This is a genomic window from Pedobacter sp. UBA5917 (genome assembly GCF_002432345.1).
Classification (GTDB): Bacteria; Bacteroidota; Bacteroidia; order Sphingobacteriales; family Sphingobacteriaceae; genus Pedobacter.
On the sequence record NZ_DJDT01000377.1, the window covers coordinates 1 to 44578 of the forward strand.

General features: G+C 38.6%; 39 protein-coding genes. 28 read left to right on the forward strand and 11 right to left on the reverse strand.

The features are described 5' to 3' along the window. Nucleotides 1-275 precede the first annotated feature (275 nt). The 7 genes from B2V92_RS26300 (at nucleotide 276) to B2V92_RS26330 (ending at nucleotide 8366) form a co-directional block, all read left to right on the forward strand. Nucleotides 276-1571: a TolC family protein gene (locus B2V92_RS26300; protein WP_293313856.1), complete on the forward strand. Its 1296-nt coding sequence runs from the start codon at nucleotides 276-278 to the stop codon at nucleotides 1569-1571. Between the two features lie 45 nt (nucleotides 1572-1616). Next, nucleotides 1617-2810, forward strand: coding sequence for an efflux RND transporter periplasmic adaptor subunit (locus B2V92_RS26305; RefSeq protein WP_293313858.1), 1194 nt, complete (start codon nucleotides 1617-1619; stop codon nucleotides 2808-2810). Further along, nucleotides 2810-3556, forward strand: coding sequence for an ABC transporter ATP-binding protein (locus B2V92_RS26310; RefSeq protein WP_293313861.1), 747 nt, complete (start codon nucleotides 2810-2812; stop codon nucleotides 3554-3556). The genes B2V92_RS26305 and B2V92_RS26310 overlap by 1 nt, the downstream gene beginning before the upstream one ends. Before the next feature lie 12 nt (nucleotides 3557-3568). Beyond that, on the forward strand, nucleotides 3569-4792 hold the full coding sequence (locus tag B2V92_RS26315; RefSeq protein ID WP_293313864.1) for an ABC transporter permease: 1224 nt from the start codon (nucleotides 3569-3571) through the stop codon (nucleotides 4790-4792). A gap of 145 nt (nucleotides 4793-4937) precedes the next feature. Beyond that, nucleotides 4938-5981: a sensor histidine kinase gene (locus tag B2V92_RS26320; RefSeq protein WP_293313867.1), complete on the forward strand. Its 1044-nt coding sequence runs from the start codon at nucleotides 4938-4940 to the stop codon at nucleotides 5979-5981. Beyond that, a complete protein-coding gene (locus tag B2V92_RS26325) occupies nucleotides 5978-6676 on the forward strand; it encodes a LytR/AlgR family response regulator transcription factor (RefSeq protein ID WP_293313870.1) in 699 nt (232 codons plus the stop codon). Before B2V92_RS26320 ends, B2V92_RS26325 begins: the two co-directional genes overlap by 4 nt. Before the next feature lie 40 nt (nucleotides 6677-6716). After that, on the forward strand, nucleotides 6717-8366 hold the full coding sequence (locus tag B2V92_RS26330) for a MutS-related protein (protein ID WP_293313873.1): 1650 nt from the start codon (nucleotides 6717-6719) through the stop codon (nucleotides 8364-8366). Nucleotides 8367-8681: 315 nt separating this feature from the next. Here B2V92_RS26330 and B2V92_RS26335 read toward each other — a convergent pair whose 3' ends face one another. Then, nucleotides 8682-9998, reverse strand: coding sequence for a nicotinamide mononucleotide adenylyltransferase (locus B2V92_RS26335; protein WP_293313875.1), 1317 nt, complete (start codon nucleotides 9996-9998; stop codon nucleotides 8682-8684). Between the two features lie 618 nt (nucleotides 9999-10616). Then, a complete protein-coding gene (locus tag B2V92_RS26340; protein WP_293313878.1) occupies nucleotides 10617-11051 on the reverse strand; it encodes an Hsp20/alpha crystallin family protein in 435 nt (144 codons plus the stop codon). Between the two features lie 125 nt (nucleotides 11052-11176). On the opposite strand from B2V92_RS26340, the gene B2V92_RS26345 reads away from it, so the two are divergent. Next, nucleotides 11177-11611 (forward strand): thioesterase family protein, encoded by a 435-nt coding sequence (locus B2V92_RS26345; protein ID WP_349681449.1) that lies wholly within the window; start codon nucleotides 11177-11179, stop codon nucleotides 11609-11611. A gap of 108 nt (nucleotides 11612-11719) precedes the next feature. Here B2V92_RS26345 and B2V92_RS26350 read toward each other — a convergent pair whose 3' ends face one another. Beyond that, nucleotides 11720-13123, reverse strand: coding sequence for an FAD-binding oxidoreductase (locus B2V92_RS26350; RefSeq protein WP_293313881.1), 1404 nt, complete (start codon nucleotides 13121-13123; stop codon nucleotides 11720-11722). 1 nt (nucleotide 13124) lies between these two features. After that, nucleotides 13125-13493, reverse strand: a complete 369-nt coding sequence (gene folB / locus B2V92_RS26355) for a dihydroneopterin aldolase (protein ID WP_293313884.1) — start codon at nucleotides 13491-13493, stop codon at nucleotides 13125-13127. Between the two features lie 113 nt (nucleotides 13494-13606). Between folB and B2V92_RS26360 the strand changes: the two genes are divergently transcribed. The 6 genes from B2V92_RS26360 to B2V92_RS26385 all read left to right on the forward strand — a co-directional run bounded on the left by B2V92_RS26360 (nucleotide 13607) and on the right by B2V92_RS26385 (nucleotide 19621). Beyond that, entirely contained in the window at nucleotides 13607-14797 is a 1191-nt protein-coding gene (locus B2V92_RS26360) for an acyl-CoA dehydrogenase family protein (RefSeq protein WP_293313886.1), read from the forward strand. Between the two features lie 12 nt (nucleotides 14798-14809). After that, nucleotides 14810-17488, forward strand: a complete 2679-nt coding sequence (locus B2V92_RS26365; protein WP_293313889.1) for a DUF3857 domain-containing protein — start codon at nucleotides 14810-14812, stop codon at nucleotides 17486-17488. Next, the gene (locus B2V92_RS26370; protein WP_293313892.1) at nucleotides 17475-17855 is read left to right on the forward strand and encodes an SRPBCC domain-containing protein; all 381 of its coding nucleotides are present in this window, start codon (nucleotides 17475-17477) and stop codon (nucleotides 17853-17855) included. The genes B2V92_RS26365 and B2V92_RS26370 overlap by 14 nt, the downstream gene beginning before the upstream one ends. Nucleotides 17856-17869: 14 nt before the next feature. Next, on the forward strand, nucleotides 17870-18682 hold the full coding sequence (locus tag B2V92_RS26375) for a hypothetical protein (protein ID WP_293313895.1): 813 nt from the start codon (nucleotides 17870-17872) through the stop codon (nucleotides 18680-18682). A 42-nt stretch (nucleotides 18683-18724) separates the two neighbouring features. Continuing rightward, nucleotides 18725-18940 (forward strand): hypothetical protein, encoded by a 216-nt coding sequence (locus tag B2V92_RS26380; RefSeq protein WP_293313898.1) that lies wholly within the window; start codon nucleotides 18725-18727, stop codon nucleotides 18938-18940. A gap of 489 nt (nucleotides 18941-19429) precedes the next feature. After that, entirely contained in the window at nucleotides 19430-19621 is a 192-nt protein-coding gene (locus B2V92_RS26385; protein ID WP_113948872.1) for a pinensin family lanthipeptide, read from the forward strand. Between the two features lie 241 nt (nucleotides 19622-19862). On the opposite strand, the gene B2V92_RS26390 is transcribed toward B2V92_RS26385, so the two are convergent. From B2V92_RS26390 to B2V92_RS26405, 4 genes are read right to left on the reverse strand one after another with little or no spacing between them, the layout of a single operon-like run. Beyond that, a complete protein-coding gene (locus B2V92_RS26390) occupies nucleotides 19863-21755 on the reverse strand; it encodes a lanthionine synthetase LanC family protein (protein ID WP_293313904.1) in 1893 nt (630 codons plus the stop codon). Between the two features lie 8 nt (nucleotides 21756-21763). Further along, complete coding sequence (locus tag B2V92_RS26395) at nucleotides 21764-22591, reverse strand: thiopeptide-type bacteriocin biosynthesis protein (protein ID WP_293313907.1); 828 nt, start codon at nucleotides 22589-22591, stop codon at nucleotides 21764-21766. Nucleotides 22592-22598: 7 nt separating this feature from the next. Then, nucleotides 22599-25241 (reverse strand): lantibiotic dehydratase, encoded by a 2643-nt coding sequence (locus B2V92_RS26400; RefSeq protein WP_293313910.1) that lies wholly within the window; start codon nucleotides 25239-25241, stop codon nucleotides 22599-22601. Between the two features lie 12 nt (nucleotides 25242-25253). Further along, on the reverse strand, nucleotides 25254-27455 hold the full coding sequence (locus B2V92_RS26405; protein WP_293313913.1) for a peptidase domain-containing ABC transporter: 2202 nt from the start codon (nucleotides 27453-27455) through the stop codon (nucleotides 25254-25256). Between the two features lie 89 nt (nucleotides 27456-27544). On the opposite strand from B2V92_RS26405, the gene B2V92_RS26410 reads away from it, so the two are divergent. The 4 genes from B2V92_RS26410 to B2V92_RS26425 are packed head-to-tail and all read left to right on the forward strand — an operon-like array spanning nucleotide 27545 to nucleotide 33443. Next, nucleotides 27545-28990 carry a DUF3526 domain-containing protein gene (locus B2V92_RS26410; RefSeq protein ID WP_293313915.1) on the forward strand — a complete coding sequence of 482 codons (1446 nt, stop codon included), beginning with the start codon at nucleotides 27545-27547 and terminating at the stop codon, nucleotides 28988-28990. Then, nucleotides 28977-30401, forward strand: coding sequence for a DUF3526 domain-containing protein (locus B2V92_RS26415; protein WP_293313918.1), 1425 nt, complete (start codon nucleotides 28977-28979; stop codon nucleotides 30399-30401). The genes B2V92_RS26410 and B2V92_RS26415 overlap by 14 nt, the downstream gene beginning before the upstream one ends. A gap of 36 nt (nucleotides 30402-30437) precedes the next feature. Next, a complete protein-coding gene (locus tag B2V92_RS26420; protein ID WP_293313921.1) occupies nucleotides 30438-32693 on the forward strand; it encodes a TonB-dependent siderophore receptor in 2256 nt (751 codons plus the stop codon). Between the two features lie 54 nt (nucleotides 32694-32747). After that, a complete protein-coding gene (locus tag B2V92_RS26425; RefSeq protein WP_293313924.1) occupies nucleotides 32748-33443 on the forward strand; it encodes an ABC transporter ATP-binding protein in 696 nt (231 codons plus the stop codon). Nucleotides 33444-33617: 174 nt separating this feature from the next. Here the strand turns inward: B2V92_RS26425 and lysA are convergent, their stop codons facing one another. Next, nucleotides 33618-34790, reverse strand: a complete 1173-nt coding sequence (gene lysA, locus B2V92_RS26430; RefSeq protein WP_293313927.1) for a diaminopimelate decarboxylase — start codon at nucleotides 34788-34790, stop codon at nucleotides 33618-33620. A gap of 165 nt (nucleotides 34791-34955) precedes the next feature. On the opposite strand from lysA, the gene B2V92_RS26435 reads away from it, so the two are divergent. Continuing rightward, nucleotides 34956-35120, forward strand: coding sequence for a hypothetical protein (locus B2V92_RS26435; protein ID WP_293313929.1), 165 nt, complete (start codon nucleotides 34956-34958; stop codon nucleotides 35118-35120). On the opposite strand, the gene B2V92_RS26440 is transcribed toward B2V92_RS26435, so the two are convergent. Then, the gene (locus B2V92_RS26440; RefSeq protein WP_293313932.1) at nucleotides 35109-36422 is read right to left on the reverse strand and encodes an aspartate kinase; all 1314 of its coding nucleotides are present in this window, start codon (nucleotides 36420-36422) and stop codon (nucleotides 35109-35111) included. The genes B2V92_RS26435 and B2V92_RS26440 overlap by 12 nt on opposite strands. Before the next feature lie 263 nt (nucleotides 36423-36685). Here B2V92_RS26440 and B2V92_RS26445 point away from each other — a divergent pair, with 263 nt between their 5' ends. Next, the gene (locus B2V92_RS26445) at nucleotides 36686-38422 is read left to right on the forward strand and encodes a phospho-sugar mutase (protein WP_293313935.1); all 1737 of its coding nucleotides are present in this window, start codon (nucleotides 36686-36688) and stop codon (nucleotides 38420-38422) included. 146 nt (nucleotides 38423-38568) lie between these two features. Here B2V92_RS26445 and B2V92_RS26450 read toward each other — a convergent pair whose 3' ends face one another. Continuing rightward, the gene (locus B2V92_RS26450) at nucleotides 38569-39300 is read right to left on the reverse strand and encodes a hypothetical protein (RefSeq protein WP_293313938.1); all 732 of its coding nucleotides are present in this window, start codon (nucleotides 39298-39300) and stop codon (nucleotides 38569-38571) included. A 379-nt stretch (nucleotides 39301-39679) separates the two neighbouring features. Between B2V92_RS26450 and B2V92_RS26455 the strand changes: the two genes are divergently transcribed. From B2V92_RS26455 to B2V92_RS26485, 8 genes are all read left to right on the forward strand, one after another. Beyond that, nucleotides 39680-39889 (forward strand): hypothetical protein, encoded by a 210-nt coding sequence (locus tag B2V92_RS26455; protein WP_293313941.1) that lies wholly within the window; start codon nucleotides 39680-39682, stop codon nucleotides 39887-39889. A 95-nt stretch (nucleotides 39890-39984) separates the two neighbouring features. Beyond that, complete coding sequence (locus B2V92_RS26580; RefSeq protein ID WP_414691909.1) at nucleotides 39985-40266, forward strand: PIN domain-containing protein; 282 nt, start codon at nucleotides 39985-39987, stop codon at nucleotides 40264-40266. A 324-nt stretch (nucleotides 40267-40590) separates the two neighbouring features. Further along, the gene (locus tag B2V92_RS26460; protein WP_158544323.1) at nucleotides 40591-40875 is read left to right on the forward strand and encodes a hypothetical protein; all 285 of its coding nucleotides are present in this window, start codon (nucleotides 40591-40593) and stop codon (nucleotides 40873-40875) included. Nucleotides 40876-41016: 141 nt separating this feature from the next. Next, nucleotides 41017-41787 carry an MbnP family protein gene (locus tag B2V92_RS26465; protein ID WP_293313948.1) on the forward strand — a complete coding sequence of 257 codons (771 nt, stop codon included), beginning with the start codon at nucleotides 41017-41019 and terminating at the stop codon, nucleotides 41785-41787. After that, nucleotides 41787-42824: a cytochrome-c peroxidase gene (locus B2V92_RS26470; RefSeq protein ID WP_293313951.1), complete on the forward strand. Its 1038-nt coding sequence runs from the start codon at nucleotides 41787-41789 to the stop codon at nucleotides 42822-42824. The genes B2V92_RS26465 and B2V92_RS26470 overlap by 1 nt, the downstream gene beginning before the upstream one ends. Beyond that, a complete protein-coding gene (locus tag B2V92_RS26475) occupies nucleotides 42814-43764 on the forward strand; it encodes a transporter (RefSeq protein WP_293313953.1) in 951 nt (316 codons plus the stop codon). The genes B2V92_RS26470 and B2V92_RS26475 overlap by 11 nt, the downstream gene beginning before the upstream one ends. Before the next feature lie 11 nt (nucleotides 43765-43775). Then, nucleotides 43776-44207 carry a hypothetical protein gene (locus B2V92_RS26480; RefSeq protein ID WP_293313956.1) on the forward strand — a complete coding sequence of 144 codons (432 nt, stop codon included), beginning with the start codon at nucleotides 43776-43778 and terminating at the stop codon, nucleotides 44205-44207. Between the two features lie 100 nt (nucleotides 44208-44307). Next, the gene (locus tag B2V92_RS26485; RefSeq protein WP_293313959.1) at nucleotides 44308-44568 is read left to right on the forward strand and encodes a YHS domain-containing protein; all 261 of its coding nucleotides are present in this window, start codon (nucleotides 44308-44310) and stop codon (nucleotides 44566-44568) included. Nucleotides 44569-44578: the final 10 nt, after the last annotated feature.

Here is a 44578-nt window from a genome sequence, read left to right on the forward strand (position 1 = left end):
GAGGAACGACGAAGCAATCTTATGCGCATACCGACAGCGATCGTCCAAAGATTGCTTCGTCGGCTGAAAAAGCCTTCTCGCAATGACGACTTCTTTTATTAGCGTTCAAAATAACATACGAACTTACTCTTCCCGTTAAAATCCAAAATCAACTCATCTCAAAGTTTAAACCTTTCGTCGCAGTATTTTACCTGCTCGTCTCAATTGTTAAAATAAGGTCCTAACCGGATATATTTTTGTGTTCAATAGTTCCATAGACACAAAAATTATTCGCCATGAGCAGATACATTAAATATATTGTTATACTCATTTTGCTTGTTGCAGCTTACGTAACCAAAGCACAAGATATCCCACAGGTTTGGGATCTGAAAACCTGCATTGAGTACGCTAAAGAAAAAAACATCAGCATCAATACTTTAAAGCTGGGTTCTCAAACCGCAGAGCAAAACCTCATTGCTTCAAAAGCAGCCGTACTTCCAAATTTAACCGGAAATGTATCACAGGCCATTACCAATTATAAATCAGGTCTGCAAAATACCAGCGGTTTTGGTTTAAGTTCGGATCTTACGCTATACAATGGAAGTTATTTAAAAAATGATATCAAAGCCAAAGAGCTCAGTTTACAAACTGCCAACCTATCGGTAGAAGCGGCCAAAAACGACATCACCATTTCCATTACACAGGCCTATCTTAATATTTTACTGGCGAGGGAAAATATTACCTATTTAAAAGACCTGTTAACCACCAGCGAGGCCCAGGTTAAACAATCAGAACAGCAGTTTAAATTCGGAACCATTGCCAAAAAAGATCTCTTACAGTTGCAGGCAACTTACGCCAACGATAAATATACACTGGTTACTGCGCAAAACACCTTACAACAGAACATTTTAACCTTAAAACAATTATTGCAGCTGCCTACATCCACTGCTTTTGAAGTAAGCACAACCGATACCGTTGCTGTTGCACCCGCACTCAATAATCTGGCTTCGGCACAGGATCAGGCATTACGTACGCGTCCGGAGGTTAAAAGCGGCGAATTGAATATCCAGCTTCAAACCACCGAATTGGCTAAAGCCAAATCAACTTTGCGTCCTACTTTAAGTTTGGGTGGATCGCTCAACACAGGCTACAGCAACAATAATGTGGGCGGTTATGGCTATCAGCTAAACAACAGTTTTTATCAAAATCTGGGCTTAACACTTTCCATACCGATTTTTGATAGAAAAGTAACCAAAACCAATGTGGCAAAAGCCAATATCGGTATTGAACAGGCCCGTTTGGCACTTTTGGATACCAAAACAACGCTTACGCAAAATGTAGAACGTGCATATATCAATGTACAGAACGCCAATAGCCAATATGCCGCAGCACAGGAACAATTCAATTATACTGGCGAAGCTTTGCGGATTTCGAATGCGGCTTTAAAAGAAGGCACCAACAACATTGTAGAAAACCTGCAACAGAAAAATTTGTATGTACAGGCGTTACAGGCCTTTGTTCAGGCAAAATACACAGCCAGTTTATATACCAAGATCTATAATTTTTACACCGGCGTTCCTATTACCAATTAAAATACATGATGATGGCTACCGCCTAGTCTATTTAATATTTGAATCATGAAAAAGAAAACAATATTTATTATTATCGGTATCGCAGTTGCATTATTTGCAGTTTGGTACTTCGCGCTGCGCAAAAAGGAACAGGTGGTTGTTCTCGAAACCGAAAAACCTAAAATGGGTTACATTTCCGAAAATGTTACCGCTACAGGCAAGATTCAGCCGGTTGATACGGTGGCTGTAGGTACCCAGGTTTCGGGAACCATTAAAACCCTGTATGCCGATTTTAATTCCAAGGTTAAAAAAGGACAGCTACTGGCCGAACTGGATAAAACCCTGTTCGAGGCCACTGTAAATCAGTATCAGGCCAATTTGGTAAGTGCCCAAAGTGCCTTGGTTTACCAACAGGGGAATTTTAGCAGACAAAGCAACCTGTATAAAGTGGGTGCGGTTAGCAAAGCCGATTACGATAATGCGCTGTACACCTATAACGCTTCAAAAGCATCGGTTAACAGCATTAAAGCACAGCTCGCTTCTGCCCAAAAAAACCTCTCGTTGGCCAGTATTTATTCTCCGATCGATGGCACTGTACTATCGCGAAGCGTAAGTGAAGGAACAACCGTAGCAGCAAGCTTTAGTACACCAACCATTTTCAGCATTGCAAAAGACCTGACCAAAATGCAGGTAGAAGCTTCTGTTGATGAAGCCGATGTAGGTGATATTTCAAAAGGCGAAAGGGCAACTTTTACCGTAGATGCTTTTTTGAACGATACTTTTAAAGGAAACATCCAGGAGATCAGGTTAAGTCCGTCCATTTCGTCAAATGTGGTTACGTATAAAACCATTATCAATACTTCAAACGATGCGAACAAGCTAAAACCGGGTATGACGGCTAACATTACCATCTTCACAAAAGAGGTAAATAATGCTTTACTCATTCCTACAAAGGCAATAAAATTCGCACCTGATTCTACTTTGGCCGGCAAGTATCAAATGACCTGGGTTAATCCCGAAAGGAAACCTGCAGGAGCAGACGAGGCATACGTTTGGGTACAAAAAAGCCCGAAAGAGCTGGTTCAGAAAAAAATTAAAACCGGTATAAACGACAATACACATGTTGAAATTTTATCGGGACTGGCGGCAGCGGATATCGTAATTACAGGCGCACAAAGCATGGGCAAAAGTGCAGCGGCAAGTCAGGGCCAATCCAGTCCTTTTATGCCTAAACGTCCAAATAGAAGCGGGAGGAAATAATGGAACAGAAAATATTGGACATCCACGACCTCAAACGTGAATTCGTGATGGGCGATCAAACCGTAAGGGCATTAAAAGGGATTACTTTCGATATTAAAGCTGGTGAGTTTGTAACCATTATGGGCAGTAGCGGATCGGGTAAAACCACACTGTTAAATATATTGGGCTGTTTAGACAAACCTACCGATGGCAGTTATCTGCTGGATGGCGTTGATGTAAAAAGTTTAAACCGTGATCAACTTGCAGGTTTGCGGAACACCAAAATCGGTTTTGTTTTCCAGGCTTATAACCTGTTACCGAGAACATCGGCTTTGGAAAACGTAGAGTTACCCCTCTTCTACAATAAAACCATTACTGCCGAGGAACGTAAAGAAAGAGCCATTAAATCGCTCGAATCAGTAAAACTGGCTGAGCGTTTCGATCATACCCCAAGTCAGCTTTCGGGCGGGCAGCAACAGCGTGTGGCCATTGCCAGGGCCTTGGTTAACCATCCTGTAATGATTCTGGCCGATGAGGCTACCGGAAACCTGGATACCCGTACCTCTTACGAGATTATGGCTTTGATGCAGGAATTGAATGCAGAGGGAAAAACCATTGTTTTTGTAACCCACGAGCCCGATATCGCAGCATTCAGTACCAGAACAATCATGCTTAGGGATGGTAAGATCCAAAAAGACAGCATTAACCAAAATCAGCGTTCGGCCAAAGAGGCACTTGCCAGTTTACCCGAATCGGATGATTACTAATTTTAAAAGGTCATGAGCATTATAAATTTATTAAAAATTGCCTTTAGGGCATTGAAAAGAAATAAGCTACGTGCTTTTTTAACCATGCTCGGTATTATTATCGGCGTGGCCGCTGTAATTGCCATGATGGCGATTGGTGAAGGCTCTAAACAAAGTATCAGGTCGTCATTATCGGGTATGGGTTCGAACATGATAACCATTATGCCACAAAGTAACGAGCCTGGTGGCGTGCGTTTACAGGGAAGCAGTATTCAGACCTTAAAATTTGAAGATATTACAGCCATTAAAAAGCTACAATCTAAAAACATAAATGGATTATCACCCGTGGTTTCTACCAGCGGACAGGCCATTAAAGGTGGTTACAACTGGCCCACTACCATTACTGGCGTAAGTCCGGATTATTTAAATATCCGTCAGTTAAAGCTTCAGGATGGGATTCTTTTTTCCGAAAACGATGTGAAAAGTTTCGCCAAGGTTTGTCTTTTGGGTAAAACCGTGATTGATAATTTATTCCCTGATGGAAGTAATCCAATTGGTCAGATTATCAGGTTTAAAAACATTCCTTTTCAGGTAATCGGCACATTAGTACCTAAAGGACAGAGTAATTTCGGTCAGGATCAGGACGATATTATCATTGCGCCATACACCACGGTACAAAAAAGGATTACTGCAACCAATTACCTGCAGAGCATTTACGCATCGGCAACCACCGAAGCTTCGAGTGCTGACGCGACCACCGAAATTTCGGACGCAATAAGGCAAAGCCATAGATTAACTGCTGCAGAAACCGACGATTTCCAGGTACGTACACAGGCCGAACTCATCAGCACCATCAGCTCTACAAGTAGTATGCTTACTGTTCTTTTAACCGCGATTGCAGGTATTTCATTGTTTATCGGCGGTATCGGCATTATGAATATTATGTACGTTTCGGTTACCGAGCGTACCCGCGAAATTGGCCTGCGCATGTCGATAGGCGCCCGCGGACAAGACGTTTTAATGCAATTTTTAATAGAGGCAATTTTAATCAGTATTACCGGCGGTGTTATAGGGGTGGTTTTGGGTGTAAGTTCTGCTTACCTCATCTCCTACTTCTTAAACTGGCCAATTTTAATAGCCGAATCCTCCATTGTAATTTCCTTTGTTGTATGTGCCATTACAGGTGTTTTCTTTGGTTATTATCCGGCAAAGAAAGCATCCAATTTAGATCCGATCGATGCATTAAGATACGAGTAACAACACCTGATCCCGCCTGCCGTTATCCCGGCGCAGGCCGGGATCTTAAAACATTAACACAATCATCCTAAATAAATTCAGGGTAACGGAGCGTAAAAACAGAATAAATAATAACTTAGTGATGCAAAGCGCGACACAAAAAATAATGACGATTAATTTCTCTAAAAGATGGATAAAGATTACCCTGCATATCCTGGTATGGGTGGTTTTGATCACCTTACCCTATATCATCAATGCCAACAGGAGCCGGCCACCGCATCACCTCAGCAATTATGAGGAAAACCAGTTCCTGAGGTTAAATTTTATCAGTTATTTTTATTGGATCGCTATATTTTACCTGAATAACAAGGTTTTAATGCCTTCTTTTTTCTATCGGAAACAATATTTCTGGTACGGATTATCACTTTTAGGCTGTTTGCTTCTGGCCATTTCCATTCACTCTACCCTATTTAAAATTTTATTGCCAGATTTCGATTTTAATCTTGGTCGTACACTTTGGTTCAATACTCCCACCTTTTTATTAACAATTGCGGCCAGTACCGCTTTCACCATGATTTCTGATCGCATCAGGGAAGAAAAAAGATCTTTGCAGCGCGAACAGGAAAATATGAAAACTGAACTTTCGTTTTTGCGTTCACAGATCAGTCCCCATTTTATTTTTAATGTACTCAATAACATTGTGGCACTGGTTAGGTTAAAAAGTAATGAACTGGAGCCTACCGTAATGAAATTATCCGGTTTGATGCAATATATGCTGTACGAAACCGACGAAGAAAAAGTATCCATCAAAACTGAAACTGAATACCTGCGGGCTTATATTGATCTGCAAAAGCAGCGTTTCGGCAAAAAAGTAGCGATAGAAACGAACATTGATATCGAAAGTGAGTTTGATGAGATAGAACCGATGTTATTGATTCCGTTTATCGAAAATGCCTTTAAACATGGTTTAGGGATGATCGAGAACCCTCAGATATTTATTGATTTAAAAACAGAAGATGACCGTTTGACGTTTATGGTTAGAAATAAATTCAACGAAGACGAAAGTGAAGTAAAAGATGCTGCATCGGGCATCGGCCTTGCGAATGTGAGCCGGCGTTTAAATCTGCTTTACAACAAAGAACATCAATTGGAAATAGCAAAAAAAGATGGCTGGTTTAATGTGAACCTCAGTTTAAAATTAACAGCATGATAAAATGTTTAGCCATTGATGATGAGCCTTTAGCACTGCAATTACTGGCTGATAACATTAGCCGTATCCCGTTTTTAGAACTGGTAGCCAGTTGCGATGATGCCTTTGCAGCCAATAGGATCATGCAGGAACAATCGATAGACCTCATTTTTATCGATATCCAGATGCCCGGCATTACCGGATTGCAGTTTATACAGAGTTTGGTTAAAAAACCAATGGTGATTATTGTAACTGCCTATAAACAATATGCTTTAGATGGTTTTGCACTTGATGTGGTAGATTATTTGATGAAACCGGTATCGTTAGACCGTTTTATGAAAGCCTGTAACAAGGCAAAAGATCTTTACGAACTTAAACAGTCGGCCGAACACGCCAACCTGCCCAAACAGGATTACATGTTTGTAAATGTGGGTTATAGTTTAATGAAGATCAACTTTGAGGAAATTACTTATGTAGAAGGGCTCAAAGATTATATCCAGATCCATACTTCAACCAGCCCAAAGGCAGCTGTGGTACGCATGAGCATGAAAAATATAGAAGATCAACTGCCAGTATTCTTTGAGCGGATCCATAAATCTTTCATCATAAATATCAATAAAGTAACTGCGATCCGCAAAAACGCATTATTTATAGCGGATAAGGAATTGCCGGTAAGCGACAGCTATAAACAGGTAATTGAAAAATTATTAAAATAAAGGCATTTATCGTGTATATTGTGCCCGTTTAGCGTGTTACATGAATTATATCCTATTCGGCATTGCCGCCTTATTGCTTTTAATGCTATTTGCTTTTTTTGATGCCAGAAAAAAGAAAAAGCAGCTTTTAGAAGACCTTAAAGATAATTGGGGAAAGGAGAAAACAGAACCTGTCGACTTTGATAAAGCAAGCTGGTACGCTACCTACGTAAAAGAAAATGTATTTCATAAGCTTTCGCACCAAACAATGGCCGATATCGATTTCGATCAGTTATTTGCGAAAATTGACCGGACAACCAGTAAAATCGGTCAGCAATTTCTGTATAACAAACTTACAAAACCCGGCAATAATCTGAAGGAACTCAAAGAACTGAAAGACCAGGCAGATTTTTTCATCAAAAACCCAGTAATAAGAGAAAAAGTACAAACAGCGCTCATAAAATTGAACAGTAACGAAAGCTATTCGGTGGTTTTATTGTTCAATGATAAGTTAGTTGAAAAACCTACATGGTTTAAATGGTTATCCATCGATCTGCTTATTTTGGCTGTACTATTTATCTTGTCAATTAAAATTTCGATATGCCTCATCTTCGCATTATTCCTGATCGTTTTTAATGCAACTTATCTAAACTACTGGAACAAAAAACACCTGCTTATTTTTACCAGATCGCTCTCGCAGCTTAACATTTTGATCAACGTTTCCAGAAAACTGGTAAAAGAACAAATACCTTTTGAGGCTGATAAAATAAAAAATGCCATCCCGATGTTCCGGAAATTTCAGCGGCGTATCGGCATTCTTTATCAGGATTTTAGTCAGAATAACCAAGGCGACATCAGCCAGTTGCCGCTTTATCTTTTCGAGATTATCAAAGCCATTTTCCTGATCGAAATTTTTACCTTTTTCAAACTGATCAAGCTGATCGAAAACAACCAGAATGATATCTTAAACCTTTATCAGTATGTTGGAAGTGTGGATATGGCCATATCTGTAGCCTCTTTAAATCAAAGTGAAGAGGTTTGTACGCCCCAGTTTACGCAAGCGCAAAAAGGAATTGAAATTAAAGCGATCAGACATCCATTGATCGGAAACTGTATAGAAAACGAAGTAAAGTTAGATCAGAAAAGTATGTTGATCACCGGTTCAAATATGTCGGGAAAATCGACTTTTCTACGTACTGTCGCCATCAATTCGTTACTGGCCCAAACCATTTACACCTGCTTTGCCGGATCGTATAAGGCACCGTTTTTGAAATTGCACACTTCCATAAGGATCGATGATAATTTATTTCAGGGCAAAAGTTATTTTCTGGAAGAAGTTGATGTAATGTCGGCTTTAATAGCTGCAACCGAAAGCGATGGGCAAAATCTTTTTATTCTGGACGAGGTGTTTAAAGGTACCAATACCATCGAGCGGATTGCCGCAGCCAAAGCCATACTCTCGCATTTAAACCAAGAGCAGAACCTAACTTTTGTGGCTACCCACGATATTGAATTATCTGCTATGCTTGCCGAAACGTACGAACTTTATCATTTTACCGAAACCATAACCGATAACGAGCTTATTTTCGACCATAAACTAAAAGAAGGACCGCTCAAAACAAAAAATGCGATCAAAATTCTGGAAATGTCCGGTTATCCGAAAGAAATTATTGAAGAAGCACTTAAGATTAGTAAGGATTTAAGTGCTTAGATGTTTTGTTGTTCAGCTACTTTGTCATTCTGAACGCAGTGAAGAATCTTTTCCAAAAAAATATAGATTTCGGCATCTTTCCTTGCCAGATAGACCCTGAAATAAATTTACTTCGTAGCTTTTCGCTATACGCTACAGGTCAGGGTGACGACAAAGAGTTAAAAATATCTGCGAAAAATCTTTGACAGCATATTTATTATCGAACGCCGTTTATTATAAAAAGCCAAAACTCAATACAGTGCCTTAAAGATCCTTCGACTGCGCCCAGGATGACAATACCACTAGAAAAAGATTTCAGCCTAAAATAGAAGTTCCTTAAACTGTCTTCACTTCGTCTTCACTATAATCCTTGATATCAGTAATATAACCGTTGATCAAAAGGAAATCGAATAATGGTTTTGCTTCAGGCGTAACCGGCATATTTGCTGTGGTAATTACCTGATTGGTCTTTTTATCGAGGAAAGGATAGGCAAATAAACGTACATTGGTATTAAACATATCGTTTACATAACTTAATAACTGACCGGAATAATTTTCTCCGGGGAAGTTTTTAGAATTGAATACAAACTTCAGGTTATTGATATTCGTTGCCAAACCTACACTCTTCGGTTTACATCTCGCCAGATATTTTGCTAAACGGTTATGCCGTGTAAAATTAGAAACAATCACAATATTTCCTGTGTCGCACATTTCCTGCGCACGTTTGGCAACAGTTTCAAGGTCAATATCATCTGGGGTTTCCTGTGCATCGGTTAAAACGTTGGTGAGCAACACCTCTATCATCACCGCCAGATTCCCTTCCTCTACCTGGTTGGTGCGTTTAAACTGATCTGTGGCTTTGTTGAACAGGTTAAAGTTGGGCAACGATTTCTGACCGTATTTGGTACGCAGGATCATGATGTCTTTCTTGTACAAAAGATCTTTTGCCTGACGTGGATGGGCATCAGCATCAAAAATAGCCGCAGCAGAGAAGTCTTTCATAATCATATACAGATTAAGCAAGATGTTATCTACTTCAGGGAAAGCCGGACCTTTAACCGATATCAGATCGATTTCTACAGAACCGATGGTTAAATTATCGGCCAATGATTCTACCATCAATTTTGGATCCTGATAATGGTAAAAAGCAGCATAAAGTAAGTTTACTCCAATAATTCCCAAAACACGTTGTTGCATGTTCACATCTGTATCGAGTAAACGCACATGGAAAAATATTTCATTTGGAGAACCTCCTGGCTCACTTTGAAAACGGAGTCCAACCCAACCATGAGGCTCGTTGGTACGTTTATAATTCAGTGTAGTAACAGTATCTGCAAAAGCAAAAAATGTACGGCTTTCGTATTTTTCGCCTGATAAACGTTCGTTAAGCAAACCGAATTCGTGATCAAGCATCTGCAAAAGGCGGTTCTGACTTACATAACGGCCATTGGTTTCTGCTCCATAAATGGCGTCGCTAAAAGTCATATCGTAAGCCGACATGGTTTTGGCAACCGTTCCGGATGCTGCACCTGCATTAAAAAAGTTCCTCGAAACTTCCTGCCCAGCTCCGATCTCGGCAAAGGTACCGTAAATCCGTGGGTCAAGGTTTATTTTTAGTGCTTTACGTTTAGTATCCAGAATTTCTCTCTCCATGCCGCAAAAGTACAAAAAATGAGATTAAGGTGATTTTAAGAATGTAACTTAAAATCAATCTAAATACTGTAACGGAGAATTATTATTCCATTACAGTATTTATGAATCGTTTGTTGTTATTTGTGCATTCCACCCAACTAGGCCATAGTACAGTATCTCCGTTCTACTTAATTCCGGCCTAACAAATTTTTCGGGCACCACCGAGTAAGCCTACTTACTGGCTTTTAAAGAAAAATTTTCAGCCGGCGTTTTTTGGTTCTTTTTGACGCCAAAAAGAAGGAGCCCTTCGGCGGCGGCGAGCCGAGGCAAGACTGTGCGGTAGATCAAAAAATCAATTAGAATTCTAGTCGGTGTGACACCAATCGATAGATTAGATCTATCTAGAGATAGATTTCTCGGCTTCGTTGCACTTCGCTCGAAATGACGAAACTGCGGGAGTTGTGAATAAAAAAATAAGGTTAATGCCATCCGGCATTAACCTTATAAAACCTAAACCTAAATGATTATGATAACCTGCACTGGCTTTTCAATCGCATCTACCCAACTCTCGGCCAGATGCAAGCCTCATAACCCTTAAACCAAACTATTATGAAAAATCCTCTTACGAGAATATCTTTGTTACGATACTACAATTTCTTTGTGCTGTAATTTAGCATCGTCTTTTTTTGCGATGTTGATCGATAAAATACCATCTTTATATTCAGCGGTAATTTTATCCCCATCTGCACTATCAGGTAAATTAAATGATCTGGCGAATGAGCTATAATCAAATTCTTTACGTGTAAAATCTTTCGCTACCTGGGTTTCGTCTTTTTTAACTTCTGCCCAAACAGAAAGTGTGTCTTTTTTTAAATTGATCTGAAAATCTTCTTTCTTTAAACCCGGTGCAGCCAATTCAATCACATAAGCAGTTTCATTTTCGTGAATGTTCACATTTGGTGATTTATCAACCGATTTGTTTTTAGTTATCGCATCGCTAAACAATGAATCAAAAACATTGTTAAAGTAAGGAGCTGTGTTACGGGTTCTGTTGTTAAAATTTACTAGTGTCATATCGCTTATTCTTTTATTTTTTTAATTTTTAAATTGATAATACACCTTATTCAACTTACATACCAAACCAAATATTTATGATTTTCAAGACATTTTGGCAAAATAAATCAAAAAATAAAGACAAATTGACAGACATCAAGTCTTTTTCAGACAAATTCAACTATAAAACCAATATCCATTTGCGTTTTATCGATTTTGATATGATGGGACATGTAAACAATTCGATCTATTTTACCTATCTCGAAATTGCCAGAACGAAGTATTGGGAAGAAATTATAAAATGGGACTGGAAGAAAACCGGAATCGTGATTGCGCACGCGGAGCTGGACTACATTTTACCTATTGTAATGAACGATAAAATTGCCATCCATGTAAAAACATCACGAATTGGCACAACAAGTTTCGACCTGGATTACCAGATTGTTAAAATAAAGGGAAATGAAGAAGTGATCTGCAGCAAGGGAAAAACAGTTTGCATCGCCGTTGATTATACCACAAGCAAACCAACGGCTATCCCCGAAGCCGAAAAACAAAAAATGTTGGGGTTTGAACAGCTCTAATACAAAGCCGTCATCTCGACTGTAGCGTAGCAAAATGCCCGCCTGTTTCGGACAGGGAGAGATCTATCTTACAAGAAAGACCCTGAAACAAGTTCAGGGTGACGGATATTAATCCGGCATAATCTTTCCAGGGTTTAATATCCCATTTGGATCGAAAACTTTTTTAATTCCCCGCATTAAGTTAAGGTGGATTTCGGAATATTTAATCGGCATAAACTCTTTTTGCACCAGGCCTATTCCATGCTCACCAGATAATGTTCCGCCTAAAGCCGTGGTTAATTCAAATATTTCGGCAATACCGAATTTGAGTTTGTTTTTCCAGTCATCATCGCTCATTCCGGCTTTGATGATGTTTACATGCAGGTTTCCATCCCCGGCGTGCCCGTAACAAACACTTTCGAAACCATATTTAGAACCGATTTCTTTAATCCCTTTAACCAGTTTTGGCAAAGCCGCACGTGGCACAACGGTATCTTCTTCTTTATACACAGAATTGGATTTTACCGACTCGGCCATGGTTCTGCGCATGCGCCAGAGTTCTTCTTTTTGGGCAGCTGTATCAGCAAATAAAACTTCCGTACAGTTATATTCTTCTAAAACGAGATTGGTTTTTTCGCAGTTTTTAAAAATGTCGTCCAGGTCATCGCCATCAAATTCAATCATCAATAGCGCTGCAACATCATCTTTTAAATCAAATTTGATATCGTCGAATTTAATTACCCACTCCACTCCTTTCCGCTCCATAAATTCTAAAGCCGAAGGTGTAACCCCAGCCCTAAAAATGGCCGAAACAGCTGCACAGGCATCCTCATTATTGCTAAAAGAGCCCATCATTAAAACCGATTGCGTTGGTTTAGGCAAAAGCTTGGTCACAATTTTGGTTACCACGCCCAAAGTACCTTCCGAACCGATCATTAATTGGGTTAAATTATAACCCGATGCATACTTTAAGGTATTTGCTCCGGTCCAGATGATATCTCCATTCGGTAGTACCACTTCCAGGTTCAGTATATATTCGCGGATTGTTCCGTATTTTACAACTCTTGGTCCACCAGAGCCATGCGCTACATTACCACCAATAAAGCAAGATCCTTTACTACTCGGATCAACCGGATATAAAAGTCCCTTTTCACCCACAGCATTGATAAATTCTTCCGTAATTACCCCTGGCTCAACAATGGCCTGCAAATTTTCGGTATCGATATCGATAATGGCCTTAAACTTTTCCATTGATAGGGAAACACCGCCATAAATAGGCAGAGCAGCCCCACTTAAACCCGTACCACCTCCCCTGGGTGTAACCGGAACATCGTATTCGTTACAGATTTTCAACAAAGCCGAAATCTCTTCCGGAGACGTAGGTTTTACCACAACTTCGGGCTGATAACGCAAATCTTCAGTTTCATCGTGACTGTAACGGTCTAAACTTTCTGCATCAGTAAAAACCTTATCTGCCCCTATTGCTGTTTTGATTTCTGCTAAAATTTCAGGATTTATCTTGGTAAAGTTCATTTTATTTGGCTGATGTATAAGATAGTTTAACAAAAGAATGCCCGATCTGGCCAGGCATGGGCGGGTTTAATTTTTTGATGCTCACCTGAATAGTATCTACAAAAGGATACAGCTCAATAACTTTTGAAATGATATTATTTAAAACGGTTTCCAAAAGTTTCTGCGTATGTTTCATTTCTGCGAGGATAATATTATTCAGTTCCTCGTAATTTACCGTTTGTGCCAGTTCATCATCAAAACCCTGAGGTGTAAATGCTGTTTCCAGATCTACAACAAAATGATTTCCGGTTAATTGCTCCTCAGGATAATAACCATGAAGGGCAAAACATTTTACATCTTTTAAGGCTACGGTTTGTTTTAAATGACTCATGTACGTTCTGTAAGCTGCAAAATTAATTTTTTATTCACGAATATAATGCCCCTTGCCGTAAATTGTTACCTTTGAAATTAACGCGATTTCTTAACCAGATAACACGAAATTACATGAGCAAATCAGCAAAAAAAGACCTTTACGAGGCACCAGACTATTATTTACTGGATGAACTGTTAACCGATGAGCATAAATTGATCCGCGCAACGGCAAGGGATTGGGTAAAAAAAGAAGTTAGCCCTGTGATTGAAGCTTATGCACAAAAGGCAGAATTTCCAAAACATTTAATAAAAGGTTTGGCTGATATCGGTGCTTTCGGACCTACCATCCCTGTTGAATATGGAGGTGCAGGTTTAGATTATACCGCTTATGGGATTTTGATGCAGGAAATTGAACGTGGTGATTCTGGTATCCGCTCTACAGCTTCGGTTCAGGGATCATTGGTCATGTATCCTATTTATGCTTACGGCACGGAAGAGCAACGTAAAAAATACCTTCCAAAACTGGCCAGTGGCGAAATGATGGGCTGCTTTGGTTTAACAGAGCCCGATCACGGCTCTAATCCGGGCGGAATGGTAACCAATATTAAAGACGCTGGGAGCCACTATATATTAAATGGTGCCAAAATGTGGATCAGCAACGCCCCTTTTGCTGATATTGCAGTGGTCTGGGCGAAAGACGAATCAGGCAAGATCAGGGGAATGGTGGTAGAACGTGGTATGGAAGGATTTTCGACCCCGGAAACACATAATAAATGGAGTTTACGTGCTTCGGCAACAGGCGAACTGGTTTTTGATAACGTTAAAGTACCAAAAGAAAATGTTTTTCCTGAAATAAGTGGATTAAAAGGTCCCTTGGGCTGCTTAAACCAGGCCCGTTATGGCATTGCATGGGGCGCTTTGGGTGCAGCAATGGACTGCTATGATACGGCTTTACGATACTCAAAAGAACGCGTACAATTTGGAAAACCCATTGGCGGCTTCCAGTTACAGCAAAAGAAACTAGCCGAAATGGTGACCGAAATTACCAAAGGCCAGCTGTTGGTTTGGCGCTTGGGCGTACTAAAAAGTGAGAACAGGGCTTCGGCAGAGCAGATATCGATGGCCAAAAGAAACAGTGTCGAAATTGCACTGGATATTGCCCGTAATGCACGCCAGATGCTTGGGGGAATGGGAATTACCGGCGAATATTCGATTATGCGCCACATGATGAACCTCGAATCGGTAGTAACCTACGAGGGTACACACGATATACATTTACTGATTACGGGCATGGACGTAACAGGGTTAAACGCCTTTAAATAACAACAATTATATATGCTAAAAAGGAACGCTCTCAAGATTTTGTTTCTGTTTGTTCTATCTATATCCATTAACACTTCTTTTGCCCAGAAAAATAACTTTTTCACCTCTAAAACAGAGCCACAATGGCTCCAGAAAGTTATTACAGTTAACAACAGGCCAGCACCCGGAAATATCCAGGATGGCTGGTACCTGTATCTTAACGAACAACAGATCAATGTAGAAACTTCTGAAGAGTACCAACACGATATCCGCGAGATTAGCTCTGATACCGGGGTTCAGAACGGCTCAGAAATATCGGTAACCTACGACCCATCCTACCAACAGCTTGTTTTTCATAAAATCATCATCTGGCGAAACAATAAACCGATAGACAAATTAAATGCCCGCAATTTTAATATTATCCAGAATGAAAAAGAACTGAATAAGTTTATTTATAGCGGCACATTTAACGCCTTTCTGATCCTGGATGATGTACGAAAAGGCGATCGCATTGAGTTTTCATACACCATAAAAGGGAAAAATCCTGTTTTTGGAAGTCGTTATAATGGCACTCTGTATTTTGAAGGCGGAAGTGAAATTTCCAATGTTTATGCAAGTGTGCTGTTTGATGCAAAACGTAATCTCCAGCTTAAGAATTTCAATTTCGTTCCACATGTAAAAACCCGCCAGAGCGGAAATTTAAAAGTATACGAATGGCAAAGCCAATCGTCAAAAACTTTTTCGAGCTATGATTATGAACCGGAATGGTACAACCCATACGGAAGGGTACAGATCAGTGAATACCGCAGCTGGAAAGAAGTTGTTGATTGGTCCATTAACCTGAATAACTATAATCTGGACAATTCAGCTATCCTCAACAACAAAATCCGAGAACTGAAGCTTAAATCAAAAAATAACCAGGAGCGCTATTTTGAGCTGGCTACCAGATTCGTACAGGATGAAATCAGGTATATGGGTATTGAAATGGGACAATATTCTCACCGCCCTAATTCTCCCGAAAAAGTTTTAAAACAGCGTTATGGTGATTGTAAGGACAAATCGCTCCTACTTGTTTATCTGCTTAAAGGAAATGGTATACAGGCCTATCCAGTATACATCAATACTTATTTACGGGATAAAACCAAAGAAATGCTACCTACAACGGGGGCATTCGACCATGTAGTTGTTGTTGCAGAATATCAGGGTAAAAAAATCTGGATCGATGCAACAATGTCTGATCAGCGCGGACCAATCAAGGACAATTATTTCCCTTATTCTGCAAATGTACTGGTCATAAAACCAGGAAATGATAAACTCGAGTGGGTAAAAAGCAATCCGCATGGAAAACTTGATGCAACTTCTATTATCAATGTTCCAGATACCGCACAGGGCAAAAAAGCAACGCTACAGATCAAATCGATTTATACACATGATTATGCCGATCAGATCAGAGGGGATATAAATGGTAATGGAACAGATAAATTAGAAAAAGACTATTTAGAATATTACGCCAAAATATATCCTGGCATACAAAAAGGTAAAACCATAGAAGTTAAGGATGATGAAGCCAACAATACCATTTATCTGACCGAAAACTACGTGGTAGAAAACATCTGGGTAAAAGACGATTCTGTTTCAAAAAGATTCGATATCTATTTTTATGGCGACCTGATCAGTAATGACTTAAGAAAGTTAAAAAAATCAAGAAATGTACCCATGGAGCTTCTTTACCCATGCAACCTACATCAAACATTAAAAGTTGTTTTACCGGAGAGTTGGAGTATAAAAGATAAGGAATTCAATATCGAAAGACCTGGGTACAAATTCAATTATGCATTAAAAACAGATTTAGATACCCTTACATTAAGTTATAGTTACCAAAATCTGAACGATGAAATATCGGGTGCTGAAACCAAACAATACATTAAAGACCGTAGTAATATTATAGACGAACTAAGCTATAGCCTATACTGGAACGGTAATTTTGAAGAAGGAGGTGATGCATCTGAATTAAACTATTGGATGGTAACCTTAAGTGTAATTGTTTTTATCGTAACTGGCGCAGCATGTGTATTTATTTACACAAGAAAGGGACAATTTGATGTTGAGGAAATAAAAGTAGCACCGAAAATTGGCGGCTGGCTTGTTGTGGTCGCTATCGGAATTTTTGTTTCTCCGTTTACACTGTTTTATACCACAATTAATACAGATTTATTTAATCAGAATATATGGGACGGCTTAGAACAATTTAACCGGTTCAACACCTTTCTTTACAGGCTTTTTCTCCTGACCGAATGCGCTTTAAATACCATTCTGATTGCATTTAGCATACTCCTTGCCTTTATGTTTTTTAACCGTAGAAAAGTGCTCCCAAGATATTACATAGGATTAAGGATTGCAGGCTGTGCGGTTATTCTGTTCGATCTGGTTGGGATGATTATTATAGGTAACAGAATTGGAAAACAATTATATACACATGCCGATATTACAACTTTATTAAGGCAAATTTTAATGTCGGCAATTTGGATCACTTATTTTATAAAATCAAGCAGGGTAAAAAGTACCTTTGTATTTACATATCCGGCATCTGCATGGAGAACGGCCGTGATAAAAGATTTAAATGAAAATTTCAGGATAAACAATTTAAAAAGAGAAGAAGAATTACCTGAAAAGCCAGAAACAATTGATATAGAAGAAAATGAAAGACTTTAAAAAATACACCTACATACCTGCCCCACCCGAAGAAGTTTATTTAGCACTGACCAAAGATATAAGCATAAAACTGTGGACAGGTGCCGAAGTTGAGTTTGAAGAAGTACCGGGAACCGAATTTTCTTTTTGGGACGGTGATATTACAGGTAAAAACATTGAATTTACTTATGGTAAACAGATTGTACAGCAATGGTATTTTGGCGAAGAAAACGAGCCATCTATCGTAACCATTAAACTGCACGAAGATAAAAAAGGAACTTCGCTGGAATTTAGGCAAACAAATATCCCCGACGAGGATTATGAAGATTTTACAGAAGGTATCCAGGAATATTATATAGGAGGACTAGTAGACTTCTTCGAAGAATAAATCAAAACAAAAAAATGAAAACTAAAATTACCGCTCTTTCTTCTTTACTTTTCCTTACTGTATTTACTTCCTGTACATCTTTTCTTACCCCAGCTATTATGGGTAACAACATGGGCTATATACCAAAAGCAATGGGTGCAGATACGATTAAGACTTTAACCACTGTATCAGCAAGTTATGCAGGCTCTATTTCGCCAAATGCAGGCACTGCTTTCGAACTGGGAATGGCAAATATAAGCCGGTCGCACACTTTCGAAAAATCGAATATTTCCTATGGAATTTTCGGTTATGCCGGAAAAGCATCAGATGGAGATCATAATGATAATGCAGAATATTTAAAAAATTATTACCCCTCTTTTAAGAAATCTGTTAGCGGTATTGGCTTAAGGTTTTCTACCGGATTCCATAATACTTCGGCCAATGGAAATACAGACTTCAGGTATATTAACTTTGAAAATTCACTTAGTTTTGAAGGTGGAGATTATGCGAATTTCAGACAAGAGGTTTACAGCAACCACATACCTGACTATGTAGCCGTTAGCAACAAAAAGACAATTTTAACAACCGGATTATCTACAGAAGTAATTTGGAGAGCGAGGTTTGACCATGAAATCCGGCATGCTTTTAGGTTTTTCATAGGGGGCACGCCTAATTTCGCAAATAGCTTTAGATCTGGCGCCAAAGCAAATGATTTTATCAATGGAAAAAATTCAATGGGCTGGGTTTTCAATTATTTTCTGTACATACATCGATTTTCGCTTTCGTACGAAATGGCAGATAATGTAAATTACGCGCAGAAAATAAGTCTTGGTTATTCATTCCGCTAAAACATAATCAACCTGGCGCTGTTCTGATATAAATAGATAATCATGAACAAAACAGTAGGCCTAATTTTAATCGTAGTGGGTATTGCCATGTTAATTTGGACTGGCTTTAGTTATACCAAAAAAGAAAAGATAGTTGATGCAGGCCACATCCAAATATCTGCTGACAAAGAAAAATCAGTTAACTGGCCTCCTTACGCTGGCGGTATTATTTTAGTTGCCGGTGTTTTTGTTTTTGTCGCAGCTAAAAACAAGAAGTAAATAACTCTATTCCCAACGGATTTTTAAAACATCCGTCATCTCGACCGGAACGCAGTGGAGTGGAGAGATCTATCCCGAGATTCATTTCTCCACTCCGTTGCGCCTGATAACCATCGGGCCTGCTCGAAATGACTACATTGCGAGAGATTTCTATCGTCAACAGATCATTAATAAGTCCCTTATCAAACTCGCTGTACTCCACTCGAAATGACGGGGTCTTAAATATTTTTCACCTCCCACCTCTCTACCCGCACCTTTATCACAGGTATCTCCATGTATTTCCTGAAATACGACGACTAGCAACAAATAAACAAAATACTGATAATCAACACCTTGGTTTTCATTTAAACATTATTCGCAACATAGTTGCAAAAATATCGATCTTTATTTTGCAACATAGTTGCAATTAATTAACTTAGTGCTGTTGCAACCGGGGATAAGCCGAAAACCCGTAACCACCAGTAGGCATCAACATTAATCAATTATTTTATGAAAAATCAATCAGAAAAAATCACTTTAAGTTTAGAGGACCTTCAATTAGAAAGTTTTGTAACCAGTATTGATAGCGAAGTGGCTATGCGTTTATCGGGCGGTTTGGGTAATGTATCGGAGCCTACCCACACCGAACAAACAGATGACCACCATACGCCACCGGTTAAATGTACCACCGTTATTTGTTAGTTAATAACAGGTGTTTTCATCTCAAGGCGCTTTAGGGCGCCTTGTTTCGTTAAGCGATGGGCGGTTAGCGTAATGCGATTAGCGACTTGCGTTTGGCGTATCGCGGTTAGCGGTTGAGAACAATTAACCATTACTCAGTTTGCAATTCTCAGCTACGAATGAAACTATTCTAGTTTGGATCCTGAAACAAGTTCAGGAGAACGAATGGATAGGAAGTGATACAGTTAACCGATTTAAACAATTAACCAGTTAACCCAAATACCTCCACAAAGCCTGCTTTAATTAATAATCGGATCTGCTGAACTACTTTATCTTGCAACTCAGCCAATGACTTTTCAGTTATATTCTCATTAAAAAGAATAGACTGAAGCGATTCTACAAGCTCCACTCCTTTCAGTTCCTTTTTCTCGATTGCATTTAAAATCATTGCGGCAAATACACCAACCTGTACTTCTTTTATTCCATTTCCTTCACTGATCAATAAAAGAATATCTAAATCATTGGTTTTATTGTAATGGTAAATTACTACATGTGTACTTAATCTGAAAGTACTTTCCATTAACGCCTCATCCCTTATCAGAAGACTTTCTTCGGCTATTTTTTGCCAGTACTTATTTTTTCGTTCAAAACTGAAATAACCTTTGTGCTCCTTCCATAAATTAACCAAACTACTTTCTAAATCGAATACTTTTTGAATTTCCCTGCTACTGATTTTCGATACTTCAGATTGAAGTTTTATTTTAAAATCATTAATGTCTTTGGCATCAAAAAAAGTTGAATCAACAGCATTTAATTTTTCTAATGTTCTCTTATAATATTTAGAAAAAATAGCTTGTTTAACCAGATTTTTACCGTATTTATCTTCAAATATGATTTTTTTATCGCTTTTGGGCAATTTCGGAGCCAATATGCTATCCATGTCTTTACCATTCAAAACGTTTAGGATAATATAACCAATACCTGATTTGCCCGAGAGCAATCCACAATCATCACATCCACACGAAATATAACCATTATAGCTATTTGTTTTTTGATGAAAACCCCTGGCCTGAGCCAATATGGAAACAATTTTCGTTTTCATACCATGGTTTAATAAAAACGGAATCATGCCACAGTAACCGCTTACCAATGTAAAATCAGTCCGGTCGAGTTTTTCAAGATCATCTACACAGCGCTTCAGAACATTGTTGCAGTCTATTTCATATTGTTTATCTTTTGTGAGCTGATATGCCATTTGCCTTGTAATTCCTATTCCGGCAGCACCGTGTGCCCAGGCATTTACATCAGTCATTTCAGGCAAAAAAGTTTGCAGCTTCCATTGATAAACATCTGGTTTATTTAAACGGTGTGGTCCGAGGCGCAAATCCAACCAGTTTTTTGCTGGTGCGTGGTAATATTGCATCTCATATTTTAACGCCTCTTCTGCAAGATAGATCAATCCATCAGTTTTAAAATATGCACCAACCTGCATCAAAACCCAGGCAATGCCCGATGCACCATGCGAAAAACCCGTCATACTATCATAGGCCTTTTTAGAACCGGAGTAGTCCCATTTAAAGCCCTGTTCTGATATCCTTGCTTCTGTAATCAGTCTATCCATCAACAAATTGACCATATTTAAAACGCTAACATCGGCAGTATGATGATAAAGCAAGGTCAACATCAATAAATTACCGCTATAACCGCTTAAAAGATCGGTTTTCAATAAACCTTCCGTTAATTCCTGCCGATTAGACAAAGTAAGTTCGAGTGCTTTTTCTTTGTAAAAATATTCGCCTGTAACCTCGAAAACCTTTAAACAAGTATAAATTACCCCACCCAATCCGGTATAAAGTGCAAAAAATTTTGGGTTCAATACTGCATCGGCATTTAAGATGCGATGCATCCCTTTATTCACGATCCTTAAATGGTCAATATTTCCATCGGATTGATATAAGGTTAAAAAGAACAGGATAATACCGCAATTGCCATTAAAAAGATCGTAACTTTCCCTGAATTCGTACTCATCAGGATTGACGTAAAAAGGTGTTGACCACCAGATTTCAAGATCATTTTCCTGGAGATTGGAAATCAACTCCACATAGATTTCATCAAGCTGTTCTTTCAGTTTTTCGGTATCTTTTTCGGTAAACATCTTCGAGATTACTGGATTTTATTTTTATGTATAAACTGCAAACAGGCTATCATAACATGCATGATGTAGGCCTCTTCATAGTTAGAAATACCCAGGCGGTTATTGTTCATGTGCATAAAGCTGGAGATTATCTGAAATAACCTATCTTTTTCAAAATCAGAATTTTGATATCGATTCATCACTTCAGTAGTTTTTGATAAATAATCCAATAAATCGTGATTTACCACAACTCCATTTAGCTCTTGCCAAAACTGATTTGTTGCCTGAATGGTTTGATTTTTCACAGGAGCAAAAACCTTTTCAAATTGGCTCAACCAAAAAGTACGCTGTTCTTCCTTTGGATCGGTTTGATTGTATAATTTTGGTAACCAACCTTCTAAAAAGAAATTACATACTGCTATCAGTGTTTCTTTATCCCATTTTAAAGTATGCAGTAAGGTGAGGTGTAATTTTATTGCCTGAATGGCAGGCAGTTGACTTGCTTCTTTTTTAGCGATCCAATTCAATACATAGTTAGCAGAACATTCAAAATATTCTTCTGCCCAGGTTATGCTTTTGTAATTCCCATAACGATCGATTTCTGGTTCATATTGAGCAACCTGAATAGATTTAATACTTGTATTTTCTAAATTTAACGCTTTAACAATCTCGTCGTGCTCAATTTCAGCAGCTTTCAACCTTAAACGGATATGATCTCCGCCTTCCCAATAGCGTATAAAAAACCAGGGGCCATACCATTGTTGAATAAAAGGATGTATAACTTGTTTTAAAAGCCTGTCGGCATTTTCATCATAAAAAATGTATAGCGACAGCCATTTTTCTTCCTGTTTTTTCATAAACCCATCAGTTATTATACCATTGAATGAGGTATTCGCGTACCATATGCTGATTGGGTTTTGGATAAACCTCTTCTAAAGTGATGTATTCGCCTGCCCTTAAAAGCAATTTTTTAAACATAGCGATCAGTAAAGGATGATCAAAAGATAAATATTGTGGTTTATAATCATCATGCAGCCCCTCCCGTTTTCCTTCAGGTTTTGCCTGATAAGCACGTTTCCGCAGAAAAATAAAAACCTCATTTGGAATTTTATTCCTTTCCAACCAGTTACTTAATTTGATAAAATAGCTGAAATCAGATTCGGCCTGTTTCTGGACCGGGAGAATTTCGGTTTTGATCCGCCATGTTTTACGCCGGATAACCACATTTTCAGCATAAACGATCCTGGGCAGCGTAAATATATCAGGGGCAGGAACAACGTGTTTATCCATATAAAACTGATCAACCAACTGGATAAAAGGCTGTAATGATACACGGGCATCAGGATTAAAATGTGCAAGCAGCTGATAAAGGTTAGAGCGGTTATAAAAAGACTCCAAACTTAAATCATAGCTAAATAATTCCGAATCGCCAGAATGTAACGTAAGAATTTTCCTTTCTGTGTTATACCTAATTTTTAGGTCGCGGATATTAAATCGTTGATTTAAAGGATAGATATTATTTCCACCAGGCAGCTCAAGTTCATGCGTCAATAAAGCTGGATGAATGTTGGCATTGAATGTTGAGGCATCACTAAGCTCCACTTTAATCTGATCTGGAAAAAGCTTTTCGTTATGCCGAACAAAACTTTGGGTAACCTTTTCATCAAATAATGATAAAAATCTCCCGCTTACCTTACCCATACCAGGCAAAAGCGCATTGATCACACCCGAAAATCCGTCTTTATCATCAGAAAACTGCACAAACATACCCAATGATGATTTTTGCGCTAAATTTTGACTTTCTGGCAGATCAGCAAAAAAATCAGGACTAAATTGAATCAGCTCTTCATTAGCATCAATTAATTGAGCAAATTTCATCAAAACAGCTTCCTTCCATTGCTTAAGTGCTAAATAATCAACTTCTTCCAGTAATTTCTGTTCTTTTTCAGGCTTTTTAACAAAAAAGTAATAGTCTTTGTAAAAAGTTGTTAAAGTTACAGCTTCGTCATCTGGATAATGCTGCGAAAAGAAATCACGCATTTTTTCCCGTTCTTTTCGCATTACATCGAGCGGAAGCAGATGACCAACCAGCTCGTCTATTTTCAAAACAAAATCTTTAACAGGTTGATCAGGAAGCATTAAATTTTCAGAAGTAAAGCAATCTTCGTAAAAAATATGCTTTGCTGAAAAATAATAAGGCACAAATTTATTGAGTGAAAAATTAACTGTTTCAGGGCTTTCTGCTGCCAATTTCTGATCAGATGCAGCAGCGTAGAAAGGAAGCCCGGCTTCTTGTTGTAATTCAGCAAATACAATATTTAGTTGTTTCTCGGCTTCCTGAAGAATGTTATATCTGGCAAAAGGATCAGCTGATTGATATGCCATTATATAATCTTTCAAACACTCAAAAAGCGAAATAATCGGTAAAACTGAAGGTTCTTCGTCTCTTAGGTCCATAAGAAAAAGCAATAGTTTATCACCCCAATGTTCATCCATCCCCGAAAATCCCAGGTTCATTTCGAGCATTCCCGCTTCCATCAACCTGATCAGGTAAATTTTTATGCTTTCGTGCTCACCATTCTCGAGGTATTCGGCACAATAATGAATTAATTTTTTCAGGGAAACCAACCCATCATTATCACTAAAATATTCGTAAACAATTAACTGTAAACCATTTGCATTTATCTGTTGAAAAGATTCTATGTTATTGAAATTACTCAAAAAACAGATCTTATCGTCCTTAATTTCGGCTGTTAAGTTTAGTTTAACCAACAAATGCTCATTCAATAATGGATGTTTTTTAATAATGGCCTTAAGATATTCGAATATGGTATTGTTTAATTTTAACCGGCTTTTAACCTGTGGTACTGCACCTACACGATCAAACGGATTTGTTTGGCCTAGAGTCATTAATCCGCTGTAGGTAAAACTACTAAATGGCGAGGTTTTAAAAGCCATCCTGCTGAGATACCGCAACAAACTGAACAGTATACGTTGCTCCTTTTGTTTAAAGTTTTTGCCGTCTTTTTTAACGAAACTGTTTAGCTGTTCGTAAAGTAAAGGACTGGATAATAAAAGTCCTTTCTGTAATTCAGGGCTTAAAGCCATCTGCTGTAACCATTTACGATGAAGATTTTGCACATCTTCAAATTTTGCTACATTTTCATCAAGAAAAAATGCAAGTTCTTCTGTTTTATCCAAATAACTTAGCAGGCCATTCTGTAACGTTTTTGGTAAGAGAAAAATGTGCTCATTATTGATCTTTTTATCATTGAATACCTGCCTTTTAATATTAATAAGCTGTTGTCTTACTTTATCATCCTGCTGCTCAGTAATAACGGGATATAAAGCATCGCAAAAGCTACTTTTTAACTGTTCTTTTTCGTGAATGAGTCTCCTTAAAGATTTCAACAGATTTTCTGTGTCTCTTAACTTTAAATTGTCAAAAAGTTGATGATGTAATCCGGCATAACGCACCAAAGAATAAGGAAAAATCTGTAAGCTCATAGTGATAGGTATTTATTTGCCCAGTTCGAGTTGGTTTTTGATCAGGTTATAATAGCTTCCTTTTTTAAGAAGCAAACTTTCGTGGGTACCCTGCTCCCGGATTTCACCCTGGTGCATTACCACAATCTGATCGGCATGTTTAACGGTACTCAACCTGTGGGCTACAATCAGCACCGTTTTGCCCTTAAAAAAAGTATTCAGGTTATTTACAATCGATCGCTCATTCTGTGCGTCAAGGGCATTGGTAGCTTCATCCAAAAACACATAATCAGGGTTACGGTAAATCATCCGGGCGATTAATAAACGTTGTTTTTGTCCTTCGCTAAGCCCGTAACCATCCCTCCCCACCACAGTATCGTAGCCAAAAGGCATTGACGAGAAAAAATCGTGCATATTGGCCATTTTAGAAGCCTCATAAAGCTTATCGAAATCTTTTACCCCAGCACCGGCAAAAATGTTATTGGCGATCGAATCCATAAACACATAGCCATCCTGCATCACCACACCACAATGTTTCCGCCACGATTTCGCATTAACGTTGCTGATATTTTGTTCACCCAGACTGATTTCACCATCGGTTAAGCCATAAAATTTCAATAGGAGTTTAATGAGTGTTGTTTTACCGCTCCCGCTCATGCCCACAATCGCTGTAACTTTTCGGGCAGGAATTAACAGGTCAATATCCTTTAAAACAAAAGGAGAATGCCTGCTTCCGTACTGAAAAGAGACTTTGTTCAAAGAAATATCAACGGGGCCGGAATCTTTCAGGTCCTCTTTTACTTCCAGGTCCTCTTCTTCTTCCTGCTGTACTTCGTCCATCCGCATTAAACTGAATTTGGTATTCTGCGATACCCTCGAAAACTCGACAAGTTGATTAACAGGCGCATTAAGCTGCCCACATACGTAAGTAACAGCCAACATGCCTCCAAGCGTAATCTGATCGTTAATCACCAGCATGGCCGCAGCGTAGGTAATGAGTACATTTTTAACCTCATTAATAAAAGAACCAACGCCCTGCATGCGCTGATCGAGCTGGAGTGCTTCTAGTTTCAGATCGAACGACTGATCCTGCAGGCTCTCCCAGAGTTCTTTTTTATCTTCTTCGCTCCCCGTAAGTTTGATTTCCTGCATGGCATAAAAAATCTCCAAAAGCAATTGCTGATTGGCAGAAAGCACCTTAAACTTCTTTTGATCGATAATTTTACGTTTCTGCTGAAAAGAGTTAGACCAGATGATACTAATTCCTGCCCCAATGATGAAAAGCAGGAATATCTGCCAGTTATAATAAAATAATACCCCGCCGAGTACCAATAAAGTAATGGCCGAAAGGATAAAATTGATCAGAAAATTGGTTAAAAACTCTTCAATACGCTGGTTATCGTTTACCCGCTGCATATTGTCGCCTGCCTGGCGGTTATCAAAAAAAGAAAAAGGCAGTTTCATCAGTTTTGCCAGAAAATCTTTCAGCATGATGATACTTGTTCTGGCGCCGATGCGGAACAAAATCCTCGCCCGCATAAAATCCATCAACATCCGGCCCGAAAAAAGCATTAACTGACCTAAACAGATAAGCAAAAGCAGATTAGTATTTTTTCCGTTAATACCTTTATCAACCACCATTTGAGTAAGTAACGGAATGATAAGCGAAAAACCACTTGCCAGAATTAAACTCATCAATACCGGCAACCAACCTTTGCGGTGCAGTTTAAGGTAAGGCAATAAAGACCAAAGGGTTGTTTTGTGCTCGGGGATTTCCTTTAAATCGATAAAAGCCTGATCAGGCTGTAACAGTAAAACCCTGCCCGATTTCTTTTCTGTATTGATTGCCCAGCCAGCCAAAAAATCTTCAATATTAAGTTTAATCTTACTGTTTAAAGCAGGATCTGCCAGATAAACATATTGATCATTTACTTCATAAAGTACTATATAATGTTGTTTTTGCCAATGTAATATGCAAGGCATCGGAACATTATCAAGTTTACTAAAAGACAATTCTGCGGCGAGGGTTTTAAAACCGAGATGATCAGCAGCATCGATCAGATCGAGCATGGTTGTACCCTGCTTACCAATGCGGCACAATTTCCTTAAATGCTGCATCGAAAGATTTTTACCATGATAAGCCGCAACCATTTTTAAACACACGGGGCCACAATCCATCGCATCGGGCTGCTTATAAAACGGGTACTTATTTCTACGGATAAAATCTTTAAACATGGCGTAAAGAAAATTGGTAAATGCAATGTAGTTGCAAATATGTAAAATATAATGCAACTTTGATGCATTAAAAAATTACAAATTTTCAGATGGATAAAAAGGGTTTTGCCACCTGGCAGATGCTGATCAAAAAAGAATTATTACTGAATTACCGGAATAAGACGGTGCTGATTTCGGCCATTATTGTATGGGGGCTATTTATTGCCGCTACCGTATGTACAGTTTTAAACTATCAGATCAGCCATAAACAGCGTTTGGCTGCAAATGTGCTTTTCAGACAGCAATGGGAACACCAGCAACGTAACCCACACGATGCAGGCCATTTTGGAACCTACCTGTTTAAACCGGTTAACCTGCTTAACGTTTTTGATACCGGCATTAACGACTTTACGGGCAGTACCTATCGGGTTGAAGCCCACGTGCAGCATGAAATGAGCGATAGCGAAGCCGAGAATAATGACACGGCCATGCGCTTTGGAAACCTCACTTTCGCACTGATTTTACAATTGCTCATCCCCTTATTTCTGTTATTCAATACTTCTACCAGCATTACCAGCGAAAAAGAAAGTGGCACGCTTAAAATGCTTTTAGCGCAAGGCCTGAGTAGCCGAAAAATTATCTGGACAAAGGTTTGGGCAAATTACCTGCTTATTACAGCCATAGTGTTGCCTGTTTTTATATTGATAGCCGCAGTAATTTCATTTTCAACCGATGCTGTTGTGCTTCTACCCAGATTTGGATGGATTCTGGTTACTTTTTTATTATACTTTTTGCTCATTGCATTGGTAGGCACACTAATTTCAGCCATCTGTAGCCACTCTGGCAAGGCATTGCTAATGGCTTTATGCTTTTGGGTTTTCACTGGAATCATTTTCCCGAAAGTAATTACAGGCGTTGCAGACCGTAGTTATCCCTTAATGTCGCGTGCTACTTTTAGCGATCTGGTTGAGCAGGGCTATAGAAAAGGTTTAAACGGAAATGATCCTTACGCAGCCCGTGGCGAACGCTATATCAATAGTTTATTGAAGAAATATCATGTAGATAGCGTTTCGGCCCTACCGTTTAATCTGGACGGCTTAACGCTCCAATACAATGAAGATTACCGCACCATGGCTTTTAACCATTATTTTAAATCAGTTGAAAACAGTTTTGATCAGCAACAGCATTTTCTAAGCACCGCAGGCATTTTCGATCCTTTCCTATCCACCAAACGTTTATCGATGGCTTTGGCAGGATCGGACTTTTACCATCACGAACAGTTTTTTAAACAGGCCCAAACTTACCGCAACCAATTAATCAGGCAATTAAACATGCAATTGGCCATGCATGGTAAAACTGTTAAAGGCGAATACATCGTTGGACCAAAATATTTTAGCCAGCTTAAAGATTTCAAGTATCAGCTACCTGCACTCAAACAAGTGTTAAACTTAAGAATAACAGCTTTTTCATCTCTCTTAGGCTGGATTTTGATCCTTGTATTATTTCTTCAATTTATTGCTTCACGTTATTTAGCCCTTCATTATGCAGCTGCTTAAAACCATCTTTCTATTTGAACTCCGATTGCTCGCAAGGCAAAAATTCATCCTGTTATTGATCGGTTTTTTCTTCCTGACCGGGATTTACAGCATTTATTACGGTTATCGTTTTACGCAAAAACAATTGCTAGCTATCGATAGTCTGGAAAGCGGATACCAAAAAAAATATAAGGAATTAGAAGCCAGTTTTTCAGCAGACATCACTACTACGGAAGGCAAAACCCTGTTTAATCAAGCCGGTATCCCTTCAGTAATTGAATACAAAAACCCTTTAAATGCCGTTCATAAACCACAATCAGTAAGCATTTTATCAATCGGACAGCGAGATATACAACCTTATTATGATGTGATTACGCGGCGACGCAATTTTGTGCAGGGTTCGAATGCCGAAATCTCAAATCCTGAAATGCAGGCATCAGGTAATTTTGACCTGGCTTATGTGATGATCTACCTCATACCGATACTAGCCATTGCATTAACCTATAATACCTGGTCCAAAGAAAAAGAACAACAAACCGACAAACTACTATCGCTACAGGGAATTTATTTCGGGAAGATTATCGGTTATAAACTTGCTTTCCGTTTTCTGTTGGTTGGTTTAATGGTGTGGCTGTTGAGCATCGTCGGGTTTATCATTTCGGCCAAACTGATCGCATTTGATCTTACCGCAGCTATATTATGGCTGATTAGCGCAAGTGCCTATATTTTCTTCTGGTTTGCCATTACCTTTTTCATCATCAGGCTCGGCAAAAGTTCGGTACATAACGCCCTTTATCTTTTGGGCCTGTGGTGTGCGCTGTTGATTTTATTACCTGCGTTGTGTAATACAGTTGTGCGATTGTACTACCCCATTCCTTTAAAAACCGATGCAGCTGTAGCACTAAGGGAAAATAGTGAAGCGGTTTGGGCGATGCCGCGTAAATTATTGATCGACACTTTTTACCTGAACAACCCAAAATACAGCCATTTAAGGGAAGCGGCAGACACAAGTGAAACGAGCAATAAACGTTTTGCGGCTTATTACGATCTTTTAGGCAGGCGTATGACACGGAGCATCGAGCACTACAACCAATATCCGGCAGCACAAAATAAAGCAGTAGGAAACCTAAACTGGATCAATCCGGCTACTAAAACACAATACCTATTGAACGGCATAGCCGGAACAGGACTGAACGATTACCTCTCGTATCAGGAGCAGGTAAATGCCTTTCAAAAAACATGGGTTGATTTTATGACTGGCTATATTATCTCAGATAAAAAACTAAACTTAAATGATTTAAGAAACTTACCTCAATTTAAACTTAAATCAATAAAAAACAAAAATCAGAATATTATAGCGGGTATTTTATACCTCTTTGGCATTAGTTTCTGCATCATTTTCCTCTCCAAAAAAATCCCTGTTAAAATTTAATTCAAACGATAATATACATACCAATCACACAAAAAAATGAAGAAAACACTTTACTTAATTTTACTCTTATTTATTTCGGTACCACAGGTTTTTGCGCAGCACGAGAAACGGAATAAATCATCACAGGATTCGACCACAAAAACACGACAGCTTAACGAAGTCCGCATTGATGGCCAGAAAGCAGTTAAACTTAAAAAAGACACCCTATCCAATACCTTAAGAATGCAGGTTCCGTTGTTGCAGATGCCACAAAACATCATCAGCATTTCTTCTGCCCTGATACAACAACAAGGTGGCTTGCAATTAAAAGACGTGGCCAGAAATGCCAGCGGCGTGTATTTCGGTTATAATAGCTCGCCCTTTGATAATTCGGCATCGATAAAAGTGAGGGGATTTAATGCAGCCACCACCATAAACGGGATGCCAAACCGATTGGTTTTAGGTGCTACACTGGATGATGAATCCATTATCGAAAACCTTGAGTTTATTAAAGGTCCGGCAGGTTTTATAAGTGCTTTGGGCGAACCTGGTGGAACTTTGAACATTGTAACGAAATCGCCAAAAGAAAAACTGTTGAATGTGCAGGTTACGGGTGGCAATTATAATCTTTTCCGTGCTACTGCTGATATCGGGAGCGCTTTAAAAAGCAACGGCTTTTCTTACCGTTTCAATACCGCTTTTCAGCATCAGGATTCGTATCTCAATTACATGAAAGCCACCAAATATGTAATTGCACCGGTGTTACAATATAATTTCAGTCCACGCACTTACCTGATTGCCGAATATAATTACATCCGTGGAGAGGTTAAAAACGGCTCATCAATCAATAAATTACGTCAGGATAAAGATGTATTACAGGATCCGATCAGCTTAAATTTCAGCGCAGGGATCGGATTACCCTTAAGTATTTCGCAAACGCATACGTTTAGGTTTAGTGCCGTTCATAAATTTAACGAAAACTGGCAGCTTACCTCCCAATCCAATTTTGTTAAATCGCCGGCCAATCAATGGTACATGGTATCGGCAAATAACAGAACATCGATAAGTTTTAACGATCAGGGTAAAACCAACCGTATTGCCAGCAACTCGAATCTGTTGGGCGAAACCTATAATACCAACCTGTTTTTATCAGGAAAATTTAAAACAGGTGCATTTAAACATACTTTGCTGATTGGAAGTGATTATACCACTGGTAACGACTCATTATCTACATATTACGGCACCATTTCTACTCCATTTGAAAGAAATAATCCAAACTTTTATGTAGATCCAAACACCGTAAGCATTACCAAAAGATCAATCAGACAGGAAAACCACATCCATTACTCTGCAGCTTATGTTTATGATAACATCGCATTTGATAAATTTTTGCTAACTGTTGGTGCACGTTATACGGATTACCGCAACCGTAATATTTTAACCACAACAAAAGGTCCGCGTACGCCCGATTATTATAAACAACACGCATTTTCGCCACGGGCAGCCTTAAGTTTTATGCCTGACTCTACATCTTCTATTTATTTCCTGTTCGATCAATCATTTGTACCTAAAACCGGTCAGGTGGTAACCGAAACCATTGATGGTCCGCAGGCCGGACAAAAAACCGTTACCGCATCGAAACCTGTTGAGCCCGAATTAGGTACCAATCTTGAACTTGGCCTTAAAAAGAACTGGTTTAATGGCCGTTTGTTAACTACTGTAAACGGTTTCCATTCGGTAAAAAGAAATGTTGCGGCAAGGGATTTCAGAAGCTACTCGGCTGCCGGAGGTGCAATTGCTTATTACATGCAATTGGGCGAAGTAGTAAGCAATGGTTTTGAGGTAGATGTTATCGGGAATATTACCGATCGATTATCACTGATCACCAATTATACTTATGTGGATGCCAAAGTTACCAAAGATAATAATTTGAACCCAACAGCTGATGATCCATCAATTGTAGGCCAAAAAATGCCTGATGTACCCCAACAGGTTTTTAATACCTGGTTGCAATACAGCATCCCATTAAAAGGTTATAACAAAATTTCGATCAGTGCGGGCCAAACTACCATTACAAAACTTTCGGCCATTAGCCAGCGTGATACTTATTTACCCAATTATACCAAATTTGATGCAGGCTTAAGTTTTAGCAATCCTAAATACATGGTGAGATTGATTGCAGATAATTTAACCAATAAACGTTATATGGCTTCGGGAGATATTACCACTGATTTTCCTTATGCAGGTAACAATTATTTCTTTATCGAGGGTGAACCTTTTACAATCAGGCTTTCTTTGGGTGTAAAATTTTAATTTTTAAGCGGTCTGTTTAGCGATAAGCAGACCGCATATTTATTTTATTCATATATGTTAGAAGCAATCGGATTAACCAAAAAATACCAGGAGCATGTTGCCCTGAATAACCTGAATTTAAAGGTAGAAGCCGGAGAAGTATTTTGTTTGCTGGGGCAAAACGGCGCCGGCAAAACCACTACCATCAACCTTTTTCTTGGTTTTACCGCTGCCAGTAGTGGCGAGGCAAAGGTAAATGGCCTGGTGGTTAGCCCAAATAACGAGCAAACGAAGCAGTTTTTGGCCTACATCCCCGAAGTGGTGATGCTTTATGGTCATTTAAGCAGTATAGAAAACCTCGACTTTTTTAGCCGTATCGCAGGATACACCTATAAAAAAGATGAACTTGAGAGTTTTTTATTGCAGGCAGGTTTGCAGCCAGAAGCTTTCCATAAAAGAGTGGGCAGTTACAGTAAGGGAATGCGGCAAAAAGTAGGGATTGCTATTGCAGTAGCTAAAAATGCAAAAGTAATTTTAATGGACGAGCCAACAAGCGGCCTCGATCCTAAAGCGACAGATGAGTTTAGCGAAATTGTAAAACAGCTTTCGCAGGATGGCCGGAGTGTTTTTATGGCCACACACGATATTTTTAATGCAGTAAATGTAGGTACAAGAATTGGGATTATGCGGCAAGGATCGCTAGTGCATACGCTGGATGCAAAGGATATTTCGGCTGTTGATTTACAGAAATTGTATTTAGAGACGATTTAAACAAAAGCCGTCATTGCGATACACTTACAATAAAAAACCGTCATCTCGACTGAAACGCAGTGGAATGGAGAGATCTATCTCGAGACAGATTTCTCGACTCCGTTTCACTCCGCTCGAAATGACGGTATTTTTTATAAGATTGCTTCGCCGTTTTTCCTCGCAATGACGAAATCTTTATATCTCGTAACTGTAAACCGATCTTATTGCATCTCTTAAGTTGTATTTCGAAGCCATTACCTCGCCATAAGCACCGGCACTGCGGATAGCAAAAATATCACCCCTGAACGATTCAGGCTGTTCTACCTCTTTACCAAAGCAATCGGTACTTTCACAGATAGGTCCGACGATATCATATTTTACGGCTGTTGACTCCGGACTTCCGACTTCGGACTTCCGACTTAAATTCTCAATTTTATGATACGCCTGGTATAAAGCCGGACGCATCAATTCGGTCATACCCGCATCTAAAACCACGAAATTTTTCTTCTTTCCGTTTTTAATGTAAAGTACACGGGTAATTAAAGAGGCTGATTGGCCCACTAATGCCCTGCCTAATTCAAAATGCACTTCCTGACCTGGTTTAACGGTTAAAAACTCATTAAAAATCTTGAAATATGATCCGAAATCGGGGATCTGGTGATCAGGATTGTAATAATCGATTCCTAAACCGCCACCAACGTTCAATACCTGAAGGTTAAAACCTTTATCTTCAAACCAGGCTGCAAATTCGTTTACACGCACGCAAAGGTTTTTATATACATCCAGATTGGTAATCTGCGAACCGATATGGAAGTGGATACCGATAAATTTAAGGTTAGGCGAAGCTTTTAAGGTTTCGGCACATTCAGGCAAATCCCAAGAGTTGATCCCGAATTTATTCTCATCCAAACCTGTGGTAATGTTGTGATGGGTGTGTGCATCAACATTTGGGTTAATGCGGACCGCCACCTGTGCAGTTTTGCCTTTTTTAGCGGCAAGTTCGTTAAGCACATCCAGTTCCTGGATAGATTCTACGTTAAAGCAGAAAATATCAAGATCAAGGGCTTCGTTTATTTCCTTATCTGATTTACCTACACCGGCAAAAACGATTTTTTTGTTATCGAAACCAACCTCAACGGCACGTCTCACCTCTCCTGCACTCACACAATCGGCACCAAAACCGATCGCTTTGATCTGGTTTAACAGCACAGAATTGAAATTTGCCTTTAGCGCATAGTGAATGTGGAATTTATACGGAGCTGCTGCATCTGCGCAGGTGCGCAAGGTTTTTTGCAACAGATCGGTATCATAGTAGTAAAAAGGCGTTTCAATATTGTTAAACTTTGATATATCTTTATCGGCGAACATGTTCAGATTCCTTATTATAATTTTAATTTTATTCTTTGGGCTAATTTATTTGGGTAATTACCTGGATTTAAAGCACGGAAGGATTACCCAGAAACAGTACAACGGAAAAATCCGGTTTTTTATCGTGTTGCTCTTTATTGTACTTTTCCTTTTATTTATCAAAAAATGAAGATAGCAGCTGCCATATTTATCATCCTTGTTCTTTCTGCAGGATTATATAATTCTTACAAAAAACATAAAAATGGATTGCTGCCCGCAAGCTTTCTGGCTTTTCATTTCCTGATCGGCCTACTGGTAGCAATCGGTGCTTTTTTCCTCTTATTCGAATAACCTGTTGTGCAGACTTCTTAAAGCTTCAGTTTTATACTCGCTTAAAATCAAAAGCGAAACGTTATAGTTACTTCCACCGTAAGAAATCATACGGATCGGAATGTGTTTTAATCCTTCTAAAACCCTGCTGGCGAAACCATGTTTTTCTGAACCAAAGTCGCCAACTACACAAACAATACTATGATCGGTATCCACTTCAACTGTCCCGAAACTTTCCAGTTCTTCGATAATCTGCGGCAAATGCGCTGTTTCATCGATGGTTAACGATACGGCAACCTCTGAAGTGGTAATCATATCGATAGGTGTTTTATAACGTTCGAAAACCTCAAAAACACGACGTAAGAAACCATAAGCCAATAACATCCTGCTCGATTGGATACGGATAGCCGTAATGCCATCTTTTGCAGCAATTGATTTAATTTTACCTTTTTCGCTATCGTGGGTAATTAAAGTACCTGCTGCAGAAGGCTCCATGGTATTTAACAAACGAACCGGGATTTTATATTTCTGCGCCGGAAAAACCGATTGCGGATGCAAAATCTTCGCTCCGAAATAAGCCAACTCGGCTGCTTCGTCGAACGATAACTGTGCAATTGGTTTAGTACCTTTAACAATACGCGGGTCGTTGTTGTGCATGCCGTCGATATCTGTCCAGATTTGAACTTCTTCGGCCAGAATTGCTGCGCCCAATAATGATGCGGTGTAATCGCTACCGCCACGGCGCAGGTTATCTACTTCACCAAAACTGTTACGGCAAATGTATCCCTGTGTAATGAACAACTTATTGTCTTTATGCTGCTGCAAAAGAGGCGTTAAATGTTTGGTGGTAAAAGGAATATCAGGTTCGTTGTCTTCATCCGTTTTCATAAAATCCAGAGCAGGCAACAATACCGATGGTACGCCGATTGATTTTAAATAAATGTGATATAAAGTTGTAGATAATAGCTCACCCTGCGCCAAGACTACTTTTTCTTCGATCGGGGTAAAAATATCGTTCGCCAATCCGGCCAAAAAACCAAAATGATAATCGATTACTTCATTTCCCTGCTCTTGAAATTCGGCAGCAGGCAATAATTCAACAACAAAAGTTTTATATTTCTGATATAGATTTTCGACACACTCGCTTCCCTTCTTCTTATCTCCGGCTAAAAAATAATTTGCAATTTCTACTAAACTATTTGTAGTACCAGACACGGCTGATAAAACTACAATCTGCTCTTCATTTGGATTAATGATATCCAACAACTTCGTCATGCGCTCGGGACTACCTACAGAAGTACCCCCAAATTTTAATATTTTCATCTATTTATCAATTGTTTATGATCCGGAATAAAACGATGGTAATTTTGCAAATTTTAAAACTATTTTAAAAAAGTTACAATCGCCCGCCATTAATACTGGATTTTCTTTATTATTGTATCGGGGCGTGAAAATAAGCAAAAGCAGCTTAAAAGCAACACCCTCAACAAAATAAAATTTGGATGGATTAAAATAAATGGCCTTCAACCAAACTTCATCCCTTAAAATTTGTTCAACACCAGATATTAAATTTAAAAAACAGCTCAATGCAGGCAATTGACCAATCAACACAAGCCACAATCAATCAATGGCTAAGTGGAAATTATGATGAAAATACCAAGGCAGAAATACAGGCCCTTGTAGATAAAGATGCAACAACCGAATTAACTGATGCATTTTATAGAAGTTTAGAATTTGGAACGGGCGGTTTACGTGGCATTATGGGTGCCGGTTCTAACCGGATCAACAAATATACCATTGGTACCGCAACCCAGGGCTTGGCAAATTACCTGAACAATAAATATCCGGGCGAAAAAATCAGCGTGGCCATTGCACACGATAGCCGTAACAATTCGGACTATTTTGCAAAAATTACTGCAGATGTTTTCTCTGCAAACGGTATAAAAGTTTATTTCTTTTCTGCTTTAAGACCAACACCCGAATTATCGTTCGCGGTACGTCATTTTGGCTGCAAAAGTGGTGTAATGTTAACGGCATCGCATAACCCTAAAGAATATAATGGTTATAAAGCTTATGGTGCTGATGGTGGTCAGTTTACTTCTCCTGATGATAAACTGGTAATTGATGAAGTAAATAAAATTAAAAGCATCGACGAGGTTAAATTCGACCGGGTAGAAGCGAACATTCAATTAATCGGAGAAGATGTAGACAAGTTGTATCTTGATGGTATTACTGCACTTTCAATTTCTCCGGAAGCGATAAAAAGACAGCATGATTTAAAAATTGTGTACTCTCCTATCCACGGAACAGGAATTACACTTGTACCTAAAGCTTTAGCGCAGTTTGGTTTTACAAACGTTACTGTTGTTGAAGAGCAAAGTACACCTGATGGAAATTTCCCAACGGTGGTGTATCCTAACCCTGAAGAAAAGGATGCATTAACCCTGGCCATGAACAAAGCAAAAGAAATTGATGCCGATTTAGTACTGGCAACCGATCCTGATGCCGACCGCGTAGGTATTGCAGTTAAAGATAACGATGGCGAATGGGTTTTACTTAACGGTAACCAAACCGGTAGTTTATTGATTAATTACTTATTATCGGCCTGGGAGGGTAGCGGTAAATTAGATGGTAACCAGTTTATTGTAAAAACGATTGTTACTTCTAACCTGATCGAAGAAATTGCCAAAAAGAAAAATGTAACTTATTACAATACCTTAACCGGATTTAAGTACATCGGCCAGTTAATGACAGAACTGGAAGGTAAAAAATATTTTATCGGTGGCGGTGAGGAAAGTTACGGCTACCTGATCGGTGATCTGGTACGTGATAAAGATGCGGTGGTTTCTGCCGCTTTCATTTCTGAAATGACAGCTTACTACAAAGATAAAGGCGCAAGTTTATACAATGCCTTGTTGGATATGTATGTAGAATACGGCCTTTACAAGGAAGATCTGGTTTCGCTAACGAAAAAAGGTAAATCAGGTGCTGAAGAAATTAAAGCCATGATGGTTAAATTCAGGGAAAATCCGCCTGCAACACTCGGTGGATCAAAAGTTTCGGTATTGAAAGATTACGAATTAAGCCGGGAAACTGATTTAACAACAGGTAAGGTAACCAAACTGGATTACCCAACTTCTGATGTTCTGCAATTTATTACCGAAGATGGAAGTATTGTTTCGGCACGTCCGAGTGGTACAGAACCAAAAATTAAATTCTATTGCAGTGTAAATGCACCTTTGGCCGATAGAAAGGATTTTGATGCGGTTAATGCACAGCTTGGAGAAAAGATTAAAGCAGTAATGACTGATTTGCAGGCATAGTTTTAATCACTGATACCACAGATTAAAAGGATAAGCACAGATGAAGGTCATTCATCTGTGCTTTTTGTTTAGTGTCGTCACCCTTTTATTTTGCTACATCTTATTTTATTTGCCACAGAGGCACGGATTAGCACAGAGGACTTTGATTAATCAATCAACTCTTTTATGTTTTTCTTAGAAATATAAATAATAGCAGCTTGATTTTTTTCAGATGAAACAGACTTTCCTGTTTTTTTATCGTGAATACTCTGTGTGGCTGAGACATACAATCTTCCCGCCCCATCTACATGTAAATTGGTGATCTGGTTATTAAAAGGAACAGGAAGTATTTTCGAAAATCCATGTTCAAAAATTGTGATATCTCGTTTTAAAATATAATTGTGATCCGGATTACCGTTAATTGGCTCCAAATTTTCTTTTAGTTTTATTTTAACCTGATTATCCAAATTAACCGTTGCAAATTCCTGCGATCTTTCTTCAGAAACATTATATTGAGTACATCTTTTCCAGGTAAATCCTTTATCAAGTGTAAAGAATTGACTAAATGTGGCAAGCAATTGATTCTCTTTGTTTTTAAGGCTGTTGGCCTGCAGTGCGAAAACCGTATCCTTAACCGATAAAAAACCATAGATAGGCTGGTGATTTACCTTCGTTCTCTTCCACGTTTTACCCTTATCGGTAGTTTGATAGATTTCGGTAAGGGTTGATACCATTAGCGTATCATCAATATTTCCATAAATGGCATGGGCTTCTTTCCCATCTGCAATTTCGATTCTCGTCCAATTTGGATCATTAAAAGTGGGTGATACATCTGGCAGCTCTTTTTTGGCGCATGAGGATAGTACCATCATCACCGCGATAGTTTTAAGTAATTTCATAGGTTTCATTTTTGTGTAAGGCAAGATAAGTAAAATTTACTTTAAACTAAAAACACAGGTAATTTATAGCCACAGAGTTTTTAGAATTAACCACAGATGCACATAGATAAACACAGATTTATTTCTGGTCTATCTACTGGTTTTAGCGTCTCGCTAAGATCACCTTTCGTTTTTCCACATCTTATTTTATTTACCACGGAGGCACATATTAGCTCAGAGAAGTTATAGCTGAGAATGATAAGAATTTTTCCATAACCTCAGTGAATCTGTGGCAGAAAAATAATTATAATACTAACTCACACATAAACTATAGAATTACGAGAAGTCAACACACCAATAAAATAGATTGCTTATATTTACATTTAGAAATGATAACACTATGACAGCGATAATTTTAAAAGATAATGTTGAGCAACGCAAAATTGATGCGTTACTAGCCTTTTTAAAGTCATGGGACATCGATGCGGAATTAAAAACCACTGATACAGAGAAATTAACCGAAGCGGTTGAATTTTCTCTATCTAAAGGCATTTGGAGTGATTATAATATTGATTCAGAAGAACTTCGTAAAAAAGCCTGGAAGAGATAATGGTTTTATGCGATACAAATATCTTGATTGAAATTTACAAAGGCAATGAGTTAGTTATTGAAAATTTTTAAAAAATCGGCCAAAATAATGTCGCAATTTCAGATGTTAACTGCGCTGAATTACTTTATGGAGCCAGGAATAAAAAAGAGTTAAGCTTAATCAAGAAAGATATAGATAAACTATTAACTCTCCCTATTTCTTCGCCAATATCTAGAAAAGCAGTAAAATTAGTAGCACAATTTTCTTTATCACACAATCTTAGCCTACCAAATGCTTTAATTGCATCCACCGCCATGTTTCATGAACTAGAACTTTTCACTTTAAATATTAAGGGCTTTAGATTTATAGATAATGTGATACTTTACAATCTAAAATAAAGTTATACTCTTTAAGAAATTTATTCCATTAGTCCTTAGCTTCTCGCTAAGATCTTCAATTTTGCCACAGAGGCACAGATTAACACAGAGAAGTTATAGCTAAAAATGGTAAGGAAGTTTTCCGTGATCTCCGTGAATCCGTGGCAAAATAATTACATAGAAATCTGTGGTTAACTCAATCTCATCATTTTTTCTTTGCTGCAATCAATTTCTTTAATACTTTTGCAGCGCAATACCATGTTCAAAAAAATCCTCATATATCTTATCATAACATGCACCGTTAGTAACGGCTTTATGCAATTGGTAATTTATTCAGGCTATAAAATGAACAAAGAATACATTACCAGTGTATTTTGTATCAATAAAGAACATCCTGAACTGCATTGCGATGGACAATGTTTCCTGGCTAAAAAATTAAAAGACCTCGAAGGCAAAAACAAACAGGCACAAGAAAACCTGAAAAGAGTTACCGAAGCTGAACCCAGGTTTCAAACGGTAGCTTTAAACCATCAAATTCCTTATTTTATCATCACTTCAGAAAATCTTTACATCGAAAAACCGGTTAAAGATCTTTCGATTTCTATTTTTCATCCACCGAAAACGGTTTAAGTAAACTTTTCTTTGCGATCGTCACCCTGAATTTATTTCAGGGTCAATTATGCATTTCATCAAAAGATGCTGAACTGAATTCAGCATGACGACTGTATTAGAATTTCTTCAATTATTTTTTACTTATTCAATTTTCTTAAAATGAAATTATCACAATACTTATTGGCATTGGTGTGCCCTATTATAATATTATCTTCCTGCAAAAAAAGTACCGACGAAGTTACTCCTGATGCTAAATCGACCTTTTCAATCGAGTTCGAAAATCAGGTAAACGGAAGTCCGCTGGTTTTAAATACCACCACTTATAAAAATGCAAAAGGCGAAGATTTTAAAATCAACATCTTTAAATACTATGTAAGCAACATCAAATTAAGCAAAGCTGACGGGAGTAGTTACCTCTTACCTGAAAGTTATTTTTTAATTGATGCCTCGAAGCCTGAATCAACTAATATTACACTAAAAGATGTTCCTGTTGGCGATTATACAAAAATTGAATATACCATTGGTGTAGATTATGCCCGCAACTTTGCCGGTGCTCAAACCGGTGCTTTAGACCCTATAAATGGTATGTTCTGGACCTGGAACAGCGGTTATATATTTGTTAAGCTTGAAGGAACTTCGCCACAGTCTACCGATAAAGGAAATGCACTTACCTTCCACATTGGTGGTGTTACCGATCCGAATAATACGATCAGGACATTTGCTACTGAGATTAATGCAGCAAATCCACTCCGCGTACGTACAGATGGCAAACCAAACATGCACTTTATCGTAAATGCAGCAGCATTATTTACTGGTAAAACCGACGTCAGTTTTGCTACATTAAATTTCACTATGGGTGGTGCAAATTCTGTAATTGTAGCCAACAATTATGCAAGTGGTTTATTCCGTTTAGATCACATCCATAACTAATGTTGAGGAAAATATCCGTTATCGCAGTGCTTTTGATAAGCATTGCGATGATGTATGCCTGTAGCAAAAATGAAGAGGAAATAACACCCGAAGAAAAGAAGATCACCTTCTCTATTCCGGCAAACTTTCCTACTCCGGCATACAATTTCGAAGACAACAAGTTAACCAACGCAGGTTTTGCACTCGGCAAGAAATTATTTTATGAAGCCCGGTTATCGGCCGATAAAAGTGTTTCGTGCGGAAGCTGTCACCAGCAGTTTGCAGCCTTTACACAGCTCGATCATAAAGTAAGTCACGGCGTAAACAACTGTCAGGGAAAGCGTAATACACCTCCCCTTTTTAACCTGGCCTGGCAAAAAGCTTTCTTTTGGGATGGTGGTGTAAAAAACATCGAAACTTCGCCGCTTAACGCCATTACCGACGCCTGCGAAATGGGTACCGATATACAGACCATCGTTGCATTTCTGAAAAATACAGCACCTTATCCTGATTTATTTAAACAGGCTTTTGGATCAACAGAAATCAATTCGCAGCTGATTTTAAAGTCGATTACCCAATTTACAGCAGTACTGGTTTCGGGAAATTCGAAATATGATAAGGTAATGCGAAAAGAAGGCGGTATTTCTTTCAATGCAACCGAACAGGCAGGTTACAGTCTTTTCAAAGAAAAATGTACCTCTTGCCATGCAGAACCATTTTTTACAGATTTCTCTTACCGGAGCAACGGTTTGGATCTGGTAAGTACAGACGAAGGACGTTCGCACATTACAGGCCAGGCGGCTGATTTTGGCAAATTCCGTGTACCTACTTTACGCAACATTGAATATACCAGCCCATACATGCACGATGGCCGTTTTTACAGTGTGGACGAGGTTTTAGAACACTACAATTCGGGCGTAAAAGCTTCAGCCAATCTCGATGTCCAGTTAAAGAGCGGTATCTCTTTAAGCTCAACAGAAAAAGAGCAGATCAAAGCATTTTTAAAAACATTAACAGACAATGAATTCATCAAAAATACATTATACAGTGAGTCGTAAACTATTAGTCTTAATTTTCATACTCACGGGTAGCCAGGTTTTTGCCTGCGATATCTGTGGCTGTTTTATGGGTATTACTCCCTATTATAACCGTAACAGCATTAGCCTTTTATACCGTTACCGGTCTTTTAGCGGCTACGAAGGACAATCGCATTCCTTGTTTCCTAATGGGGGAAATTTCTTTATTCCAGCCCGAAGTCAGGATTCACCGATCACCAATCATGCAGGTAATCCGGGAGATTATGAACTTTACCGTTCTCTAGAAATCAGGGGTAAATATTTCATCAACAGTAAAATCGAAATCAATGCCATTTTGCCCTATGTTTCAAATAGTGAGCGTTACAATGGTTACACTTCATCAATTTCTGGTGTGGGCGATATCAATCTGTATGCAGGCTATCACCTGGTTCAAAAACTGGAAGATAATTTCAAACAGCAGCTAATTGCCGGTGCAGGCGTAAAATTACCTACAGGTAAAAACGATTTCAAAAATACGGCTGGCATCCGTTATTCGTCCTTAATGCAGGCCGGAACAGGTAGTACAGATGGTTTTGTATATCTGAATTACATGGTTGGCCTTGGCAAATTCGGGGCAAGTTTAAATACTTCTTATAAGGTTAACGGCACCAATAGCCGCGATGAAGGCATTGCCAACAGTACCACCAGTTTCCTGAATATTTTTTATAAACAAAGTATCGGCAAAGATGTACAGTTAATGCCATCGGCCCAATTCTTTTATGAATATTCTGCCGGAGAAAAGTACAAAGGTCAAAAAACCGGAGAACATGTAATGAATAACCTGATGGGTGGTGCTGGCGTAGATGTTTTTTATAAAAATATAGCCTTAAACGCCGGGCTGCAAAAGAACATCTGGGAAGCAAAAACCGACCACCCCATGAGTGCCGGAAAAGTTTATGTCGGAATTACCTATAATTTTTAAATCACAATAATATGAACAGATTAAACATTGTAATACTCAGCCTGGTAACAATTTTATTTTTTGCCTGTAAAACTGAACCAGATTCGAAAGCAGTACGCAAAGAAGTGCTTAATATCCACGATAAACTGATGATTGATGGAGAAAAAGTAGTTAAAAATAAAATGAAGCTCGATAAAATTCTGATTTCTGATCAGGTTAAAATGGCTCCCGATTCTGTACAGCAAAAGCAAAAAGTGAGCGATTTGATCAACAGGTTAAACGCTGCCGACGAAAAAATGATGGATTGGATGCATTTCTTCAAAGATGATTTTAAGGGAAAAACCGAACAGGAAGACCTTGATTATTACAAAGCAGAAATGGTTAAAATCAGGGCTGTAGAAGATGGTTATATTAAGGTTACAAAAGAATCGGATTCGTTAATTAAGGTGTACCACGTAAAGTAAAAAGTCGGATGTCCGAAGTCTGAAGATTAGGAGCATAACACCTGGGCATCCAAACCCCGGTCTTCGGACATCAGACTTCTGACTTTTAAAATAAATAAAAATGAAAAAATCAATTTTAGCAATAATCCTTATTGGATCAGCAACAATAGCAATAAAATCGAACGCAAATACAATAATCGACGGTACAAAAACATATCCGGCTGATTCAGTAAAAAAAGTTTTGGTGGATCCCGTTTGTAAAATGAAAATTAAGCCAAACACAGCTAAAACCACCGTTTATAATAAAATCACCTACAATTTTTGTTCAGAAAGCTGTAAACAAAAGTTTTTGGCAGAACCGGCAAAGTATGTTAAAAAATAGATCGGAAGAC

Coding starts and splice junctions, on each gene's coding strand:
- B2V92_RS26310 (WP_293313861.1), top strand. CDS start 2,810: ATGGAACAGAAAATATTGGACATCCACGACCTCAAACGTGAATTCGTG.
- B2V92_RS26340 (WP_293313878.1), bottom strand. CDS start 11,051: ATGACACTAGTAAATTTTAACAACAGAACCCGTAACACAGCTCCTTAC.
- B2V92_RS26385 (WP_113948872.1), top strand. CDS start 19,430: ATGAAAAATCAATCAGAAAAAATCACTTTAAGTTTAGAGGACCTTCAA.
- B2V92_RS26480 (WP_293313956.1), top strand. CDS start 43,776: ATGAACAGATTAAACATTGTAATACTCAGCCTGGTAACAATTTTATTT.
- B2V92_RS26410 (WP_293313915.1), top strand. CDS start 27,545: ATGGATAAAAAGGGTTTTGCCACCTGGCAGATGCTGATCAAAAAAGAA.
- B2V92_RS26370 (WP_293313892.1), top strand. CDS start 17,475: ATGAAAGACTTTAAAAAATACACCTACATACCTGCCCCACCCGAAGAA.
- B2V92_RS26465 (WP_293313948.1), top strand. CDS start 41,017: ATGAAATTATCACAATACTTATTGGCATTGGTGTGCCCTATTATAATA.
- B2V92_RS26305 (WP_293313858.1), top strand. CDS start 1,617: ATGAAAAAGAAAACAATATTTATTATTATCGGTATCGCAGTTGCATTA.
- B2V92_RS26485 (WP_293313959.1), top strand. CDS start 44,308: ATGAAAAAATCAATTTTAGCAATAATCCTTATTGGATCAGCAACAATA.
- B2V92_RS26435 (WP_293313929.1), top strand. CDS start 34,956: ATGAAGATAGCAGCTGCCATATTTATCATCCTTGTTCTTTCTGCAGGA.
- B2V92_RS26445 (WP_293313935.1), top strand. CDS start 36,686: ATGCAGGCAATTGACCAATCAACACAAGCCACAATCAATCAATGGCTA.
- B2V92_RS26405 (WP_293313913.1), bottom strand. CDS start 27,455: ATGTTTAAAGATTTTATCCGTAGAAATAAGTACCCGTTTTATAAGCAG.
- B2V92_RS26425 (WP_293313924.1), top strand. CDS start 32,748: ATGTTAGAAGCAATCGGATTAACCAAAAAATACCAGGAGCATGTTGCC.
- B2V92_RS26455 (WP_293313941.1), top strand. CDS start 39,680: ATGACAGCGATAATTTTAAAAGATAATGTTGAGCAACGCAAAATTGAT.
- B2V92_RS26325 (WP_293313870.1), top strand. CDS start 5,978: ATGATAAAATGTTTAGCCATTGATGATGAGCCTTTAGCACTGCAATTA.
- B2V92_RS26350 (WP_293313881.1), bottom strand. CDS start 13,123: ATGAACTTTACCAAGATAAATCCTGAAATTTTAGCAGAAATCAAAACA.
- B2V92_RS26365 (WP_293313889.1), top strand. CDS start 14,810: ATGCTAAAAAGGAACGCTCTCAAGATTTTGTTTCTGTTTGTTCTATCT.
- B2V92_RS26415 (WP_293313918.1), top strand. CDS start 28,977: ATGCAGCTGCTTAAAACCATCTTTCTATTTGAACTCCGATTGCTCGCA.
- B2V92_RS26300 (WP_293313856.1), top strand. CDS start 276: ATGAGCAGATACATTAAATATATTGTTATACTCATTTTGCTTGTTGCA.
- B2V92_RS26450 (WP_293313938.1), bottom strand. CDS start 39,300: ATGAAATTACTTAAAACTATCGCGGTGATGATGGTACTATCCTCATGC.
- B2V92_RS26395 (WP_293313907.1), bottom strand. CDS start 22,591: ATGAAAAAACAGGAAGAAAAATGGCTGTCGCTATACATTTTTTATGAT.
- B2V92_RS26360 (WP_293313886.1), top strand. CDS start 13,607: ATGAGCAAATCAGCAAAAAAAGACCTTTACGAGGCACCAGACTATTAT.
- folB (WP_293313884.1), bottom strand. CDS start 13,493: ATGAGTCATTTAAAACAAACCGTAGCCTTAAAAGATGTAAAATGTTTT.
- B2V92_RS26420 (WP_293313921.1), top strand. CDS start 30,438: ATGAAGAAAACACTTTACTTAATTTTACTCTTATTTATTTCGGTACCA.
- B2V92_RS26390 (WP_293313904.1), bottom strand. CDS start 21,755: ATGTTTACCGAAAAAGATACCGAAAAACTGAAAGAACAGCTTGATGAA.
- lysA (WP_293313927.1), bottom strand. CDS start 34,790: ATGTTCGCCGATAAAGATATATCAAAGTTTAACAATATTGAAACGCCT.
- B2V92_RS26375 (WP_293313895.1), top strand. CDS start 17,870: ATGAAAACTAAAATTACCGCTCTTTCTTCTTTACTTTTCCTTACTGTA.
- B2V92_RS26400 (WP_293313910.1), bottom strand. CDS start 25,241: ATGAGCTTACAGATTTTTCCTTATTCTTTGGTGCGTTATGCCGGATTA.
- B2V92_RS26335 (WP_293313875.1), bottom strand. CDS start 9,998: ATGGAGAGAGAAATTCTGGATACTAAACGTAAAGCACTAAAAATAAAC.
- B2V92_RS26440 (WP_293313932.1), bottom strand. CDS start 36,422: ATGAAAATATTAAAATTTGGGGGTACTTCTGTAGGTAGTCCCGAGCGC.
- B2V92_RS26460 (WP_158544323.1), top strand. CDS start 40,591: ATGAACAAAGAATACATTACCAGTGTATTTTGTATCAATAAAGAACAT.
- B2V92_RS26380 (WP_293313898.1), top strand. CDS start 18,725: ATGAACAAAACAGTAGGCCTAATTTTAATCGTAGTGGGTATTGCCATG.
- B2V92_RS26315 (WP_293313864.1), top strand. CDS start 3,569: ATGAGCATTATAAATTTATTAAAAATTGCCTTTAGGGCATTGAAAAGA.
- B2V92_RS26470 (WP_293313951.1), top strand. CDS start 41,787: ATGTTGAGGAAAATATCCGTTATCGCAGTGCTTTTGATAAGCATTGCG.
- B2V92_RS26320 (WP_293313867.1), top strand. CDS start 4,938: ATGACGATTAATTTCTCTAAAAGATGGATAAAGATTACCCTGCATATC.
- B2V92_RS26330 (WP_293313873.1), top strand. CDS start 6,717: ATGAATTATATCCTATTCGGCATTGCCGCCTTATTGCTTTTAATGCTA.